General features: G+C 47.9%; 54 protein-coding genes (2 of these 54 cut by a window edge). 26 read left to right on the forward strand and 28 right to left on the reverse strand.

Going from position 1 to position 57671, the window contains the following annotated elements; genetic code table 11:
- Positions 1–722 carry the 3' portion of an adenine nucleotide alpha hydrolase family protein gene (locus D0S45_11535; protein ID TIH15293.1) on the forward strand. 217 nt of this gene lie to the left of the window's left edge, so 722 of the gene's 939 nt are visible here — the last part of the coding sequence; its start codon lies beyond the left edge, outside the window; the stop codon is at positions 720–722.
- On the forward strand, positions 719–1738 hold the full coding sequence (locus tag D0S45_11540) for a glycosyltransferase (protein TIH15294.1): 1020 nt from the start codon (positions 719–721) through the stop codon (positions 1736–1738). Before D0S45_11535 ends, D0S45_11540 begins: the two co-directional genes overlap by 4 nt.
- Positions 1739–1761: 23 nt before the next feature.
- Here D0S45_11540 and D0S45_11545 read toward each other — a convergent pair whose 3' ends face one another.
- The gene (locus D0S45_11545; protein TIH15295.1) at positions 1762–2451 is read right to left on the reverse strand and encodes a flagellar brake protein; all 690 of its coding nucleotides are present in this window, start codon (positions 2449–2451) and stop codon (positions 1762–1764) included.
- A 386-nt stretch (positions 2452–2837) separates the two neighbouring features.
- Here D0S45_11545 and D0S45_11550 point away from each other — a divergent pair, with 386 nt between their 5' ends.
- Positions 2838–4103, forward strand: coding sequence for a phosphatidylserine decarboxylase family protein (locus D0S45_11550; GenBank protein TIH15296.1), 1266 nt, complete (start codon positions 2838–2840; stop codon positions 4101–4103).
- Positions 4104–4184: 81 nt separating this feature from the next.
- Here D0S45_11550 and D0S45_11555 read toward each other — a convergent pair whose 3' ends face one another.
- From D0S45_11555 to D0S45_11565, 3 genes are read right to left on the reverse strand one after another with little or no spacing between them, the layout of a single operon-like run.
- Positions 4185–4946 (reverse strand): class IV aminotransferase, encoded by a 762-nt coding sequence (locus D0S45_11555; GenBank protein ID TIH15297.1) that lies wholly within the window; start codon positions 4944–4946, stop codon positions 4185–4187.
- On the reverse strand, positions 4943–6232 hold the full coding sequence (locus D0S45_11560) for an anthranilate synthase component I family protein (protein TIH15298.1): 1290 nt from the start codon (positions 6230–6232) through the stop codon (positions 4943–4945). The genes D0S45_11555 and D0S45_11560 overlap by 4 nt, the downstream gene beginning before the upstream one ends.
- Positions 6198–6749 carry an aminodeoxychorismate/anthranilate synthase component II gene (locus D0S45_11565; GenBank protein TIH15299.1) on the reverse strand — a complete coding sequence of 184 codons (552 nt, stop codon included), beginning with the start codon at positions 6747–6749 and terminating at the stop codon, positions 6198–6200. The genes D0S45_11560 and D0S45_11565 overlap by 35 nt, the downstream gene beginning before the upstream one ends.
- Positions 6750–7033: 284 nt before the next feature.
- Between D0S45_11565 and D0S45_11570 the strand changes: the two genes are divergently transcribed.
- Positions 7034–8194, forward strand: coding sequence for a pyridoxal phosphate-dependent aminotransferase (locus D0S45_11570; protein TIH15300.1), 1161 nt, complete (start codon positions 7034–7036; stop codon positions 8192–8194).
- A 101-nt stretch (positions 8195–8295) separates the two neighbouring features.
- The gene (locus D0S45_11575) at positions 8296–8829 is read left to right on the forward strand and encodes a hypothetical protein (GenBank protein TIH15301.1); all 534 of its coding nucleotides are present in this window, start codon (positions 8296–8298) and stop codon (positions 8827–8829) included.
- Positions 8830–9281: 452 nt separating this feature from the next.
- Here D0S45_11575 and D0S45_11580 read toward each other — a convergent pair whose 3' ends face one another.
- Positions 9282–12395 carry an efflux RND transporter permease subunit gene (locus tag D0S45_11580; GenBank protein ID TIH15302.1) on the reverse strand — a complete coding sequence of 1038 codons (3114 nt, stop codon included), beginning with the start codon at positions 12393–12395 and terminating at the stop codon, positions 9282–9284.
- Positions 12396–12416: 21 nt separating this feature from the next.
- Positions 12417–13472: an efflux RND transporter periplasmic adaptor subunit gene (locus D0S45_11585; protein ID TIH15303.1), complete on the reverse strand. Its 1056-nt coding sequence runs from the start codon at positions 13470–13472 to the stop codon at positions 12417–12419.
- A 225-nt stretch (positions 13473–13697) separates the two neighbouring features.
- Here D0S45_11585 and D0S45_11590 point away from each other — a divergent pair, with 225 nt between their 5' ends.
- On the forward strand, positions 13698–14030 hold the full coding sequence (locus tag D0S45_11590; GenBank protein ID TIH15304.1) for a hypothetical protein: 333 nt from the start codon (positions 13698–13700) through the stop codon (positions 14028–14030).
- A gap of 111 nt (positions 14031–14141) precedes the next feature.
- Here D0S45_11590 and D0S45_11595 read toward each other — a convergent pair whose 3' ends face one another.
- Both D0S45_11595 and D0S45_11600 read right to left on the reverse strand, forming a co-directional pair.
- On the reverse strand, positions 14142–15287 hold the full coding sequence (locus D0S45_11595; GenBank protein ID TIH15305.1) for an NADP-dependent isocitrate dehydrogenase: 1146 nt from the start codon (positions 15285–15287) through the stop codon (positions 14142–14144).
- A 388-nt stretch (positions 15288–15675) separates the two neighbouring features.
- Positions 15676–16551: a flagellin gene (locus tag D0S45_11600; GenBank protein ID TIH15306.1), complete on the reverse strand. Its 876-nt coding sequence runs from the start codon at positions 16549–16551 to the stop codon at positions 15676–15678.
- 753 nt (positions 16552–17304) lie between these two features.
- On the opposite strand from D0S45_11600, the gene D0S45_11605 reads away from it, so the two are divergent.
- The gene (locus tag D0S45_11605; GenBank protein TIH15307.1) at positions 17305–19848 is read left to right on the forward strand and encodes a PAS domain S-box protein; all 2544 of its coding nucleotides are present in this window, start codon (positions 17305–17307) and stop codon (positions 19846–19848) included.
- A 57-nt stretch (positions 19849–19905) separates the two neighbouring features.
- On the opposite strand, the gene D0S45_11610 is transcribed toward D0S45_11605, so the two are convergent.
- A complete protein-coding gene (locus D0S45_11610) occupies positions 19906–21024 on the reverse strand; it encodes a glycoside hydrolase family 3 (protein ID TIH15308.1) in 1119 nt (372 codons plus the stop codon).
- A 161-nt stretch (positions 21025–21185) separates the two neighbouring features.
- Between D0S45_11610 and D0S45_11615 the strand changes: the two genes are divergently transcribed.
- Genes D0S45_11615 through D0S45_11625 form a run of 3 tightly spaced genes read left to right on the forward strand, consistent with a single transcriptional unit; the run spans position 21186 to position 22879 of the window.
- Complete coding sequence (locus D0S45_11615; protein TIH15309.1) at positions 21186–21803, forward strand: SIS domain-containing protein; 618 nt, start codon at positions 21186–21188, stop codon at positions 21801–21803.
- 27 nt (positions 21804–21830) lie between these two features.
- The gene (locus D0S45_11620; GenBank protein TIH15310.1) at positions 21831–22244 is read left to right on the forward strand and encodes a response regulator; all 414 of its coding nucleotides are present in this window, start codon (positions 21831–21833) and stop codon (positions 22242–22244) included.
- 11 nt (positions 22245–22255) lie between these two features.
- The gene (locus D0S45_11625) at positions 22256–22879 is read left to right on the forward strand and encodes a LysE family translocator (protein ID TIH15311.1); all 624 of its coding nucleotides are present in this window, start codon (positions 22256–22258) and stop codon (positions 22877–22879) included.
- Positions 22880–22881: 2 nt separating this feature from the next.
- On the opposite strand, the gene D0S45_11630 is transcribed toward D0S45_11625, so the two are convergent.
- Positions 22882–23160 (reverse strand): hypothetical protein, encoded by a 279-nt coding sequence (locus D0S45_11630; protein TIH15312.1) that lies wholly within the window; start codon positions 23158–23160, stop codon positions 22882–22884.
- A gap of 73 nt (positions 23161–23233) precedes the next feature.
- Between D0S45_11630 and D0S45_11635 the strand changes: the two genes are divergently transcribed.
- The 3 genes from D0S45_11635 (at position 23234) to asnB (ending at position 28252) form a co-directional block, all read left to right on the forward strand.
- The gene (locus D0S45_11635; protein TIH15355.1) at positions 23234–23677 is read left to right on the forward strand and encodes a hypothetical protein; all 444 of its coding nucleotides are present in this window, start codon (positions 23234–23236) and stop codon (positions 23675–23677) included.
- 125 nt (positions 23678–23802) lie between these two features.
- Positions 23803–26211 carry a PAS domain-containing protein gene (locus D0S45_11640; GenBank protein TIH15313.1) on the forward strand — a complete coding sequence of 803 codons (2409 nt, stop codon included), beginning with the start codon at positions 23803–23805 and terminating at the stop codon, positions 26209–26211.
- Between the two features lie 169 nt (positions 26212–26380).
- A complete protein-coding gene (gene asnB / locus D0S45_11645) occupies positions 26381–28252 on the forward strand; it encodes an asparagine synthase (glutamine-hydrolyzing) (GenBank protein TIH15314.1) in 1872 nt (623 codons plus the stop codon).
- Between the two features lie 5 nt (positions 28253–28257).
- Here the strand turns inward: asnB and D0S45_11650 are convergent, their stop codons facing one another.
- Positions 28258–29064, reverse strand: coding sequence for a metal ABC transporter permease (locus tag D0S45_11650; protein ID TIH15315.1), 807 nt, complete (start codon positions 29062–29064; stop codon positions 28258–28260).
- Positions 29057–29878 carry an ATP-binding cassette domain-containing protein gene (locus tag D0S45_11655; protein TIH15316.1) on the reverse strand — a complete coding sequence of 274 codons (822 nt, stop codon included), beginning with the start codon at positions 29876–29878 and terminating at the stop codon, positions 29057–29059. The genes D0S45_11650 and D0S45_11655 overlap by 8 nt, the downstream gene beginning before the upstream one ends.
- A 205-nt stretch (positions 29879–30083) precedes the next feature.
- Between D0S45_11655 and D0S45_11660 the strand changes: the two genes are divergently transcribed.
- Both D0S45_11660 and D0S45_11665 read left to right on the forward strand, forming a co-directional pair.
- On the forward strand, positions 30084–30668 hold the full coding sequence (locus D0S45_11660; protein TIH15317.1) for a lipase: 585 nt from the start codon (positions 30084–30086) through the stop codon (positions 30666–30668).
- A gap of 95 nt (positions 30669–30763) precedes the next feature.
- On the forward strand, positions 30764–31780 hold the full coding sequence (locus D0S45_11665) for a low specificity L-threonine aldolase (GenBank protein TIH15318.1): 1017 nt from the start codon (positions 30764–30766) through the stop codon (positions 31778–31780).
- A gap of 141 nt (positions 31781–31921) precedes the next feature.
- Here the strand turns inward: D0S45_11665 and D0S45_11670 are convergent, their stop codons facing one another.
- Together D0S45_11670 and D0S45_11675 are read right to left on the reverse strand one after the other, a co-directional pair.
- Entirely contained in the window at positions 31922–33775 is a 1854-nt protein-coding gene (locus D0S45_11670; protein ID TIH15319.1) for a lysophospholipid acyltransferase family protein, read from the reverse strand.
- Between the two features lie 204 nt (positions 33776–33979).
- A complete protein-coding gene (locus D0S45_11675) occupies positions 33980–34333 on the reverse strand; it encodes a hypothetical protein (protein TIH15320.1) in 354 nt (117 codons plus the stop codon).
- A gap of 126 nt (positions 34334–34459) precedes the next feature.
- On the opposite strand from D0S45_11675, the gene D0S45_11680 reads away from it, so the two are divergent.
- The 6 genes from D0S45_11680 to D0S45_11705 all read left to right on the forward strand — a co-directional run bounded on the left by D0S45_11680 (position 34460) and on the right by D0S45_11705 (position 40574).
- Complete coding sequence (locus D0S45_11680) at positions 34460–36253, forward strand: DUF3459 domain-containing protein (GenBank protein ID TIH15321.1); 1794 nt, start codon at positions 34460–34462, stop codon at positions 36251–36253.
- 103 nt (positions 36254–36356) lie between these two features.
- Positions 36357–37868: a 4-alpha-glucanotransferase gene (malQ, locus tag D0S45_11685; GenBank protein TIH15322.1), complete on the forward strand. Its 1512-nt coding sequence runs from the start codon at positions 36357–36359 to the stop codon at positions 37866–37868.
- An 89-nt stretch (positions 37869–37957) separates the two neighbouring features.
- Positions 37958–38656 carry a class I SAM-dependent methyltransferase gene (locus D0S45_11690; protein TIH15323.1) on the forward strand — a complete coding sequence of 233 codons (699 nt, stop codon included), beginning with the start codon at positions 37958–37960 and terminating at the stop codon, positions 38654–38656.
- A 154-nt stretch (positions 38657–38810) separates the two neighbouring features.
- Positions 38811–39161 carry a TraR/DksA family transcriptional regulator gene (locus tag D0S45_11695; protein TIH15324.1) on the forward strand — a complete coding sequence of 117 codons (351 nt, stop codon included), beginning with the start codon at positions 38811–38813 and terminating at the stop codon, positions 39159–39161.
- 49 nt (positions 39162–39210) lie between these two features.
- Positions 39211–39918: a glycosyltransferase gene (locus tag D0S45_11700; GenBank protein ID TIH15325.1), complete on the forward strand. Its 708-nt coding sequence runs from the start codon at positions 39211–39213 to the stop codon at positions 39916–39918.
- Positions 39858–40574, forward strand: a complete 717-nt coding sequence (locus D0S45_11705) for a glycosyltransferase (protein ID TIH15326.1) — start codon at positions 39858–39860, stop codon at positions 40572–40574. The genes D0S45_11700 and D0S45_11705 overlap by 61 nt, the downstream gene beginning before the upstream one ends.
- 12 nt (positions 40575–40586) lie before the next feature.
- Here D0S45_11705 and D0S45_11710 read toward each other — a convergent pair whose 3' ends face one another.
- The 7 genes from D0S45_11710 to D0S45_11740 all read right to left on the reverse strand — a co-directional run bounded on the left by D0S45_11710 (position 40587) and on the right by D0S45_11740 (position 46385).
- A complete protein-coding gene (locus tag D0S45_11710) occupies positions 40587–40844 on the reverse strand; it encodes a hypothetical protein (protein ID TIH15327.1) in 258 nt (85 codons plus the stop codon).
- Between the two features lies 1 nt (position 40845).
- Positions 40846–42231, reverse strand: a complete 1386-nt coding sequence (gene mnmE, locus D0S45_11715) for a tRNA uridine-5-carboxymethylaminomethyl(34) synthesis GTPase MnmE (GenBank protein ID TIH15328.1) — start codon at positions 42229–42231, stop codon at positions 40846–40848.
- 90 nt (positions 42232–42321) lie between these two features.
- Entirely contained in the window at positions 42322–43929 is a 1608-nt protein-coding gene (locus D0S45_11720; protein ID TIH15329.1) for a KH domain-containing protein, read from the reverse strand.
- Between the two features lie 52 nt (positions 43930–43981).
- On the reverse strand, positions 43982–45595 hold the full coding sequence (locus tag D0S45_11725) for a membrane protein insertase YidC (protein TIH15330.1): 1614 nt from the start codon (positions 45593–45595) through the stop codon (positions 43982–43984).
- A gap of 30 nt (positions 45596–45625) precedes the next feature.
- Entirely contained in the window at positions 45626–45889 is a 264-nt protein-coding gene (gene yidD / locus D0S45_11730) for a membrane protein insertion efficiency factor YidD (GenBank protein ID TIH15331.1), read from the reverse strand.
- Positions 45889–46263 carry a ribonuclease P protein component gene (gene rnpA, locus D0S45_11735; protein ID TIH15332.1) on the reverse strand — a complete coding sequence of 125 codons (375 nt, stop codon included), beginning with the start codon at positions 46261–46263 and terminating at the stop codon, positions 45889–45891. The genes yidD and rnpA overlap by 1 nt, the downstream gene beginning before the upstream one ends.
- The gene (locus tag D0S45_11740; GenBank protein TIH15333.1) at positions 46251–46385 is read right to left on the reverse strand and encodes a 50S ribosomal protein L34; all 135 of its coding nucleotides are present in this window, start codon (positions 46383–46385) and stop codon (positions 46251–46253) included. The genes rnpA and D0S45_11740 overlap by 13 nt, the downstream gene beginning before the upstream one ends.
- A 372-nt stretch (positions 46386–46757) precedes the next feature.
- Between D0S45_11740 and D0S45_11745 the strand changes: the two genes are divergently transcribed.
- Together D0S45_11745 and D0S45_11750 are read left to right on the forward strand one after the other, a co-directional pair.
- Complete coding sequence (locus tag D0S45_11745) at positions 46758–47408, forward strand: lactate utilization protein (protein TIH15334.1); 651 nt, start codon at positions 46758–46760, stop codon at positions 47406–47408.
- Between the two features lie 140 nt (positions 47409–47548).
- Entirely contained in the window at positions 47549–48295 is a 747-nt protein-coding gene (locus D0S45_11750) for a UPF0280 family protein (protein ID TIH15335.1), read from the forward strand.
- Between the two features lies 1 nt (position 48296).
- On the opposite strand, the gene D0S45_11755 is transcribed toward D0S45_11750, so the two are convergent.
- Both D0S45_11755 and D0S45_11760 read right to left on the reverse strand, forming a co-directional pair.
- Positions 48297–48791: a hypothetical protein gene (locus tag D0S45_11755; protein TIH15336.1), complete on the reverse strand. Its 495-nt coding sequence runs from the start codon at positions 48789–48791 to the stop codon at positions 48297–48299.
- Between the two features lie 23 nt (positions 48792–48814).
- Complete coding sequence (locus D0S45_11760; protein ID TIH15337.1) at positions 48815–49108, reverse strand: MTH1187 family thiamine-binding protein; 294 nt, start codon at positions 49106–49108, stop codon at positions 48815–48817.
- Between the two features lie 111 nt (positions 49109–49219).
- On the opposite strand from D0S45_11760, the gene D0S45_11765 reads away from it, so the two are divergent.
- A complete protein-coding gene (locus D0S45_11765; GenBank protein TIH15338.1) occupies positions 49220–50143 on the forward strand; it encodes a radical SAM protein in 924 nt (307 codons plus the stop codon).
- A 211-nt stretch (positions 50144–50354) separates the two neighbouring features.
- Positions 50355–51119 (forward strand): class I SAM-dependent methyltransferase, encoded by a 765-nt coding sequence (locus D0S45_11770; protein ID TIH15339.1) that lies wholly within the window; start codon positions 50355–50357, stop codon positions 51117–51119.
- 41 nt (positions 51120–51160) lie between these two features.
- Here the strand turns inward: D0S45_11770 and D0S45_11775 are convergent, their stop codons facing one another.
- Entirely contained in the window at positions 51161–52213 is a 1053-nt protein-coding gene (locus D0S45_11775; GenBank protein TIH15340.1) for a chorismate synthase, read from the reverse strand.
- Position 52214: 1 nt separating this feature from the next.
- Complete coding sequence (aroL, locus tag D0S45_11780; GenBank protein TIH15341.1) at positions 52215–52745, reverse strand: shikimate kinase AroL; 531 nt, start codon at positions 52743–52745, stop codon at positions 52215–52217.
- 276 nt (positions 52746–53021) lie between these two features.
- Between aroL and D0S45_11785 the strand changes: the two genes are divergently transcribed.
- Positions 53022–55526: a mechanosensitive ion channel protein MscS gene (locus tag D0S45_11785; protein TIH15342.1), complete on the forward strand. Its 2505-nt coding sequence runs from the start codon at positions 53022–53024 to the stop codon at positions 55524–55526.
- Positions 55527–55691: 165 nt separating this feature from the next.
- Here the strand turns inward: D0S45_11785 and D0S45_11790 are convergent, their stop codons facing one another.
- The 3 genes from D0S45_11790 to D0S45_11800 form a co-directional block, all read right to left on the reverse strand.
- A complete protein-coding gene (locus tag D0S45_11790; protein TIH15343.1) occupies positions 55692–55982 on the reverse strand; it encodes a hypothetical protein in 291 nt (96 codons plus the stop codon).
- A 107-nt stretch (positions 55983–56089) separates the two neighbouring features.
- Complete coding sequence (locus D0S45_11795; GenBank protein ID TIH15344.1) at positions 56090–57427, reverse strand: APC family permease; 1338 nt, start codon at positions 57425–57427, stop codon at positions 56090–56092.
- 155 nt (positions 57428–57582) lie between these two features.
- A protein-coding gene (locus tag D0S45_11800; protein TIH15345.1) for an anti-sigma factor antagonist crosses the window boundary here: on the reverse strand, positions 57583–57671 show its 3' end. 250 nt of this gene lie beyond the right edge of the window; the window shows 89 of its 339 coding nt (coding positions 251–339); the start codon falls outside the window, past its right edge; the stop codon is at positions 57583–57585.

Genomic DNA, 57671 nt, shown 5'->3' on the forward strand with positions numbered 1-57671 from the left:
ATGTGACCGGGCTGCACATTGATCTGGGAATTTTCGAATCATCCATCAAAGCCCGCTCCGTGGTGGAAGATTTCTGTAAAGATAAGGGCTACCCGCTGCGTATTGTGGAACTTGAACAAGAAGGCGTACCCATCCCGCTGATCAAGAAGCACATCCGCCGCCCTATCTGCGCCATCTGCGGTAAATTTAAACGCCATTATTTCAACAAGGTTGCCATTGAAGAAGGCTACACCGCTCTTGCCACCGGACATAACCTTGATGACGAAGTTGCGCGCCTCTTCGCTAACACTCTGCGCTGGGATCAGGGATATCTTTCTGATCAGGGTCCGGTGCTGCCTGCGGAGAACGGCTTTGCCAAGAAGGTAAAACCTCTTTTCCGGGTCACTGAATATGAAAGTGCCATATTTTCATTTTTGGCAGACATTCCCTATCATCACCTGCCCTGCCCCTACAGCTCCGGAGCCAGTTTCACCGGACACAAGCTGCTCTGGCGGGATATGGAACTACGCAGTCCCGGCACCAAACGAGCTTTTTACAAAGGATTCCTTGATCGCGGTCGTCCCGCATTCTCCGCCTTGGAAAAAGAAGAAAAGGATTACGTGATCGCACCCTGCACCGAATGCGGTTACCCCACATCTGCCGGAAAATGCAGCATTTGCAGACTTAGACGCCAGTTGCAGGAATCCATTGAGCAAGAATCCATGGAAACAGAAAAGGCATGAGCAACCCCAAGGTTTCGGTAACCATGCCCTGCTACAATTGCGAGTCCACTGTGGGCGCGGCAATTGAAAGCATTCTCGGCCAGAGTTACGAGGATCTTGAACTTGTTGCCGTAGACGACGGTTCAGCAGACAACACCGCCGAAATACTTAAAAAGTACGCATCCCGTGATTCACGATTGAAACCGCTATTCCTTGAGCATCAAGGTGTGGTAGGCGCAGCCAATGCAGCCATAGAGGCTGCTTGCGGAAGCTATATAGCACGTATGGATGCTGATGACTTGGCCCTGCCGCAGCGCATTGGAAAGCAGGCCGGACTGCTGGACCGCGACCCTGAAACCGGACTGACTGCCTGTCGGGTAGGTTTCGGCGGGGACCGCGAAAAGAACGGCGGTTACGCCCATTACGTGGACTGGATTAACACCCTCGTCGGTGCAGATGAAATTTCCCTGAACCGCTTTGTGGAATTTCCTTTTGCCAATCCGTCCATCATGATGCGTAAAGAACTCATTCAGAAACACGGCCCTTTCAGGGATGGAGATTTTCCCGAAGATTACGAACTAGTCCTGCGCTGGCTGGAAGCCGGGGTAAAGATGCGTAAGGTGGATGAAGAGCTGCTCATCTGGAATGATCCGCCGGACCGGTTATCACGCAATCATCCTAAGTATACAATTGAAGCCTTCTATCGCATTAAAAGTAGTTATCTATTCAACTGGCTGCAAAACTATCTCGGGCCCAATCCCAAGGTTGGCATAATCGGCTCCGGACGCACCTCCCGCAAACGATATAAAATGCTTGAGAGCCTCGGCGTGGAAACGGCCTTCTACGTGGATGTGGACCCGCGCAAGGTAGGCATGCTCATCCACGGCAAAAAAGTCCTGCACCGTGATGAAGTCCCTCCGGCGAGAGATACTTTTTTGCTTTCCTACGTAGCCAGTTGGGGCGCACGAGATGAGGTTGCCCAATTTCTGGATACACGCGGTTATATGATGGGGCGGGATTACTTGCTGGTTTCGTAAGTATTTTTAAATTGAAAAATTATCTAAGCAGGTCCGGCATGCAAGCTGAATGATTTGATAACCTGCTCTAATAATGCATCTGCCTCACTCTTGAACTTACTGAACTTTAGGCCGATAGAGACATTGGTCGAGCCGCTGACCACATTACGAACAACCCCAACTCCACTAATCTCGGGTCCGTCACCATTCATCTTGAAAGCAAAATCAGCCGTTAAATCTTGTCCCATATTAAAGAAAATATTCCCATCAGGAAGGGTGAATGATATCCTCCCTCCACCTTTTGAAATATCTTTAAAGACTCCCTGCAACTCTGTGCCTCTAAAAAGAATGCGTACTGGTTGAAAGCATTCAACACGCTCATTCTTTCGTAAACTAACCTTCTCAAAGGACTCAGGATAGCTCAGATAAAGAATAGGGTAAGGATACTTCATAACTCTGGTCACCGTTGAACGGAACCCGCATATAAAGCAGCCCTTGCATTTTGCTCGAACAGTTACGTCTGGATCATCAGCCAAAATCCGCTGATATTCTCTTTCTCTTAACGCTGGAAGCCATACAGAAAGAAATACACCAGATTTAAAACCAACAACCTCCCCCCAAAGACGCTCCTGAGTCGTAAACAATTCAATGTTGACACTCTCGCCCTGCTGAAGCCCAAGATTGTCCAAAGAACCACACGAAAGAACTGAAAACTTAGTATTGCCTGCAACCATTAATTAAGCCCACCATAAATAAATCGATCAGCGATAATTCCCCTAAACTAAAAGCGGAATTAGTATACAACTTATAACGACCAAAAACAAGGCTCTACATAGCCACATACCGAATAATCTTTATATTATAATCTCAGCGCAAGTATTTTAGCACTCATTTTATTGTCAATCACAAAATCTTCTTCATAATCCCGCAACAACGCATCATCATATCAATCAAGCGCTAATCAGACTCTGACAACTCATGCCCTCCTGATATTTTAACCCTGTTTCAACAATACTATTTTTAATCATCACCTTGGCAATATTCCTTCCCGCAGGTTATAAGACTGATAAGAATCTAATCTGACTCCATCCATCAACAATTTAAATGGGAGGTCCGGGAAATGACTGGTAATCGATATTGGACAAAAAGAATTGCTATATTTTTAAGCGGTCTGCTCCTGTGCCTTGGACTTGCCGTATCAGCAAACAGTGCTTCACAACCGACGGTTTCAAACGATACAACGCAACTCCTGCCGGTCGTAGAGGAATTCAAGGAGCTGATTGAAAACGATCCGAAACTATTTATGCTTTTTACACAGATGTTCGAGATGGTGCCTGACACGCCGAAATTCAAGAAAGATCCGGCAGGTAATCCGCAAATCCGCAGCTACGTTCAAATGTTGCAAAAACTGAGTGACATTTCACAGCAAGCACCTGAATTCAACGAAACCCCTATGGTGGGTTTTCCCATCAATTCCATTTTGAACTGGCCCATGGGCACCTCAGCCGGAACAAGTGCTTTTCTCGATACACGGGTCAATGCCCAGCTAAAAAAGATACTCAACCAGTGGGCAGTATTCCTCGGATCTCCGGACTCCCGTTACGTACTCAGTGACAATCCCAAAAACGGATGGTTTGGGCGTGATGCTCAAAAGGCCATGCCGGGATTTGCAAAAGACTTCATCTGCGACCCGGACAAGCCATACCACGGGTTCGCCTCATGGGACGATTTTTTCACCCGCCAGTTCCGCAAAGGACGCCGCCCGGTTGCCGCCCCCAACGATAAATCCGTTATTGCGAACGCCTGCGAATCCGCCCCGTTCAATCTGGCTAGAAATGTTAAACTGCGGGATCAATTCTGGATAAAAGGTCAGCCGTATTCGCTCTACCACATGCTTGACGGCGACCCGCTGGCCGCCAGATTCGAAGGCGGAACCATCTATCAAGCTTTTCTGAGCGCACTCAGTTACCACCGCTGGCACAGTCCGGTCAGCGGCAGGATCGTAAAGACAAAAGTGATCGACGGGTCATATTACGCCCAGTCCCCCACGGTAGGATTTGATCCGGCCAGCCCCAACAGGTCTCAGGGCTACATCACCCAGGCGGCGGCCAGAGGGCTTATCTTTATTAAAGCGGATAACCCCGACATAGGTCTAATGGCAATCATGTTTGTCGGCATGGCGGAAGTCTCTTCTAACGAGATAACTGTTTACGAAGGCCAGCACGTAAAAAAAGGCGATCAACTAGGCATGTTCCACTTCGGCGGCTCAACACATGTGCTCATATTCCGCCCCGGTGTGAATCTCTATTTCGATCTGCGCGGTCAAATACCCGGTCTCGAAACGAAAAACATTCCGGTACGCTCCCGCATAGCCACTGTCCGTTAAATCTTGAAATCACGCCCAGAATTCCAACAAAAAAAGCCTCGGCGCAATTGTGCCGAGGCTTTTTTTGACCTTGCTGCAAAATTACCCCAGCACAGCTTCGCTCACCTGCTCAGAAATCGCAAAATCAGCATCAAATTCCAGATCACCAATGGCAGTAACCGGAATCATGCCGCCCAATGAATTGAGGGCATAGACGTGATCAAATTGATCGACCTCAACAAGCTTTATCTTTGCGCTTTGAATCTCGATATATTCAGAAGCAACAGTCTGGGCCGTGCCGGGAAGTTTATAATCAGTCTGGGACTCGAAGAAGGTCCCGCCTTTTCTAAAAAGCAAGGAAGCGAAGGAGGATTCAAGCACATTACCATCAAAATCCTGCAATAAAGCATCATCAAATCCATCAGCCAAAGCATCCTGCCATGCATTCAGATAATCCATGCGATTGGTGGATTTGTGAGCCATAAGCGGAGAGAGAAAAATATGTGGGCACGGCTTTAGAGTCCAAGTGCGATTCGTGATGTACTCAAAAGGGGCCGCGCAAACTATGGGCAAAGTACTGCCCTGTTCAACCGGAAAAAATATATTCACCCGTGCAAATTTATTATCCAGCCCATTTGCTGATAACACTTCACGGATGATGGGATTGTAATCCAAAGCCTTCTCAGTAATATTAAATTCAGCAAGGCTCTTGCGCGCCCGCTGAAGATGCAAATCCAAATGGCAAATTTTGCTGCCGTTCCAACAAATGGTCTCGAAAAAACCGTACCCGGTTCTGAAAGCGAGCTGGGCAAGATCAAGGCTGACCGTATCTTCGATGAATTCACCATTCCTGAAATAAATCATACTGACTCCGGATCAAGGATTTTGCCAGCTTTGGCAATTGTTTCCTTGTACTCCGCTTCGGGGTCGGAATCAATGACAATGCCGCTTCCGGCCCAGTAATCGAGTTTCGTGGTTTCCCGGTCATAGACAGCAGTTCTGATGGGGATCGATGAAACCATATCCTGTGGGCCATGAATAAGCACGATACTGCCGCAGTAAGGCCCACGCACGTGCGGTTCGAGCCTATCGATAAGCTCCATGGAACTTTTCTTAGGACATCCGGTAATGGACCCGCCGGGAAAAGCATTCAAGAGCAGGTCGATGCAATCCCGTCCTTCTGCCAGCTCCCCGCGTACCCGGCTGAACATCTGCAACAGATTATCCACCGCAAATACGGACTTGTGATCCTCAACAACCACCGATCCATAACTACAGTCAGCGGAGATATCATTGCGGATCAAATCCACAATCATGGAAAGTTCGGAGTCTTCTTTTATAGAATTTTGGAGCGAGTAAACCTGCTCTTCGGAATATTCATCAAAGCGCAGAGTTCCTTTGATGGGTTCCGAAAGCACCCGGCCCTGCTCCACCCGCAAAAAAAGTTCCGGAGAAGTAGAAACAATTACTTTTCCACCGCTGCTAAAGAGCGCGTAGTAAGGTGCGGGATAACGTTTATGCAGCCCGAAGAACCAAAGTACGGGATCAACTTTCCCACCATCCATGGTTAAACGAGTGGTCAGGTTCAGCTGATAGGTGAGGCCATCCCGGATATATTCAAGAGTGCGGGACACTCCATCTTCATACCCCTGTTTATCAAGGGACATACAAATATCGCCTTCAGCAAAAGACGGCAGTTTAACATCAGGAATTGCTTCAGCTTTCTGTATCGAACCCTCAATTACTAATCGATAAGCTTCGTTAGTACAGAGTGATTTCAGGGAAGATTTACCACCGTCATGAACCAGTACCGCGCGGTACTTTTTCAAATGCAATAGGGGAAACTCAGCATCCTTATTGCTTCCCACCCCGCGCAATTTATGTCCAAGCTCATAAGAAAGATAGCCAATAACGGGGCCGTCTCCGGCAAAACAGAATGCCTTCATTTTTGCAGAAACGTCTGCGCCGGAGATATCGGACTGGAGAACAAGTTCACCCTGCGGCTCAATGCCCAGATAGCTCATGCATGAATCAGGAAAATTCGGTGAACCTAGCAACACATCCGCTTCATGCTCACGCACGAAATGGAAAGCGATTTCCCGGAACCGCTCGAAGCTACAGGAGTCCGAAATGATGGAGGGCGAATTCAATGAAAACTCCGGGTTGCTCGGTTAGAAAAGATTCCGGGTGAAACTGGTAACCCAGCAGGGGCAAATTTTCGTGGGCCACTGCCATAGGAACCTGAGCACTGTTCTTGCTGAGTAATTTCAATCCCCGTCCCAACTCATCACAATAAAGAGAATGATAGCGGGCCACGGCCAAATTTTTACCGACAAAATCAATGCGCTCGGTGCGGCCGTGAAAGCAGCCGTCCAGCCTTGCGGTGCGACCGCCGAAGTATTCATTAAGAATCTGCATGCCGAGACATATCCCCAGCACAGGCAGACCGGATTCGATCACCAGCTCATAACCCGGATAATCAGCGGGGCATCCGGGACCGGGTGAAATTATGATCAGCTCGTATACGCTGAGATCAAACGCAGCCTCCCCACCCAATACTTGCGCATAAGAAAATACCGCAATCTCCGCCTCCGCAATTTCGCGGGCCAAAAGATGCTCAAGGTTATTGGTAAAGCTGTCGTTGTTATCTATGAGAAGTATATTCATGGTCTGTGGCGGGTATTTACTTCATCGCCTGATCGGGCACAAGCATGATATGAAGATTCAAACTGGCTATGTTGCGCTTACACGGCTCAAAATGTATATGTACGAATAACCATACAAAATCCCTCCCCCTAATAAGGATTCCAAAGGAGATTATCTGTTCCACTCTCAATATCCGTAAGACTCGAGCATAAAGCTCTCGCCTAACGGCTATAGGCCTTTGGCCGCCGGAGGCGAAATCTCATATCCAAAGCGCGTAGCGCATCATATCCCTTCTTGGAGCAAAAATGGACTGTATATCAAAAAGAGCCTGTGAGATCACCCCGTTCTTAGTCATGGACATTCTGGAAAAAGCGCAGGAACTGGAACGGCAGGGCCGCAGCATCATCCACATGGAAATCGGTGAACCGGATTTCGACACCCCGGAATGCGTCAAACAAGCCTCCATCAGAGCCATGGAATCCGGCGAAACCCACTACACCCACAGCCTCGGTATCCCGGAACTGCGCGAGGCCATCAGCAAATATTATCGAGAGACTTACGGGGTGGACGTTGATCCGGGCCGGGTTATCATCACCCAAGGCACCTCCCCGGCAATGCTGCTGCTCTTCACCTTTATTTTAGATCAGGGCGACAACATCATTGTTTCCGACCCATGCTACGCCTGCTACAGCAATTTTATTTCCTTTTCAGGAGCCGAAGCCAACTCCATCCGCACCTTTGAAGAAGATGGATTTCAGTACAGACCGGAAGCAATTGAAAAAGCAATCAATGAGCGCACCAAGGCCATCCTGATCAACTCGCCCTCCAATCCCACTGGAACTCTGCTTTCCCCCCAGCGGATGGAGAAAATAGCCAAGATGGGACCGTGGATTATCTCCGATGAAATTTACCACGGCCTTGTCTATGGTGAAAAAGAACACACCATCCTTGAATACACGGACCACGCATTCGTGCTCAACGGTTTTTCCAAACTTTTCGCCATGACCGGATGGCGGCTGGGCTACATCATCGCCCCGGAAAAATACGTGCGCCCCATGCAGAAGCTCTGCCAGAACTTCTTTATCTCGGCCAACTCCATGGCCCAGCATGCCGGGGTAGCCGCACTGACCGAATCATGGGACGAGGTTAACCGTATCAAGGGTATTTATGATGAACGGCGCAAGTTCCTGATCCAGCGGCTGCGCGAGATCGGCTTTGATCTCAAAGTGGAACCCACTGGAGCATTCTACGTGCTGGTCAACATGAAACACCTTGCGGCAAAATTCGAGGGAAGTTCCCTCAAGCTGGCTTTTGATATCCTCGAAAAGGCGGGAATCGGAGTCACTCCGGGCATTGATTTCGGTGAAGGAGCCGAAGGATTTATTCGTTTGTCTTACGCCAATTCAATGGAAAATCTAGCTGAAGGGATGGATCGGTTGGAGAGGTATGTAAAAGAAAACAGCTAATTCCCAGCTGCTATAGATTTAACCCAAAAAGCTCTACGAGTTTTCCGCTGGGCTTTTTAATTTGATGGAATATATTACACCTATGGGCTATATTCAGGCACATGAAAAAGTACCAAAAAAATAACGGCTTCACAATTCCAGCTTATATCCTCACTCTCTCCTTTCTCGCTGCCATGTGGCAACTATGGCACTACGCGCCGATGCTTCCCACTGAAATAGTGACCAAATTCGGTAATGGAGGTAGGCCGCAGGAATACGAGTCGTCGTCTACATTTATAAACCAAAACTTTCTTTTATACTGTTTTCTTACCGGATCAGCTCTGTTGTTCCGTTACTTCGGCATCAAGTTCCCGGACAAATTCGTAAACCTGCCTAACCGTGAATATTGGCTGGCCCCGAAAAGAAAAAACAAAACTTACAGGCGACTTACAAATTTCGTCTACCTATTTTTTGCCAGCACAATATTATGTAGCCTATCCATGACGCAGTTAATAATTGATGCCAACCTCTACCTAGGCACACCATTCAGCAACCTGACGGCCATGATGTTCATTCTGTCATATTGCGCTATTGTTTGCGGCTTGTTGATTTATATATTTCGTAAATTCAGAATTACAAATTCCCAAAAGAACTGATAAACGCTTCAATTCCAGCAGGTACATCAACCTTACACCTCTTACAATCTCTGACCACCCGCTTCAGGTATTCACGAATACTGCGCGCATCATCGTTTTTCCCCTGCGCCAGAAACAATCCGTGCAGAACAGGATAGGCTTCCAGCACAAAGCGGTACTCCTTGTCATCATACCATGCTTACATGGCCCGTTTGATGGGTACAATTGGGAACGTAAAAACTATCGTAGCTCATGGTCAGCCCTTTGGAGAGCAACTCCGGGAGATGAACATAACCCGTACCCACTCCCCAATAAATTCGGTCTCATCCTTAACCATGGAACAGATAGCGGCGTAGTTCATGATTGCTGCTTCCTTAATAAAAATTCCCACCGACGCATTCAACGCCGATGGGAATATAAGTAGCCTATGATCCTATGTTTCTCAACAATACGATCAGTTTTATTTCTGTAACCTATACTTCAACCTTCCCGCCGACCTTCTCCATCTTGATGAAGAACATGAGCAGGGCCGGGATCATGAACACGGTGAATACAGTGGACAAGGCCAGACCGCCGAGTACTACCGCTCCGAGTCCGCGATACAGTTCGGAACCGGGACCGGGTGCGATTGCCAGCGGGAGCATACCGAAGATGGATGTTGTGGCTGACATGTAGATTGGGCGTAGTCTTGAGCGGGTTGCTTCAAGCACGGCCTCGCGGTGCTCCATGCCCTCGTTACGAACGTTGTTCAGGGACTGGTGCACGATAAGAATCGCGTTGTTAACAACAACCCCGATCAAGATAACGAACCCGAGCATGGTCAACACATCCAGCGGCTGCGGAGCGATGAACAGGTTCTCCAGCTTCAGGCCGAGGAAACCGCCTGCGCCCGCAAGAGGCACGGTCAGCAAAATGATGACCGGGTAAATGAAGTTACCAAACAGGGCCGCCATGAGCAGGTAGGTAATGACCACCGCCAGCAGGAAGTTCCACTGCATGGCCTCACGAGTCTGAGTCAGCTTATCAGCCGCACCGGACATACGCACGTTTACGCCGTCCATGAGCCCCATTTCCTTAACCTTGGGAATAAGCTCGTTCTGGACAATATCCATAGCCTGCTCAAGAGGCATACTCTTGGGCGGAGTGATCTGCAAAGTCACGGTCCTCTGCCGCTCAAGATGGCGGATCTGGGTAATACCGTAGGTCCGCTCCAAATTGGAAAGGGAAGATACCGGGACCGCCCAGCCTTGCGGGGTTGCCACAAGGGATTCGTAGAGGTCTTCCGGGGTACCGACCCGATTTTCCGAGGCCATGAGCTTCAGGTCAATCTTCTTTTTACCTTCTTCTTTAAAATCACCGATCTTACGGCCATCCATAAGCACATCAAGTGCCTCACCTATTTCCTGACTGGTCATGCCTGCCGCGCGCAGACGGTCACGGTCCGGCACGATACGCACTTCAGGGTAAAGCATTTCAAGTGACGGGATGGGACGAACCTGCCCGCCGGGAATAGCCTGCCGCGCCATGCCGAACATGGTTCCGGCAGCAGCCATAAGTTTAGGTAGTTCCGGTCCGCTGAAATCAACAGCGACCATACGCCCTTTACCTAAACCTGTTTCAAAAATGGAAGCCTGAATACTAACCCCGAACATGCCCGGAATTGAGTTCATGATGCGGTTAAAAAGCGGAATCATAGCCGCTGGGCGATCCTCGTCCTTAGAAATGGCACCGAAGAGGTTAATATCCGGGGCAGAGACGTAGAACAAACTCTCAACCTGTGGGAATCCGTCCTTTTCCGCTTCCATATACGGCTTGGTCTGAGCAGCAATATATTCGCCGATTGAATCGCGTTCTTCAAATGAAAGCCCCGGCGGCGGGATGAGGATGGACAGGACCAGGTTCCTGTTACCCTGCGGCAGGTATTCCATTTTCGGAAAAAATGAAATTACCAGCAAAGCTGAGGCCGCTACGAGGATGGCGACGGTGGAGAGCCTTGTGGCCCAGTTACGGATAGCGAGGCTGAGCAGCCCCATAATTCCATCAGAAAATTTAGCCCCGATTCCGGTCAAAATGTTCTTTTTAACTTTCTTCGTGCGCTTGGAAAATGAGTAAAACTGCTTAGCCAGCATGGGAATAACTGAAATGGACACAAACAGGGAAAGCGAGATAGCGCAGGTAACCGCAATGGCGATATCCTTAAACAACTGACCTGCTTCCTCTTCGATAAATACAACCGGAAGGAAGACTGCAACTGTCGTCAGGGTCGAAGCCAGAACCGCGCCCCAGACCTCACTGGCCCCGTCATAAGCAGCCTTATATGGCGACTTGCCCATGCCACGGTGACGGTCAATATTTTCGAGAACAACAATAGCGTTGTCCACCAGCATACCGACCGCAAAAGAAATCCCCGACATACTGACGATGTTAAGCGTCCTGCCCAAGCCGCCGAAAACAATAAATGAACCGACCACGGAAATTGGAATAGCAATAGCGACGATGACAGTTGCGGAAAGGGACTGCAAAAAGATGAGCAGCACGATAACCGCCAGCACACCACCGATAATGATGTTCTGCTTTACGAGATCAATTGCACCGTTGATGTACGGGGCCTGATCGTAAACCCAGTCAAGAAAAACACCTTCCTTGGCAAGGACTCCGGCATTAAGTTCTTCCACAACCGTACGTACGTTCTTAGTCACTTCCAGAACATTGGAACCGGGCTCCGGCTTAACCCCGACTGCTATGCCGGGAATACCGTTGTGAAGCATCGCCACAGTACTCTTCTCAAACCCGGAGACAACCCTGCCGACATCAGCAATGGTTACCCTTTGCTGACCGGAGGAAGTAATTACAACACTCTCGATCTCTTCAGGACTTTTGAACTCCGAAGTGGTGCGGATACGGTAATCACGACGCCCCACGCCGAGGTTACCGGCGGAAACGTTGGCGTTCTCGCTTTTAAGAACCTGCGTGACCTTGTCGATGGTCAGGTTGTAGGCGGCCAGCTTTTCCGGCGCAATAATGATGTGCATTTCCTTTTCAGTACCGCCGCCGATGAACAGGTCCGCGACACCGTCCACGCGCTCAAGATACTGACGCACTTCATCTTCAAAGTAAGTAGCAAATTCATTAATATGATGCTTATTCTCAGGCAGGGTCCGCAGGATCATCCAGATTACCGGGGAAGCCGAAGCACCTGTGGCAGAAATAACCGGACGGTCTGAATCCGAGGGATATTTCTTAACCTCGTTTAACTTGTTGGAAACCCTGAGCAGTGCATCATCGATGTCGGTTCCGATCTTGAAACGCAGGGAAATCCGGCCAAAGCTGTCAAAGCATTCGGACTCCATTTCCAGCAGTCCAGTGACACCTTTGAGTACTTTTTCCTGCTCCTCAATGATGTCACGCTCAATTTCATAGGGGGTTGCCCCAGTCCACGAGGTTACAACTGTAATTTCCGGTTCGGTCACTGACGGTGAAAGCTGATACGGCAGACCGGAAAGGGCCAGACCGCCGAACAGAACCAACAGGATAACTCCCACCAGCACCGAAACAGGTTTTTCAATTGAAAATTTAACAAAATCCATGAATTACTCCGGCCCGCCGGGCTATTTATTATCGATGACCACGGACTGACCGGGCCTGAGTCTTTCGTTACCTTTGGTAACTATGTCCATTCCGGCCTTGAGACCCTTGCCACGCACTCCGGCATTCATTCCTTTAAAGCCGATAACCTGCACCGGGAAGGGCTGAGCCTTACCGTCGACAGCTGCAATGACCATGGTGGTTCCACGTAGGGTGATGACCGCATCACGGGGAACAACAACCGTCTCGCTTGCGATGCCGTTGGGCAGGGAAACACGCGCTTCCATACCTTGGGCAAAACGTTTTTTGCCGTTAATCCTGATTTTTACCGGAAAAGTTCGGCTGGCAACATCACCACTCTGAATAACCGCAAAGACTTCGCCCTTATACTCATTCCCACCGGCAGTAATACTGACGACAAGACCGGGCTTGACCACTTGGGCAACATCCTGCGGTACGTTGACCACAACATCGTAACTGGTGTTCATACCCAGCTTGACCACATCGGCACCCACTGAAAGCCATTCACCGAGGTAAACTGTGCGCTTAAGCACAATACCGTCAAAAGGGGCACGAATCGTTTTTTTAGAAAGCTGAATCTGCAAACGACGGAGCTTAGCCTGCGATGAGGCAAGTTCGCTTTCCATAGCAATAGCTTTGAACCGCTTGGAATCGTACTCCCCTTCGTGAACGGAGCCGCCTTTAAAAAGTTTGGTGATGCGCTGCGAATCGCGCTTGGCAAGATCATAATTAGCCTTGGACTCAGCATAGGCAGCTTTAGCAGCACGAATCTCAGTATTAAGCAGGTCGGAGCTGAGTCTGATCAACACCTCGCCCCTCCTGACAATGTCCCCTTCCTCCACATCTACCCTGACGATTTTGCCGCTTACTTCGGATGCAACATCGGATGTTTCGGAAAAGTACACAGTACCAATATAGGAAGACTCAGGTGCAACCTGTCCGGCAAAAGACTTGGAGGTAACCACATTTGCTGGCGGCATCTGAGGCGCCTTTTTCTCAGCAGCGAATGCTGGGCAGGCAGAAAGTACGAAAATCAAAAAAAATATTATCTGGTGCATAGATCGGCTCCGATATGAATTATAACTTTATTTCTGACGGCCACACATTACGTGAGATCACAATATAGTCAACTGAGATTTAATCTCATTAGCATATGCAACTGCTCACCCACTCAACCAAAAGTATGAATTATAAAAACTGCACTTGGACAAATTTATAATTTACTCTCCTGAAAACAAACTGGCATTTTTGATCAACATCAAAATTTATCCCCAAGCACAAAAATGAATAAACTATTCGCAATTATTATACTTTCAGCATTGTTATTAACAGCAGATCCATCGGCTGCCCTGACCATACAGAATAAATGTAAATATCCTGTTGCGGGATCAATCACTGTTGCGGAAAGCAATGTAAGTGTGGCTCAGTTCAGGCTTATTCCCGGTCAAAAGAAACACATGCTCAAAGGTTTTAACAAAATGCAGCTCATAGTGCGCACCATCCCGGATGTATACGACCTTGAAAAACTCAAAATAACCTCTACCGAAATCAACAACCCGGACAGCCACATAGAATTGAAACAATCACCCAAGGGCATTAAGTACAAAGTGGAATAAATTTCCCGGCCCACAACTTTCCAACAAAAAAGCCCTCCCCGCGCATGGCGTGGGGAGGGCTTAATACTTTCAGACTTCAATTATTACTGGGTAAGTCCTTTCAGCTACTTACTACAGATTGGCGAGAATAATCTCACCGAACTCTTTACAACCGACCTGTTCGGCTCCGCTGATCTGGCTTGCCAGATCCACAGTAACTCTTTTGGCCGCCAGAGATTTTTCAACCGCATTCTTAATCAGAACCGCGGCTTCGCCCATATCGTTATTTTCCAGCAGCATAGCACCGGAAAGCAGAATACTTCCGGGGTTTGCAAGGTCTTTACCGGCGATAGTCGGTGCTGTTCCATGGGTTGCTTCATAAATGGCAAGCTTGTCACCCATGTTTACGCCCGGGGCAAGTCCAAGTCCGCCAACCTGTGCGGCAAGCGCATCAGAGAGATAATCCCCGTTTAGGTTGGTGGTCGCTACCACGCTGTACTGCTGGGGACGCATGAGCAACTCCTGAAACATGGCGTCGGCAATGCGGTCATTGATGACAACCTTTCCAGCTGCATCTTCGCCCTCTTTGACAACCTGCCCGGCATAATCTTCCTCAGCGAGATCGTAGCCCCACTGACGGAAACCGCCCTCGGTAAATTTCATGATATTGCCTTTGTGTACCAGAGTCACGGATTCGCGATTCTGGTCAATAGCGTAATCAATGGCCCGGCGCACCAGACGTTTGGAACCTGCGGGAGTGATGGGCTTGATGCCGATCCCGGCAGTGGGATCAATTTTGGCACCCATTTCATCAACCAGAAAATCAATTACCCTTTTAGCTTCGGGAGAAGCAGAGCTCCACTCGATACCGGCATAAACGTCTTCGGTGTTTTCACGGAAAACCACTATGTCCACCAGATCGGGACGCTTGACCGGAGATTCTATCCCTTCAAAATAGCGAATGGGACGAATGCAGGCATAGAGATCAAAAACCTGTCTCAAGGTTACGTTGAGGGAACGGATTCCTTTGCCTACCGGAGTCTGCAAGGGACCTTTGATAGCCAGTTCCGCTTTGGCGAGAGTGTCGAGAGTTTCCTGCGGGAGATATTCTCCGGTGGCTTCATATGCTTTTTCACCGGCAAGGAGTTCAGCCCATTCAATTTTCTTTGCACCGGAGTAGGCTTTTTCAAGTGCGGCATCAATTACAGGACGGGCGGCACCCCAAACTTCCGGGCCGATACCGTCACCTTCAATGAAGTATACTTTTTTTGTAGACAAAATGATCTCCTTAAATCATGAGCACAGCTCCGGTTCCTTACGACTGTGCAATGGATAATACTAGGCAGGGCTGGACGGATTTTTTCGAGTTATTGCGTAAACTGAAAAGAGGAACCGGATGACGACCGTCCGCGGGCTGGACAAAAGGCAGGATTGTATCTGCATTTCTGGATTCAGGCAGCAGATATACGATGTTCTTGCAAAAAAGTAAAGATAGAGACTAAAACTACAGAGCAGCACAGCAGAGTTCGCAAAAAAAGCAAACAAAGAAATATTAATCAAAACGAAGCTGGTTCAACAGTACATAATTCACAATTCAGACAAAACGAAAAGGGAGGCCCGATGTTTCGGACCTCCCTTTCTGAGTGTATTGAACTCATCTGTGATACTAGCCACCGATGAGCTGCATTGCCATCCTGGGCATACCGTTTGCCTGGGAAAGCATGGCTACTGCGGCCTGAGTGAGGATCTGGTTCCTAGTGAACTCAGTCATTTCAGTCGCAACGTCTACGTCCGAGATGCGTGATTCCGCTGCTTGAACGTTTTCAGCCTGGATTGAGAGGTTGGTAATGGTGTTTTCCAGTCTGTTCTGGAGAGCACCGAGGTTTGCGCGAATCTTATCCTTGGATATAATCGCATTATTCAGCTTATCGAGAGACTCCTGAGCCATCTGCTGCGTGGAGATGGAGTTGCCTGCGGCAAGGCCAACACCAAGCGCGGAAGCTGTGGAGGTACCGATTGAGACGTAATAATAATCCTCAGCACTGTCGTTAGCGGTACCAAAGTGAACCTTGACCTTACCGGTTGACCTTGTGCCAGAACCATCATGAGCCCCTGAGATATTACCGTTCAACAGGTGGATTCCGTTGAAGTCAGTAGCATTCGCGATACGGGTAATTTCTGAAGCCATTGCCTGATATTCAGAGTCAATAATAAGACGCTGGTCAGAGTTATAAGTACCGGTTGAGGCCTGAGTTGCAAGTTCCTTCATACGGATGAGCTTTTCATCGATAACACCGAGAGCTCCATCAGCAGTCTGGATCATGGAGATGGCGTCGTTAGCATTACGGATACCCTGATTCAGGGACTTAACATCCGCACGCATGAGTTCGCGAATTGCCAGACCTGCGGCATCATCAGCTGCGGTTCCAACACGAAGACCTGAAGACAGGCGACGGGTTGAAACACCGAGGTTACCATATGATTCCTGCAAGTTACGGCTAGCATTCATGGCCATCAAGTTGTGATTAATTACGAGCGACATAATAATTCCTCCTTGAATTATTTAGAAAATTCGCCTGAGTGGGTCCTTCCACTCCGACCTTTTACTGGTTTGATTAGTCAGTACAAAATCCGCTTGAATTTCTACTGCATAAAATACCCTCCGGAACAGTTCGAGAAACGGCCTACAGCCTTTCAGCCCGGATAAACACCGACACATCACCTTGAGCATCTTCGGGCATTACCTGCATATGGACTCACGCAGGTGTCCGCTTAATCTTTGGTTAAGACTCGGGACTCCTTAACGAGTCCGCGACTCTGTACAGGCCCGGTCATACGGCGGCGATTCTCACATGTCCCGTTATGGGAAATATTCTCTACACGGGGTAACTCCGCACATTACCAACCTCCGAGAACCACACTCGACCAAATGCCTTTGTCTGCTCATGAAATCATCGGTATATTCTCCAGACACACCCCCTTATTGATTGGATAGAGATTTACTCTGCTGCTAGAAATGCAATGGGCGTGCCTGTCCTTCCTGAGGCGTTTATTTATTAACCAAAAGAATACACAAGACGCCGTTTAGACAGGTTTTTTAAAAACAAAGATTTCTTAATCTAAAAAAATAAATGAAAGGAAATTAAGGTCAGGAGGAAAGATCTGCCCTACATGAAGAGGAAATAATTTCCCAATCAAACGGGTCAGAAATAGTTTACAGGATAATCTTTCGAATATATGACCAAAAAAAGACCAGCAAAATAAAGACCTTTAGTGGAGCGAATAAATATTCCCCATGAAAATACGAAGTATTCACAGGCTTAATAGCCGGATAAGAAATTATCTCTGCCTTTTTCTAACCATATTCATTGCAAGTTCGCTCTGCTCAACAATCCTCTTCTTTTGGTCTGTTTCCAATGAAGTGGACAATAGAGCATCCACGTGGGCCAACTATCTGGTAGAAAGGGTTTCATTCTTGGAAAACGTAGTTACCTCCCGGGCAACTTTTGACCATGGGTTATCCATATTAAGAGTTACCCCGAAAGGAGAGGTCGTTAATACCCGGCCTTTTCCCATCGAAATAAAATCCATTGCAAAATCTCCTATTTTCAAAAGAGTAAAAGACTTCCAGCCGGGGCAATCACTGCTCATAAGACAGCCGGAACCGGGAGAGGAAGAATCGAGACATGATAATATCTATCTTATCCAGAGGCTGGACCACAGCTTTGCCATAGCAAAAGTTCCATCAGAGAGCCTGCTTCCTGTTTCCCCCAACAAAACGGAGTTGTACGTAAAGGATAGAAACGACAACTGCCTTTATCACACTGCAAACAGCCACTTTACCGACGCTTACCAGATGGGCAGTCTATTTTTTTCCCATTTCCACGTTTATTCATCCGCAAAGGCCGAAGTCTCCAATTTCGGGGGGGTATCAATAACTGTTGCCAAAGACATCTCCACTGAATTCTATGCTGGACTGCTCCTGATAACATTTACCGCGATATGCTTGGCCATATTAACCAAAAGGTCCGCCTTCCTGACCTGGGATCTCGAAAAGAATGAACAGGATTTTATCAGAATCAACAACTTGCTAAAAAGGGTAGCAGCCGAGCCGAATGAAAAACTGCCCCACCTATCGGCAATCGAGCATACCGCACAGCGCATTCGCGAAATAGATTGGGAAACCGAAGCCCGCAAGATGTCATTTCTGGAAAACAGAAACTATATTACTGCCACAGCCTTCTTTTCCGGCAAGATCCTCAAACTGCTTGATGAAATATCAGCCCACTCACAAATGCTTGCCCATTCAAGGCAGGAATATAAGGATCTGATTCATACCGCTCGCAGCATCATCATGAGAATAGACAGCGAAGGGAAATGCACTTTTTTTAATGAATATGCCCAACATTTCTTCGGATATTCAGACCAGGAAATGATCGGTAACAGCGTTATCGGAACTCTGATTCCCAAAACAGAACTAGGAGAATCCGAACTTGAAAAGCTGGTCCAATCTATAACCAATGCCCCGGAAGACTTCCCAGCCAACACCAACCAGAACATCCGCAAAGACGGAAGTATGACTTGGGTCCACTGGACCAACAGCCCTATATTTAATGAAGATGGTGAACTTACGGAAATACTCTGTGTCGGGACGGATATTACCAAACGTAAAAAAATAGAGACAGAGCTTCAGGATACGCGAAACTACATCCGAAATATTATAGATTCCATGCCCTCAGTAATTATCGGAGTGAACAGTCAATCCCAAATAACCCAATTCAATACTGCGGCCCAAAAAATGGCTGTTATTCCTGCTGATAAAATTGAAGGAACAGAAGTTGAAGAGGCTTTTCCGTCGCTGACTAAATATGCATACAGCATTGCACAGGCGATTGAGAACGGGACGCCTGAAACCGATATCCGAACTCAAGGATTGATCGGACCAAACAGCCATCAGGATATAATCATATACCCGCTGCATGACGGAATGAACGGTGCAGTAATCAGGATTGATGACGCCACCGAGCGGGTCCAGATTGATGAAATGATGATCCAGACCGAAAAGATGATGTCCATTGGTGGTCTTGCCGCTGGAATGGCCCATGAAATCAACAATCCTTTAGGCGGGATTTTGCAAGGTATCCAAAATATTATCCGTAGAATCTCCCCTGACCTCCCAGCCAACATCAAGGCGGCTGAAAATGCAGGATGTTCAATCGATTCTATCATCACCTATATGGAAGACCGCAAGATCGTAAAAACCTTAAACGGAATCACCGACTCAGGAGTCCGTGCCGCCTCCATTGTTTCCGGCATGTTAGAGTTCAGCCGCAAAAGCGATTCACGCAAAGCTCCGGGAGACCTGCGCCAGATAATGGATAAAGCATCTACTCTTGCCACGCAGGATTACAATCCGCAGAAAAAATATGATTTCAAAAAAATTACCATACATAAAGATTATGGTGAAAATCTTAAACAGACTCCCTGCACCGCCACTGAAATCGAGCAGGTATTTCTAAACCTGCTTCGAAACTCCGCCCAAGCCATGATCGACTGGCCGGAAATGGACGAGCAGCCTGTCATTTCAATTAAAATCCGTAATATGCGAGACATGGTCACATGTACGGTTTCAGATAATGGTCCCGGAATGGACGAAATCACCCGCAAAAGAGTATTTGAACCATTCTACACGACTAAGGCACCGGGAAGCGGTACAGGGCTAGGCCTTTCAGTATCATACTTCATCATTACCCAGAACCATCAAGGAACATTTCAAGTGGATTCCACCCCCGGCAAAGGGACCAAATTCACCATCCAGCTTCCAACCGTCCAGAGCTAACAACGGCCCTGAAAATCTGTATAAGATTTTCAGGGCCGTTTCATTTCCATTTCAACTTTAACTGGCCGCCAGCTTCTGCTTAAGACGCATAATCCGTTCATAAGATTGCTTGATCCGGCGCTCGGTAATCTTGCCTTCACGGACCAATTGCTTGATCGTCGATACTGCTTTGGTTCCCAGCCCCGGTTCATAAATGAGATTATTGCCGAAGAGCAAAACATCCGCCCCGGCCTTTACCGCCCTGTAAACACCCTCTTTAAAACCGTATTCGCCACTTATTGCCTGCATTTGCATGTCGTCAGTCACGATTATGCCGTCAAAGCCCAGCTTGCGACGCAGCAGGCCATGGATAACTTTACGGGATAGAGTTGCCGGATATTTGCGATCCCAGCGGGAATTGAAAATATGGGCAGTCATGACCATATCCGCCTTGCCGTCGGTAATTAATTTATGAAAGGGATAAAGCTCACTGGAATCCCATGAGCCGCTCACATCGGTGAATCCGAGATGGGAATCTCCACGGGAACTCCCATGTCCCGGAAAATGCTTCAGGCAGGAAACAATACCTTCAGAATGCAATCCATCAATATACGACTCGGCAAATCCAGCTACAATCCGGGGATCATCTGAAAAGCTGCGCTGTAAAGCCGCTATCACCGGGTTAGCGGGATTACGGTTCACGTCTACCACCGGAGCAAAATTCATGTTAATACCAGCCGACTTAAGCATCTGCCCGATGATATGCCCAGCCCTGTATGCAGCTTGCGTATCGCCACTGTTGCCTAATTCGGCTGCGGAAGGTGTTTCCGGGAAGCCCATCTCGCCAGTGAGCCTTTTTATTATCCCCCCTTCCTGATCAATAGCCACAAACAACGGTATCTCCGCATGGCTTTGCAGATCAGATGTGAGTTTCACAAGTTGATCGGGGCTGGCAATATTACGCACCGTGCTGTTCAGAGCGCAATCTTTGCTGAAAAGAATCACCCCGCCGATACGGGACTCATTAATATCTCTGACAACCGGATTCTCTGCATTCAGTTCCAGCCCTCTGAATCCGACCATGACCATCTGTCCGATCATCACATCCAGTTCCGAAGGAGCGGGAGAACTGCCCTTCAATGAACAACCGCTAAAAATCATGACAAAAAACATGAAGATAAATATTATTTTTCTCAATGGAGAGCTCCGTATTTTTCTGAATGCAGAATAAAAAAAACATGTTATAGTGAGCATTCTGCAATTTAGCAAGATGAGCAAGTATATTGCCACCAGTAATGATTTCCTATAAACGAATTTCTCAACTTGCTTATAATGAATTGCAAACAGAAGGAAAATGAATGTCCCAGACAGCACTGCAAAAAGTAGTTGACCATGCCCGTGCCGGACTCGAAGTCCGGGAATCTTTTTTTGAACAATATTCTCAGTTGGTGGTTGATGTTTCCAAAGCACTGGCTGTCCGCCTTGCTCTTGGTTCCAAGATCCTCTTCTGCGGAAACGGAGGAAGCGCGGCAGATTGTCAGCATCTGGCGGCTGAACTTGTAAACAGGTTCAAACTGGAACGCCCGCCCCTGCCCAGCATAGCCCTGACCACAGACACATCAATCATTACCGCCATCGGTAACGATTACTCATATGAAATGATTTTTGAAAAACAGGTTCAGGCTCTGGGTCAACCCGGTGATGTACTCGTTGGAATCAGTACTTCCGGCAGCAGCCCCAACGTGATCAGCGCCCTTAAGGAAGCCAAACGCAAAGGCATGGTTACCATTGGAATGACAGGCATCAGCGCAGGAGAAATGCTGCCCATCTGTGACCACATCATCAGCATCCCCAGCAAGGACACCGCAGTAATTCAAGAAGTCCACATCGCTGTGGGGCACATGTTTTGCCACCTTATCGACCATTTCCTTTTTGAAGCGGTGAACGAACTTGAACCCTACCTGAACGGGGAATAAGCTAAATCCCGGTAAGCGAGCTCCAGTATGCAAATTCTTATTGTTGAAGACAGTAACACCAGCAGAATGTACCTCAAGGAAATCCTGAAGGTGATAACCGAAAAGCTTGATAAAAAAAGCATAGATTGCGCAGTCTGCGGTGAAGAAGCACTGGAAAAATTCGAAAAAAAGTGGCTTGAAGGAACTCCTTACGATCTTATTTTCATGGACATCATCCTCCCCGGCATGGATGGACTACAAACCCTTGAAAAGATCAGAGCCATTGAACAGAACAAACAGATTCCGGAAGAAAAGAAAGTTAAAGCAATCATGACCACCGCACTGGATGACAGCACCAAGGCTTCACGCGCATTCTTCCAGTGTGAAGCCCTGTCTTACATCACCAAACCCATCACCGCTGAGAAGATTCAAGCGGAGCTTGGTAAATTCGGGATGGTTTAAGGATTCACATTATGGATGCACTGACTCTTGCCTTCATTCCTGTAGCGGCAATTCTGACCATTACCCCCGGTTCAGACACCATGCTTGTGGTCAACAACACCCTGACCCGCTCTACAACAGACGGGTTATGCACTGTGGCCGGGATTAATGCCGGACTGCTCATCCATGCCCTTGCTTCAGCACTGGGGCTGTCCATGATCCTCATGAATTCCGCCACTGCTTTTGAGATGGTCAAGCTTGCCGGGGCACTCTACATCATCTTTCTGGGCGTGCAGTCCCTGCGCAACAGCCGCAAACAGGAAGAAACAAAGTTCTCCGCAGAGCCGTGCAGCAAAGGAATTTCTGCATCCATCCGTGAAGGATTCCTGACCAACGTACTCAATCCCAAGGTTGCGGTCTTTTACCTTGCCCTGCTGCCCCAATTCATTTCTCCCGGCGAATCCATCTTGCGCCAATCCCTGCTGCTCATGACCATCCACTTCAGTATGGGCATTCTCTGGTTCAGCTTTATCACCCTCGCTTTGGGCAGAATGCGCCACCTCATTTCCGGCGGTAAATTCAAAAAAAGACTGGAAGCCCTTTCCGGAGTTGTTTTTATCGGCCTCGGATTGAAAATGGCTCTTGCTAAAAATTAATACTATTCGAATTCCTTTGCCACGCGCAGGCTCAGCCCGGTATCCTCTAGTTTCCGGGCTGCATCTTCTGCCGAGTCCCTGTCCCGACAAACCCTGACCACCAGTTGTGCGCACTTAGCCTCATCATAAACCCAGACATTTTCATCCAACCGTATTCCGACTTCTTTTACCTTGCGTAACAAATCCGTGCGGCAACGCTCTCTCTGCCCAAAAGCCCCCTCATCAAAATCATCCCCAACCGCAAGAACCCACCACTGTCCCGTTTTCTGAAGACTACTCATCCTTACCTCCTTTTGTCCCGCAAGCGGTCAGTACTCGGCTTGCCCCATGAGCCCGCAAGTGCTAGACAGAAGCATGTTATTTTCTAAATCTATACCTTTTTCCGGCATAAAAAACAAAATCGCATTCAGTGCAGCTCTGTTGGTTATCGCCGGATTATTCTTTATTCCCTATAGGGAGATCAGACTGGAAAGGATAAGGGCCTTTGGAGAAAACAAAGCTATAGGTATAGTTATTGAAAAAAACAGCCGAATAGGCGAACATAATTTCGAGAGCACAGAACAAAAACGTCAGACCGTCAGGTATCGCTTCATAGATCCTTCCGGTTTGCCAAGGGAAAGAACTGCTACTGTACAAGACACATACTGGAGGAATATCTCACAAGGGGACAGTGTTGTTGTGTACTATGCCAAAGCCGCACCCAGAGTATCACGCATTGAACATGAAAAAGAAACTGCGGTAGTCCGGCTTTTAGCAAAATTTTCACGGGAACAGTACACACAGATTTATGCCGAATAACTCAATGTCCTGAAGAACTGCTCACACAGTTCTCAATCATATTTCCAGAACCGGTTTCAGTGGGCGAAAGGGAAGAGCGCGTACTAAGGCCGTTAAAAGCATTTAACTTAGGATCAGGAGAGAGCATGTTAAAGAAGCTGGCATTTCAAACTAAACTTATGCTTGGGGCAATCTTAATCGTTCTGGCCACGATTATTTTCATGACAGGGATAAATCTGTATAAAGTACAGGACTCGCTTCATCAGCTGGGTCAAACTTCCATGAAATCAATTGCTGACAGTGTTCATTCACTCATGGAAATGCAAAATGATATCCTGATGGATAAGGTTAAAGCTGACATTGATATTCTGGATAAAAAAATATTTTCACTTGGTTTCCCAAAACTTAACAAACGCCATCCCGTAGAAACAACCATTACCAATCAGGTAACAAAGCAAAGTGAAAGCGTTTCTATCCCCAGCCTTGAATTCGGCGGCATCTCGATCAACGGCAAATTCGACATTGTTGATGATCTCAAAAAGGATATAGGCGGAACAGCTACCATCTTCGAAGTGTTGCCCGGCAAACTCTTGCGAGTATCAACCAACGTACTCAAGCTGGACGGTAACCGAGCAACAGGTACCTACATCCCCGATTCCAGCCCGGTATATAAAACGGTCATGTCCGGTAAAACATACTACGGCATGGCTTATGTGGTTAATGCCTGGTACATCACCGCCTACAAACCGCTGACCGACCTTCGTGGAAATATTGTCAGTGTTATCTACGTGGGCCGCAAAATAATCACAGAGGCTTTTAAGAAATCCGTGCTGGCATCAAATGTGGGCGGTAAAGGATATGCAACCATATTCAACCGTAATGGAGATGTTCTGCTCCACCCGACCCTGACTGGCAAGAGCTTAAAAGACACTCCCTTCTGGAATCTTTTTGCCAACACAGAAGAAGGGGAAGTTGAATATAACTTAGACGGAAAAGAAAAATCAGCATACATCATCCATTTTAAACCATGGAAATGGTCATTCGCCTTCATGATGAACACTTCTGACATGTCCCATGGCGTGGACAGAGAAATATTCATCACTAACGTCATCATTGCCGTGGTAGCTCTCTCCATCGCCGCCATTATCCTGCTGCTGATGATCCGGGTAACCACAAAACCTTTGCAGCAGCTCTCCGACTTTACTGCCAAGGTATCCGAAGGTGATTATGACTCCGAACTTGAATACGATGTTGACGACGTAGTTGGTAAAACTATCAGCTCGGTGAAACACATGGTCTTTGAGTTGAAGAACAAGCTGGGATTTTCCAGCGGCCTGCTCAGCGGCTTGACTCTGCCCTGCGTAGTTGTGGACCTCGACGAAAAGGTATCTTTCATCAATCAACACCTGATTGATCAGTTTGGACTATCTGGTCAGCCGGACAGTTACCTCGGCAAGCATGTCAGGGATTTGGTCAACATCCAGACCATCGAAGAAACCATTAACCGCTGTATCAAAGAAGAAAACAGTTTCTCTGAAATTGAAATAAACGGAACAGCGGCAAATGGTAAGGAATTCTACGCTATCATCGATGTGGCCCCGCTGCATGATCTTGATAAAAAGCTGATCGGTGCTTTCATGGTCATGAACGACATCACAGCCATCAAAGAAAACGAAAAGGCTATTACTGCCCAGCGTGACACCATTGCTGAAACGGCAAGAGATGCAGACGAAATATCTGATCAGCTTGCCTCTGCCGCAGATGAACTTTCCGCTCAGGTTGATGAATCCCGCCGCGGTGCCGAAGTCCAGCAGGAACGGGCCAGTGAGACAGCCACAGCCATGGATCAGATGAATGCCACGGTAATGGAAGTAGCCCGCAGTGCCGGGGAAGCTTCTGAAAATGCCCGGACCACCAAAGGCAAAGCTGTGGAAGGACAGGAGCTTGTCGGACAGGTTGTTACCGCTATTCAGGCCCTTGAACAAAACTCAGAAGAGCTCAAATCCAGCATGGAAGAACTCGGCGTGCGTACCGACTCAATCGGCAAGGTTATGAACGTAATCACCGACATTGCGGACCAGACCAACCTGCTGGCCCTTAACGCAGCAATCGAAGCAGCCCGCGCAGGTGAAGCCGGACGCGGGTTTGCTGTAGTTGCGGATGAAGTCCGTAAACTGGCAGAAAAAACCATGGACGCAACCAAGGAAGTCGGCGAGGCCATCACTTCCATTCAGGAAAGTACCAGAACCAACATCAGAGTTTCTGAAAATGCGGTTGAATCCATTGTACAATCAACCGATCTTGCCTCAAAATCAGGTGACGCCCTCGATGAAATCGTACGCATGGTCGAAGCTTCCGCAGATCAGATTGAAGGAATTGCAGCAGCGGCGGAAGAACAGTCCGCATCAAGTGAACAGATCAGCCGTGCTACCGAAGAAATCAATGTAATATCTGCTGAATCCGCTGAGACCACAGTCCAGTCGGCCATGGCAATCTCGGAAGTGGCAAAACTTGCAGCCAACATTAAGGAACTTATCAGAAACATGCAGTCATAGCCGCATCCTGAAATAAAACAATACCGGCGGTCTCCAACAGGAGGCCGCCTTTTTTATGATTCCCTGTACTCCTGCTGAGCAGAGGTCTCTTTCTTGACCCCAAAAAAAACAGCGTGTACCCAGCTTTCAGACTACAAAAGAAAACCTTCGACCCGGCGGTAAAACAACCATGTGCGGCATTGCAGGATATTTCCAGTCCGGAAAACAGCCCGGAAGCATAAAACCAATTCTCGATCTCCTGTCCCATCGCGGGCCTGACTTTCAGCATATCCATACTGAAAATAGTATTGAGTTGGGCCATACCAGGCTGTCCATCCTCGACCTTTCCGACCTCGGTAACCAGCCCATGAAAGATCCGCTCACCGGGAACATCATTGTTTTCAACGGGGAAATATACAATTTCAAATCTCTGCGGGAAGAGTTGCTCAGCAAAGGGCACACATTCAATTCCTCCGGGGATACGGAAGTCCTGCTCAAACTTTACGGAGAGTACGGGGAAAAATGCATCACCCTGTTGCGCGGCATGTTCGCCTTTGCTATTTGGGACAAGGCTAAGCAACATCTTTTCATCGCCCGCGACAGGCTGGGTAAAAAACCTTTTTTTTACTCCCAATCCGGCAACGGTTTCATCTTCGGTTCTGAAATCCGCGCCCTTGCAGCCCACCCCGAGATTTCAAAAGATATCGATGTACAGGCCATTGACCTGTTCATGAGCACCGGATGCGTTCCGGCTCCCTATTCCATCTACTCAGCCATCAGGAAACTTCCGGCAGCCCATTACGGGATTGTTAATGCCGACGGACTGGCCCTGCATCGCTATTGGTCCCTTGATTTCACCCAAAAAATTGAGTGTTCTGAAAAAGAGGTGCTGGATTCCCTGCACACCCGGCTTATGGAAGCCACCCGCATTAGACTGGAAAGTGATGTACCCTTGGGAGCACTGCTTTCGGGCGGGGTTGATTCCAGCCTCATCGTGGCCCTGATGGCCGAGGCCGGAAGTAAATCCATCGATACCTTCACCATCGGGTTTCATGAAAAGAAGTACGATGAATCCGGACATGCTGCAAAAGTTGCCAAGCACCTCGGTGTAAACCATCATGTAGAATATCTGGACCCGACCCAATTTGAGAACATGCTGCCCGCAGTGGTCAGACAATACGGGGAACCTTTTTCCGATGATGCCTCACTGGCGACCATGCTGCTCAGCGAAGCCACCCGCAAGCATGTGACTGTGGCCCTCAGCGGTGACGGTGGAGACGAACTGGCCTGCGGCTATTCGGCCTATACCCACGTAAAACTGGCCTCAGCCCTCGCTCCTTTGATCGGCAAAGAACCGCTACCTGAAAAAAATATTGCCAGTGCATTTAACAGCAGCTCCGCACTTGGAGCTTTACGCCGCAAAATGATCTGCAAGTTGCACCCGGAATTCAAACGCATCCTGCGCAATGAATACAAAACCGCCCGCTATAAAAACGATTTTTACCGCGCAGAGGTACGTGAGCAGCTGGCCCAATCGACTCTAAGCTGGATGTACGAACTTTCCCGGCAGGCCTGCGCACATGCGCACAATCCGGCAGAACGGCTGCTCTGGATGGATACGGTCCACTTCCTTGCCGATGCCCTGCTGGTCAAAGTGGATATCGCCTCCATGGCCCACAGCCTTGAGGTTCGCTCTCCGCTGCTTGACCATGAGCTATTCGAATACATGGCCAGCCTGCCCCCGAGACTAAAGCTCAAGGGCGGCGAGTCCAAATACCTGCTCAAAAAACTTGCAGAACGCTACCTGCCCAAGGATATCCTCTACCGCCGCAAGCAGGGTTTCTCAATGCCCGTGGCAAAATGGACCAGCGGAGACTCCGCCGGGTTCACCCTCGAAGCTATCAGTCAGGCCACCCCGTTTCTAAAGCAATTCTTTGATATGGACGCGCTGAATCGCCGCATTGACGAGCATGTTTCAGGCCGCAAAAAGCACAAGAATTTTGTATGGAACATACTTAATCTTTCGCTCTGGGCTATTGAGCATGAGAGTGGGAGGGTTTAGGGAAACTAACTTCTCCTTACCCGCCCCAAAACAGCCGAAAGCATAAATCCCGCAACACTCACGGCGATGATGGTGGCCCCGGAAGAAAGGTTCAGCTGATAGGAAAGCAGCAATCCGCTCACGCAGAAAATCATACTCAAAATTGATGACATAATCATCATGGTAAACAGTGAGGAGGTCCTGCTTTCGGCAATCTGAGGCGGAATGGTCAATAACGCGATGACCAGAATCAGACCTACCACGCGGATAACCATGACCACGCTGAGCGCGATGAGAGCCAGCATTATGAAATAAAGCAGGGTCACCGGAACGCCGCGTGAACGGGCAAATTCCTCATCAAAGGACATGGCCCAGAATCCCTTATAGCAAGTAAAAACCACCAGCAGCACAACGACCGCCAGACCGCCCATGAGCATGAGGTCGGACTTGGGCGTGGCAAGAATGCCGCCGAAAAGATAACTCATCAAATCCACGTTGTAGCCGGGGGTAATGTCCAGCAGGATAATCCCCAAAGCCATGCCCGCAGCCCACATAACCCCGATAAATGTATCCGCCCGCTCCTTAACCTTCATAGTCACCATTGCCATGAGCAAAGCCGCGCAGACGGCAAATCCGGCTGTCACCGGAAGCATGGGCAGACCAAGAAAAAAGGCCAGCCCTACTCCGCCGTATGAAGCGTGAGCAACACCGCCTGCCAGCAGCACTACCCTGTTAACCACAACCAACGCACCGATAATCCCGCAGATAATGGAAGCAAGCAACCCGGCAATGAGCGCATTCTGCATAAATTCAAAACTCAGGGCCTCAAGCATCCCAGTCTCCTTCGTTGTCATCGGATTCAGGATGGAATTCCAGCACACGGTGCGGCAATTCCCCGTGGGTGATCAGTTCAATGGGACAAGTTCCCTTGATGGTTTCACCATAGGCTTCACTGAGCAGCTCACGGGTGATCTTAGGCTGATCGTGCAAATGAACCTTACGGTTGACGCAGGCCACGGATTTCACACCCTGTCCAAGCACGGAAATATCATGGCTGACCATAACGATGGTCATTTCCTCATTAAGTTCCTTAAGCAAACAATAAAGCCCGCTTTTACCGGCCTGATCCACACTGGCTGCAGGTTCATCCAAAAGAAGCATTTTCGGTTCATCCACAATTGCACGGGCAATAAATACTCTCTGTTTCTGCCCGCCTGAAAGATCGGATACCCGGCGATTGATCTGCTCAAGCATGCCGACCCGCTCAAGAGCCTTTTCCACCTCTCCCCCGGAGCCATTACCGAAACTCAGGCCAAACACTCCCTTCAGGCCTGGGGAGACCTTCCCCATGAGCACGGCATCACGCACGGTTATGGGAAAACTGGCGGAAACATTGGTGTATTGCGGCATATAACCGATCTGCCCGCCATTTTTACCCGGCGGCAGACCCAGAATTTCAATACTGCCCTGCTGCGGCTCAATCAAACCCAGCAAAAGTTTGAGCAGGGTAGTTTTGCCGCCCCCATTAGGACCGATAACGGCAAGATAATCCCCGGACACTATTTCAAAGCTGGCTTCGTCCAGCACCTTATGCTGCCCGTAGCCGAAACTTACGTTTTTAAAAGTAATCGCACTTTCATGATTCATATGATTTCACCTTTCGCCAAATTGATCATAATTGAAGCGACTCAGTTGATAGCTCAATTGAGAATGATTTGCACTATCTTTATTCAGCAGTATCTCATATAATCGGCAGTATAAAATTTACATCAATTTCACTGTATGTTTATTTAATTTTTTAAGTCTCCCTGCTATAAAAGCAGGTAAGCGACGATAACACTTTAAAAGGAATATGAAAATGCAACTCTTATTCATCGGGGATTCACTTACTTCAGGAGTCAGCGACTCGGAAAGGCTGGGCTGGGCCGGAAGAATATGCAAACAGCTCGATCCCCAAGGAGCCAAACTTACCGGGTACAATCTCGGAGTACGGGCATCCACCACCGCACACATTGAATCCCGCTGGGAAAAAGAAGCTGCTGACCGGATCAATGCGGACACACCTTCCCTGCTTATTTTCTGCTTTGGCGCACCCGACGCCGTAAAAAATATTTCTCCCGTGCAAAGCAAGGTTTGTGCTGAAAATATTCTCGGCAGTGCAAAAGAAAAATATGCGACTTTATTCATCACCCCGCCGCCCATGATCGACAGCGAAAAAGACAGCCGCACAATAAACCTTTCCGCAGAGTTCAGCAAAATATGCACAACCCTTGACATTCCCTGTCTGGACATTAATTCCCCACTGCGGGAAAACCCCGCCTACATTAAGGCCCTCAAGGAAAGCGACGGAGTCCATCCGAACGCAGAAGGTTATGGCATCATGGCCGGGATGATTAAAAAATTCATTTCACCCTACATCCTGCCCCACCTCAGATAAGCATACGTCTTTCCACCAAATCCAGTTACGAACCTGGCAGCATTTCCCGGTCTTATTCAGACGGGAATGCTGCCTCATTTGATAAGGATATTCCCATGCGCTCATTTGCCAGTGATAACTACTCAGGTGTCCATCCCGAAATCATGAAAGCCATCATGGAAGCCAACGCAGACCACATGCCTTCCTACGGCGCAGACCCGGTTTCTGCGGAAGCAAAAAAACTTTTCAAAAACATTTTCGGAGAACAGGCCAAAATTTTCTTCCTGACCACCGGGACAGCCACCAACACCCTGATCCTGCGCCACCTTTGCAAAAGCTGGAACAGCGTAATCTGTTCCGAAGACGCACATATCAACGTGGATGAGTGCGGTTCACCGGAAAGTATGGGCATAAAGCTGATGCTGGCAGAAACAGTAAACGGAAAGATCAGCGTAGAAACCATCAAGCCGCTGGTACCTTCAGAGCCGGACGTGCACCGTGCTCAGCCCGCAGTTATTTCCATCACTCAGAACACTGAACTGGGTACGCTCTACACTGTGGACGAAGTCAAGACCATCTGCGACTTTGCGCACAGCAAAGGCCTTCACATACACATGGACGGGTCCAGAATTGCCAATGCTGCGGCTGCCCTTGGGGTTACCTTCAAAGAAATGACTGTTGATTGCGGAGTGGACGTGCTCTCTTTCGGCGGCACCAAGAACGGCTGCATGTGCGCTGAGGCTGCGGTTTTCATTAACCCGGAACTGGGCAAAGACTTTGAATACATCCGCAAGCAGAACATGCAGCTTATTTCCAAAATGCGTTATGTTGGAGCGCAGTTTAAAGCCTTGCTCACTGACGAACTCTGGAAAAGGAATGCCGAACATTCAAACACACTGGCCCGCACCCTCGCGGAAAAGGCCGGAGCAATTGACGGTGTAGAAATCACCCGCCCGGTGGAAGCCAACGGAGTTTTCGCCATCATTCCAGAACACGCAGTAGAAAAGTTGCAGGAAAAGTTTCCCTTCTACGTCTGGGATGACCAGACCGGAGAAGTGCGCTGGATGACCTCTTGGTCTACCACTGAAGAAGATATTGATAATTTTTGCGCAGCGTTGAAAGAATTAATCTAAAAGAATGCCTCCGGCGACCAGAGCCCCCTTTGAAAAGGGTTCTCTGGACTCTCCTAAACTTTTTAGTAGGGCTTCGCCGTTTCTACCGCTAAATTTTACGTACTTGAACTAATCAAAAACAACTAAAAGTTTTTGGGATTCTCAAACCCTTTTGCAAAAGGGTTTGAGGCCCCCGGCAGGGCCGCCGGAGGCATGATGAAAATCTAAATATTTCCTGCCTTGTTCCTTTCCCATAAACTTGAACAGACTACGCTCGGATGTATCCAGCAGATCCACTACGATAAGCCCGTCAAGTGAGTTGCCAAAATCAGGGTCTATATTAAATCCGGCCAGCTTGCCGCCGATCTTCAGATAATGGCGCAGCAGAACCGGGATTCCCATACCGCCTTCAATATCCTGAACTACTTTATCAAGATCGGACTGATCAATAAAAGACGTACCGGGTAATGCCTTCTGCCATGACTTTAGGTTTTTGAATTTCAAAGGACGGGCCGGAGAAATTAATTCTGCAAGATCCTCACGGCCGTTATATTTCATGAGTGAATTAGCTATCAGCTCTCGAGATATTTTCCTATAATCATTGGAAATGCTCACGCAGCCGAACAGGAACCTGTACTGAGGATTGCGTGCGAGATAGGCAGCAATACCTTTCCAGAGCATCATCAGGGAGTAAAAATTTCTCTGAAATCTTGGACGAATAAAAGATCGGCCCAGTTCAAGGGCCGGATTCACTTTATCAAAAAACTTAGAGTCAAATTTAAAAAATGAATGGCTATAGATCCCATTCAGGCCAAAACGTTCAATCTGCTCATCTGCGCGGGCAATACGGTAAGCCCCGGCAATTTCTTTACTTTCCTTATGCCAAAGTACCAAGTGAATGAAGGTATCATCAAAACGGTCCACATCCACAGCCTGCCCGGTCCCTTCGCCCACCTGACGGAATGTTTTTTCACGAAGCCTTCCGATTTCATGCAAAACAAAGGGACAATTGGCAGCATGAACCTCATGCACCACAAACTCGTTATTCTCCACAAGAATGGATTCCGACCCTATCATGGTCAGCTCGGTAATGATTCTACGCTGAGCAGTCTGATTACAAATAGGCTTTTCCTTCCTCTTGAACGCAGGAAGAGCTACCTTTTTCTTTTTAAATCGTGACCGCAGGCTATAAGTGCGAAAACGCAAGTATTCCATAAGTTTCTGTTTACTATCAAAAGAAGCCAATCGTTCGCTACTGACCGTACTACCCACAGCAAATTCCACCGGGCCTGATTTCTTTTTTAAATTCTCGCGGGGCAGCAGAACAGTGCGCAGCCGGGGATGGACCATACCAGCAGCCTGAAAAAGAAAACTGTTGCGACCATTAAAAAATACAGGCGTGGCACTGGCCCCGGTATGTTTGATGATCCCGCCCACAGTAGGACTCCAGACCGGGTCTTCAACCCTAGCACCCCTAAGATTCAGGCTTGCGACTTCTCCGGCAGGGAAAACGGCCAACATGCCACCCCCCTTGACCCATTTCACAGCCTCTTTAAGACCGGAAATATTTCCAAGAGGGGAATCCTTACGCCCGAATGGGTCCACACTGATCAGGTGCTCTTTCATTTCAGGAATTAAGCCGAGCATGAAGTTCGCCATGATTTTGACATCTGGACGCACTGCTTTCAGCAACTGCATCAGGATCAAACCTTCCACAACACCGAAAGGATGGTTAGCAACCACTACAGAAGGTCCGCTTTTCGGTATACGGTTCAATTCCTTATTATCAAACCCGACATCAAATCCTAATAGGCTTAAGGATTTACTGATAAAATCCACATCATCTTTCTCAGCCCAACAATCATCTTCATGCACCCGTCTGTATAATCGACTCAGCCGGGGTAGACATAAAAGATGAGCCAAAGGTTTCTCAACCAGAGAAAATAACGCATCTCTGAAAGGATCATCAAACGGTGATTTTAGACTGAACAGCTCAGAACATGTTTCACGAACCATCGGCAGCTCCTGCTATTGTTTTTTAATTACTCACAATAACCGGAACAGATGATCGGCATGTTACCCATTAGTGACATCTGCCTTACATTTATTACCCATCTCTATTTTTCAAAAAATAGATAAATCTATACTCAAACAAAAATAAAAAGCAGACTAAAAACTGTCTGCTTTTTATTTTTTACTTGTCAAACGTTCAAAAAATAACTATTGAATAGTTCCAAGATCGGCTTTCATATGCCAATGATCCCTTGGGATTGGGATGCAGAAACTGCGTTTTGCCACATCGGCGCACAGTATCAACCCCTTTGTATCCTGATCCCAAAACACACGATCTATGAAAAAAGCTATCGCTTGTGCATTGGTCAGTGTTTCGGGGCGACTGCCGGGCATGAATCTCTGCATCACTGCAACAGCAGCCTTTCTCAGGGTCTGCACGGCGCTTGTGGATATCGCTACATCCTGAAAGTCCAGTTCATGAAGAATTGCGTTTTCTCCGGCCATGACTTCAGCAATCTTGACCCGCTCCTCAGACGCTTCACGGTGTTGACGATTATACATGGTCTGCCTCCTGATGCTGTTACGAGATGCAAGTACTCAATCACATGCAAAAGACGAGCCGACTGTTTATATCAGTATATATTATTATTTGGGTAAAATAAAATCTTTTTTATCATGGGCGTATTTATGAATGAAAAATATTTCGGAGCACGGCTTCAAGAAGATGGAAAATGTTCATTTCGCTTTTTTGCCCCGCAAGCCCAAGAGGTTAAAATCAAGGTACAATCCCAACAGGAAATTGTAGAAACACTGAGCCCGGTCCAATACGGATTTCATGAAACAACCATTGAAAAAATTCGTCCGGGAGACCTCTATTCTTTTGCAATTGATGGCGGCCCAGCGATTCCTGACCCGGCTTCGCTGTGGCAACCTTCAGAACTTAATAACGCTTCCACAATAGTCGGCCATCATTTTTTTGACTGGGAAAGAGACAAATTTTCCGGCCTTCCCATGAGCGAAATGCTCATTTACGAAGCTCATGTAGGTACGTTCAGCCCGGAAAAGAACTTCAAAGGTATCACTTCCCGTCTGGCTCACCTCAAGGAACTGGGCATAAACACCCTGCAACTCATGCCTGTAGCCAGCTTTGAGGGTAAGCAGGGATGGGGATATGATACTACATATCCGTACGCGGTACACCCTCCTTACGGCAGCCCAGACGATCTAAAGGAACTGGTCAAGGAATGCCATCAAAATGGGATAGCGGTAATCCTTGACGTATCCTTTGGCAGTCTGATTCCGGTTGAGAGCCTCGAACCAGCCTACTCTCCATTTTTCAGTGAAAAATACAATGTCCCCAGCGGTCGGGCTTTAAACTACGATGAAAAATTCAGTTACGGGGTACGGAATTTTTATGTCCAATGCGCCCTCTCATGGCTGCGAGATTATCGTGTAGACGGATTGCGCATCAAGGATGCCGATCATATTTTCGATCAGACACCCATCCATTTTCTAGAGGAGCTTTCTACCCGGATCAAACGGTTTGCCAAAGAAAACAACAGAACTTGTGTCTTGATCAATGGTGATAAACGTAACTCCCTGCGGCCGGTATTGCCTCCTGAAGAGGGTGGATACGGTCTGGATGCCCTCTACAATGACGATTTTTACTGCGCATTGCAGAATCGTGTTACTGGAAATAACGAAGGTCACTTCAAAGACTACTCCAACCCTGACCGTATGGTTTTGGCAATGCAATACGGCTTTGCATACCGGGGTGAGGTATCAGACCACTATCTCAGGCTTCAAGGACGCAGTAAATCCGAACTACGCGGCTGCAAATTCGTAGTCTACTCCCAAGGTCATGAGATAAATGACGGTCAAGATTCCAAGTGCCGAATCATTGAAAAAGCGGGGTTCGAGGCCGCCAAACTTAGCGCCGGCGCAACCCTGCTCTCCCCCTACGTACCCATGATTTTCATGGGTGAGGAGTACGGTGAAACCGCTCCCTTTAATTATTTTTCTGACGATGACTGCGAAAAATCCGTCAGTCAGTGCCACCTGAACTGGCATAATATTGAAAGCGATCAGGGCCGGGCTATGCTTCGCCTGTACCACAAGCTGCTCAAAGTAAGAAAGGAACACCCCACCATCCACGAACCATGCCGCAGCAGATGTCAGGTGCAGGAAATAACACCGGGCGTAATTCTCATATTCCGAAACCCCACATCTGGAGATAAGAAATACGCAGCTTCGATCTTCAATTTCAGCAAAGATGAAGCTGAATGCAGCGTTGCCGGGTATCTCCCTGAAGGAGTATGGACCACTGAAATCTATAGTGCCTCAAACTCCTTTGCCGGAAACAGCACCCCCCTGCCGGGAATCCTGCCCCCGAATGGCAGAGTAAAAATAGCAGGACAATCTTTCGCTCTTTTCCTCTACTCTGAACTCATGGTCCGAGCCGAGGAGATTTCAATCAGATAAGAATGATCTCGGCTGGACATCTCCCCTCTTGCCCTGCAATATGATAATGTAAAAGGCAGCATGACTTTATCTTATTTTGCTGAGCAAGAAGGAGACTTTTACAATGAAACGTTCCAGCGGTATTCTTTTACACTTCACCTCCCTGCCTTCCCGGTTCGGTGTAGGCGATCTGGGTCCTGCGGCATACGCTTTCGCAGACTTTCTGGCTGAAGCCGGACAAAGGTTCTGGCAGGTACTGCCAATTACTCCCACCGCTCCTGATCTCTGCAACTCCCCCTATTCCGGTTTTTCTGCATTTGCGGCCAATCCACTGCTGATCAGCCCGGAACTTATGGTTAATGACGGTCTGCTGGAATACGAAGAAATTCTTAAACATACGGTCTCTGATTCCGGCCACGCTGATTTTGACACGGCCGGACAGGTCAAAGAACATCTCCTGCGCGAGGCTTTTTCACATGTCGCCAACACCCTGCTCGAAGACCCTATCTTCAACCAGTTTATCTGGGATAACATGCACTGGGTTAACGATTTTGCTCTGTTCACCGCCTTGAAAAAGCATTTCAAGGGTGAAAACTGGACCACATGGCCGGAGGATATTCGCAACCGCACAGAAGACGGATTGCGTCACTGGGGCGAAAAGCTTTACCGCGAAATTCTCTACGTAAAATTCTGCCAATGGGTATTCTTTCGTCAATGGGGACAGCTCAAGGATCATCTTGATGAGATCGGGGTGGAACTCATTGGGGATGTACCCATTTATGTCACCCACGACAGTTCTGATGTCTGGGCTAATCGGGACATCTTCAAACTGAATGATCTTGGTGAAGCATATTGTGTGGCCGGGGTTCCGCCGGATTACTTCAGTGAAAAAGGGCAGCTATGGGGCAACCCGGTCTACAATTGGGAAGTTCTTGAGAATGACGGATTCGGCTGGTGGATCAGCCGCATGAGACACAATCTAGGCTTGTACCACTGGGTGCGCCTTGACCATTTCCGAGGCTTTTCCGCATACTGGGAAGTGCCTGCCGAGGCCGAAACAGCTATGGAAGGGTACTGGGTTCCAGCCCCCGGGCACCTGCTTTTTGAAAAGCTCACCGACGAAATGGGCTGCCTGAGAATTATTGCCGAAGACCTTGGGCACATCACCCCTGATGTTATCTGGCTCAAAGACCGCTTCCAATTGCCGGGAATGAACATTCTGCAGTTCTCTTTCGGGGAAGACATTGGCTATTGCGGGGATGCACTGCACAACCACAAACGTAATTCCGTGGTCTACACTGGCACCCACGACAACAATACCAACCGAGGCTGGTTCCTTGATGATGCTGATGAAATGAGCCGCAAACACCTGCTTTCCTATCTCGGTCACGACTGGATAGATGATGCTAAAATTTCATGGGAACTGATCCGGTTGCTCATGTCCAGCGTCGGCTGTCTATGTGTCATTCAAGCGCAGGATCTGCTCAGCCTTGACGGACAGGCACGCATGAATGTTCCCGGCGAGGCTGACGGCAACTGGGGCTGGAAACTCACCCCCGGACAACTCACACCTCTCATCCGTGAACGACTTGGTGAAATGACCGAGCTTTTCGGGAGAACCAGTAAAATTGACTAATTTTTATATCATCTGGAAAACAGCGACGACACTATAAATAGAGCGTGAGAAAAGTCCCCCCATAAACCAGATAACCACTGAAATAACAAATGAAAAACAGTCTTTATACGGAACATGCCCACCAATACAGTGAGGCCATCAAAAAAAACATTTATAATGCTAGGTTTGAACGTCCCACGCTGCAATCCATGATGCCTGATCTCAAAGGCAAGTCTGTACTGGATTTAGGCTGTGCTTCAGGGGAGCATTCACGGCACTTGCTGGAAAATGGTGCAAATGTCACTGCAATCGATATTTCACAGAAAATGATTGACCTGATACAGAGACGATTCACCGACAGCCTTAGATGCTACGCGCACGACATCTCCAGCGGCCTGCCAGACGAACTTGATGCATCTTTCGATCTAGTAATCAGTGCATTGACAATTCATTATATTAATGACCTGAATCCTCTTTTTTCCGACATCGGACGTGTTTTAAAGAAGGATGGACGCTTTCTTTTTTCAACCCATCATCCTGTGCTCGATTTTCAGGCGTCTGTTTCCGGCAATTACTTTGAAAAAGAATTGATAACAGAGAAGTGGGATGTCATCGGTGATCCCGTCGAAGTTTCCTTCTACCGCAGACCACTTACCGAGTTGCTCGCCGCCATCACTCAAGCTGGACTTTGTGTTACCGGCCTTAATGAAGGGAAACCGCAACACGAAATACAAGATGTTAATCCCGCAACATACAAAAGGCTCTCCACCAAACCAAGTTTTCTGTTTATTGAATGCAGAAAGATTTAGACCCGGCACCGATTAAAAATCATAGCTAACTTTAGCCATAATAAAGTTTCACTTCCGTAACCGGAATGCGATTTATATCCAGACTGACAGGCGTATAAGCCCCCTAGTCAGAGGATTTAATAATCAATTCCACAACTGAAGTCGGAGGTTTATTATGAATTCTGCCCAGAGAGCAAATATCAGGAAGCATCTTGAAGAAAAACTTGCTGAACTTGTTGAGCGTGTCCGGTCCCGTAACACTGCAGTTGAAAGCTGCGCTGACGATAATGAATATGCTTCACGCATCAGCGAGCAAAAAATCAACCTTGCCCTGCATGTGCGCGAAAGCGAACTGATCACTGCGCTTGAAGAGACTATAGCTCGCGTCGAACATTGGGATTTTGGTATCTGCGAAGATTGCGGTGAAGAAATAGCCATTGCCCGCATCAAAGCCAACCCGACTACCCGCTTCTGCGTGTCCTGCCAGTCCCGCATGGAAGAAGACCAACTCGGCCGCGTAGGATAGTAAAAATATCCCCTTTATCAGGCTTGAGAAAGAGGATAGTTATCTATCCATGACATCAAACTTGAAAATATCAGTCATCATTCCGGTTTATGATGAAGCCTTGACGATCAGCTCCTGCATCGCGAATGTGAAGAAATGTTGCGGGAAAAATTCTGAAATCATAATCGTTGACGGTTCAGCTGACGGGTCAACCCTGTCAGCCGTTAACGATGATGAGGTGATACTTATTTCGTCACCTCCCGGACGAGCAGTCCAGATGAATTACGGTGCGCAAAGGGCCGAAGGTAACATCCTGCTCTTTTTGCATGCCGACACCACCCTGCCGCCTGATGCTGGCGGTCTAATTCGCAAAGCCCTTGCTGCGCCCTGCGTTTCTGCCGGTGCCTTTAAGCTCGGCTTTGACACTTCCGCACGCTCCATGAAACTTATCGCTTTCCTCGCTGATCTGCGTTGCCGAATCGAGCGCGTCCCTTACGGGGATCAGGCTATTTTCATCCCTAAAACAACCTTCGATGAACTAGGATGCTTCCCGGAAATTCCACTCATGGAAGATGTTGAATTTTTCCAGTCAATCAAAAAACAACGCAAAGAAATTGTCATCCTTAAAGAGGCTGTTACAACTTCCGCCCGCCGCTATCTAGCCACTGGACCGCTACGCTGTGCGCTGCGCAATACTTTCCTGCGCTTCCTGCATCTATGCGGGGTAACCCCCGGCACACTGAAAAATATGTACCGCAGACGGGAACAAGAATCATGAAATGTGCTGTTATCGTCTTTGTAAAATATCCCGAACCCGGCAAGGTAAAAACCAGACTTGGTAAAGAAATAGGCTACGAAACAGCTGCTAAATTATACACTGCTTTTGTGGAAGATATGCTTCGCAATATGGATTGTGCCGATCTTAATCCAATCATTACATATGATCCCTTTCAGGCAGAGGAACATTACAGAAAGTGGCTTGGGGAACACACCTATATTCCACAACACGGAACCGATCTCGGAGAACGCATGCTGAATGCCCTACGTTCTGCATTCGAGCTGAAATTCGATTCCAGCATCCTGACCGGAAGCGACCTGCCGGACCTTGATCCAGAATTTATTCTTCAAGCTATGCAAGCCCTAAAAAAAGCCCCCGCCTGCATCGGACCTGCAAGTGACGGGGGCTATTACCTGATAGGTTTTCAAAAAGAATATTTAACAGATTCCATATTCAGAAACATGGAATGGAGTACGGAAAGGGTATTTCCCGAAACAATTTCACGCTTGGAAAAACGAGAAATTACCCCGGAAATTATTCCAGAGCATCAGGACATGGATACTGTGGAAGATTTGAAAAGACTCCTCAGTAATCCAGCAGCACAAGCCCTTTGCCCCAAAAGCTTAAAAATATTAAAAACGGTCTTTCCGCTCTAAGTTAAATCAAAGCTAATACTCAACGATATTAAGCTTGGCTTCGTTACTGTCTTTACGGCGGGTGAAGCGCAGACGATCACAGCCGAGATCGTCGATTACTTCGATATCCCAGTTGCCGCCAGTCCCGAATCCGCTCATAAGCTCTTCACGGATACCAAGCCGAACCTGAAACTCAACTACCGGATTGGAAGTGGTATCAAGATGATTAACTATGATGGGTACAAGTCCGCAAGTCACGCCTTTTAGATCAACAAATTTACTGTCTTCCATTTTATTTTCCAACGCAAAAATTTTCGAAAATTGAATTCAACACTTCCTGCGGCGTAATCTCCCCGGTTATCTCGGAAAGGGCACTGCAAGCAGACTCAAGACGAACACCGAGCAGATCGTAAGGCACCTGCATTGCTATATCACCAAGAAGCTCGTCCAGCTCAAGATGAGCCTTTTTCAAGGTAGCAGCCTGACGGGAGTTTGGAACCAGCTCATCGGGATCAGGCTCACCTGCTCCTTTGAGAATATGCTCACGAATCAGGACTGCCAGCCGCTCAATACCCTGACCCTTTTTGGCAGAAATTTCAACAACCTCATATCCAGCATCACGCATAATAGCAGCAGGCGAAGGATCGGACTGATCAAGATCGGATTTATTGATTACCGCAAGGCAATCCCCGGTCTTATCTGCAAACTGCGGATCTAAATCAGCAAGAGCAAACGGCTTGGAACCATCGATAATCAGTAGAACCAGATCAGCCTGAGAAGCCAGATCGCGCCCCATGTCCACCCCGGCCATTTCAACAGCGTCACTGGTTTCACGCAGCCCTGCGGTATCGACTACGCGGACCTGCAAACCTTCGAGATTCAGGGTTTCCTCGATAAAATCACGGGTAGTTCCGGGAATATCGGTAACAATTGCCCGGTTACGTCCCAATAGCGCGTTAAGCAGGCTGGACTTACCAGCATTAACTTTACCGGAAAGAACCGCAAGACCGCCTTCACGCCAAGCCTTGGTCCGTTCTACGCCGGAAAGAATTTCAGAAATATTCTTTGCTGCATCTCCCACCTCGGACTGCATCTGTTCAAGAGGCAGACACTCTAATTCATCTTCGGGGAAATCCACAGCCACACAAAGCTGCGCGCGAAGCTCTTCCAGCCGCGCGCGTAATCCGCTGATACGTTCACCGAGCACACCGGACAATTTCACCTTGGCAAGCTGGGCAGCTCCACGCGAGGGAGCATGAATCATCTCCGCTACAGCCTCGGCCTGAGTAAGGTCCATACGCCCATTCAGGAAAGCACGTAGGGTAAATTCACCGGCGTTAGCCAGTCGAGCCCCTTTAGAGAGCACTTCACCGAGTACAGCACTGAGAATAGCCCTACCGCCATGGCAGTTAAGCTCAATAGTATCTTCCCCGGTGTAGGAATTGGGACCGGGCATGAAAACAGCCAAGACATCATCTATCTCGACGGATTCAGCATCTATGACGGTTCCGTAATGCATGGTGTAGGGTTTGAAACCAGAAAAGGAATGCTTTGCCGGACGAAAAATATCCTTGGCAATTAATTGGGCCTTTTCTCCACTGATCCTGATGATTCCGACCCCGCCGTCCCCCGGAGGGGTCGCTATAGCGGCAATGGTACCGGTGGAAGTTATGGACATATCAATATCTCCCTAAAAGAAAGGATAAACCCCGCAGACCAGAGTCCACGGGGTTTTCAAAATCGTTATTCAGCGATCGTGAACTGACAACTAGTAACGGTTGTAGCGATCACTGTTGTAATTAGCGCTGTTACCGTCTTTATTGCCGTCTTTGTTACGATCAGCATTGCGATCATTAGTGCGGTCGTTACGGCGAGTATTATTGTAACGGGACTGACGGTTCCCGTAGTTATCGTCTTTGTTGTAACGATTGCCGTAATTATCATCAAAAGGTGCCGGACGGTTAAATTCTTCGCGATTACCGAAGTTTTCGTCACGGTTCCTGTTGTTGTAATTGTCATTACGGGGATTGCGACCACGATAATTATCGTTGCGTCCGCGTCCTCCGTAATTATCATTACGCTCTCTACGTTCGGGACGCTCGGTACGATCCCTGCGGTCACTACGTTCAGGACGCTCGGTACGAGATCTGTGATCACTACGTTCGGGACGCTCAGTACGATCCCTGCGGTCACTACGTTCAGGACGCTCGGTACGATCACTGCGCCCACCACTACGATCGTTGCGATCATTGCGAGAATTATAGCGATTACTTCCGCGTGAATTGTAACGATCATTGCCGCGAGAATTATAACCGTCGTTACTTCTTCCGCCACCTCCAGTGCTACGACTGCGACGAGGCAGAATCAGAACCCGTTTCATGGGGCCTTCACCTTTGCTGCGGGTATTGACGTGCTTATCTTCCTGCAAAGCCATGTGCACGACCCTGCGATGGTAAGAACTGAGCGGCTTAGTGGACTGAACACGTCCGGTGTGCATGGCTTTATCGGCAAGATGCCAAGCCAGCTGACGGAGTTTCTCATCCTGACGCTCACGGTAGTCGCCAGTGTCAATCTGAACACGCACCGAAGTCTGCAATTTCTTGGAGACCATACGGTTACAGAGGTATTGGAGGGAAGACAAAGTCTGTCCCTCACGGCCGATAATCAGGCCGGAATTTTCTTCATCATCCACCAGAACATTAACGCGATCTTCGCCCACTTCGATTTCAAGTTTGGGCTTACCCTGAATGATGGGTTCAATCATCGTTTCAAGAGCTTCACGGACAGCGGCAGCGATATCTTCAGGATCACCTTCCATGATGCTGCGCGGCTCGCGACGTTCTTCACGACGCTCACGCTGTTCTTCACGCTGTACGTCGCCAGATTCAGCCTGCTGTTCTTCAGAACTTTCAACAACTGCCGGAGCGGGAGCTTCATCCCTGACAGCAACTTCGCTCTCAGGTTTAACAGCAACTTCACCTTCTTCTTTCACAGCCACATCAGCCTCGGGCTTAATGGCAGGAACTTCAGGCTCGGTGCGCGGAGCTGGAATATTTTCTTCTTTAGCAACCGGAGCCTGTTCTTCCCGGCGACGGTCAGCCTGTCTAGGCTCGGACTGTCTTCTTTCGGGCTGCTCCCTTCTTGGCTGACGACCTCTTCCTCTTCTGGAATCATCGTTCAGCGTATTACGGTTATCCCCGCCTCTGGGGCGAGCTTTAACCTTTGCATTTTTCTTTCCTACCAGACCAAAAACGCCGGTAGAACCTCCACTAAGGATCTCTATCTCAAGTTTGTCGCGATTCAGACTAAAATGATCACAGGCAGTATTAATCGCCTCGTCTAAATTCTTCCCCTGGAATTCCATGAATTCGCTCATTCTATCTCCTGATTGTTCTTCACTCCATTAAATCCGATCAGCTTGTTACGCTCTAATTCTTAACGTTGCGCATCATCATCCACTGCTGTGCAATTGAAAGTACGTTGTTCACCATCCAGTATACAACCAGCCCGGAGGGGAAGTTGAGGAACATAAAAGTGAACACGAGGGGCAGAAACATCATGATTTTCTGCTGGGTCGGGTCGCCCGCTGAAGGCGTCATCTTCTGCTGCAGGAACATGGTAGCACCCATCACGATAGGAGTGATGTAAAGCGGGTCTTTTGCCGAAAGGTCGGCCAGCCAGACAATATCAGTAAAAGGCAGGAAATGGACGAAATCAGCATGCCTGAGTGCAACTGTTCCCATCAACGCCTTGTACAGTCCAAAGAAAACCGGAATTTGCAGCAGCATGGGCAGACAACCGCCTGCGGGGTTGACATTATATGTCTTGTAAAGCTGCATCATCTCTTTGTTCAGAGCTTCCCTGTCATCGCCATGCTTCTCACGAAGTTTAGCCATCATGGGCTGCAGACGCTTCATCTGCTCCATGGATTTGTAACTCTTGTGGGACAGTGGCCAGAAAAGAATCTTGATGACAATAGTCAGCAGAATAATTGAAATACCGTAGTTGTGAACATACTGGTTGAACCATTCAAGAGCCACAACCAGAGGCTTGGCGATGATGTCGAACCAACCGAAGTCAATAGCTTTATCGAGATTACCGGGCACCTTCGCCATCAACGGTGCATCCATAGGCCCGAAGTAGTAGGAACAGGCCAGTTTACGCTCAATATCTTTGTCAAAAGAAACATTCTGTTCGGCGGCAATACGGAAAATATCATCCTGCAACTTACCCTTCATGGTAACGGAATCGGCACCCGGAACAAGAGCGAGAATGAAATAGTTTGAATTAATCGCAGCCCAGCTGAGATTGCCGGTTTCACTGACACCTGTTTCGCTGAGTTCATCACGATCATTTTCCTCAACCAGACCTTCAGCATTGTACCATGCAATTCTGGTCGGATTGTAATTGTCATCAGCAGCGGTAAGGCTCTTAGTGGCAGTGGTGAAAGCGATACGTCCCATGCCGCTGGGATTGGATTTATTAATAATCCTTACGTCTTCATCAATGAGGTAGTTATCTGCGTGAAAAGTGAGTCTGCGCTCAATTCTGAATCCTTCCACATCGCCGCGAAAAATAATTGTACCGAGTTTGTCACCATCAAGATGGATATTTCCGCCCTCGTAACCCCAGACTCCATTGGCCCAGGTGGCAATGCCGTTGAGAATAAGGCCCATGGGGGCTTTATTCAGGGCATTCATGCCGACCATATCCACATCAGGGGAGTTGGCATCAATGGTTTCCTTGAATTTTTTAAGCTTAAAACTTTCAAGAAGACCGCCCTGTGAATTGATCACTGCAGAATAAAGGGGAGTTTCAACGGTAAGTTTTGTTCCCTTGGCGGAAACAATGGCGCTTGTGGAAGCGGGATCAGGCAATTGATTTGATACAGGACCGGCGACATTGGAATCAACGGCCTGATTTGGTTGAGCGGTTTGCTCCTGCTGGGCAGGCGCGGGCTGCTGCGGCGGAAAAATAAATTGCCAACCGAGAAGAACTGCAAACGAAAGGGCTACAGCCAAAATAACGCGTTTATTATCCATGTCTTTTTTTTCTCACTAAAATTTGTCCCTTTAAATCAAACCGGGACTGCGCGGTGGTATTTTTTCTTGGGCGGGAACGGGATCGAATCCGCCCTTGCATAGCGGATTACAACGCATCAGACGCCACAAAACGTACATCCCCCCTTTCAGCACTCCATGAAGGGATATAGCCTCTATGGCGTATTGCGAGCAGGTTGGATGGAAGCGGCAACACCCCGGAAATAACGGGGATATAAACTTCTGATAAAAGCGTATCGGGTAAAGAAACAGAGTCCGCATTCCCTGATTTCTCATTACTCTCCACCAGTGGAAAAATTATTTATCTTTCCGATCATAGGGAGAAGTTCTTTTTCGACAAGAGCATAATTTATAGCCCTGCCGTTCAGTGCACGTTTGGGCACAATAATGATATCCGCACGCACCTGAAAATTTTCCTGATTCAGCCTGAAGAAACTTCGCAAAACCCTTTTAATCCGGTTCCTGACTACAGCAGGTCCCTTCTTTCTGCTCACGGTAAGGCCCAAACGGACCCCGCTGGGGCCGCTACCATGACACAGCACAAAGAGTATAAAACTCCTTGTGAAGAGCTTCTTTCCCTGCTCATAGCAGAGTTCAAATTCAGGCTTACTAAGGAGCTTGTGCTCCTTTTTCCAACTTAAACGGCTAATCTTTTACGACCCTTTGCACGACGTCTTGCAATAACTGCACGACCGTTTTTGCTGCGGGAGCGAACGAGAAAACCGTGGGTTCTTTTTCTTCTGCATTTACTAGGCTGGTAAGTTCTTTTCATTGTCCTATTTCTCCAAAAATTAATAACGTTATAAAGCCGGATACCAAATTCCGGCTACGAGGAACGGGAACATATATCCCCTACTTCAGATATCGTCAAGAAATGTTTTCAATGTGACCGTGCAGCTAAGTGCTTTTAATCTCACTCTGAATAATCTATGCTGCTTCAAAACGAAAACAAGTCCGCATACCCCGATGCGGGCGTACTGTCAAAGTGAATTCATACATAATGATGACGTGGATTTCTTTCAACGTGTTTAAAAAGAGTTATCACGTGCGTATTTTTTTTTCACCGCTTTTTTCATATATTTTCAAGCGGCAACTTTTTTAACGGCCCAAACCTACAGGCTAGAACAATTTCAAGGAGAGACCAATGAAACCCGTGCAGACATTCTGGGACATTAAACTTGGTGAAATAAAAGAAGTTTTTGAAGATAACGGTTATGAAACCTACGTAGTTAAAAGCCAGAAGGCAGCGTCCTCTCTGGTTCTGGATAAGATCATCCCCAAACTCAAACCCAAATCCATCAGCTTCGGCGGTTCCATGACCGTGGTTGATTCCGGTCTTCATGACAAAATTATAAAACTTCAAAAAGTTAAAGTTATTGACACCTACGACGTCAATCCACCCATGGCTGAAAAAATTGAACGCCGCAGACAGGCTCTTTTGACTGATCTGTTCATCACCAGCGCAAACGCCTTCACTGAAGAAGGTGAACTTGTCAATCTGGACGGCACAGGCAACCGCGTTGCTGCCATGGCTTTCGGACCCCGCAACGTAGTTGTTCTCGTTGGTCGTAACAAGCTCTGTCCTGATCTCGACGCCGCTATCAGCCGCGTTAAAGAATACGCCGCCCCGGTTAATGCCATGCGTCTTAAACGCAAGACTCCCTGCGCAGTTACCGGCAAATGTCAGGACTGTAATTCCAAGGATCGTATCTGTAATGTGTGGGGAATTACCGAAAAATCCTCACCCGCAGGACGTATTCACATAGTCTTTATCAATGAAGATTTAGGCTTCTAAATTTTGATGCCTTCGGCGACCAGAGGGGGAAACCCTTTTTGTAAAAAGGGTTTCCCCCTCTGGACTCCCCCTTCCCCAAAACTTTTAATAGGCTTCGCCGCTAGCGCGTAGAATTATCCTGCCGATATTGGATTCATACCTTGAGTAAAAAAATTCACACAGATCATACCCGTGGCTATCGTGAGAGCATTGCCCTATCTGGAAACGAGATTTCATTTCAAGTCGTTGTTGAGCAGACGGATTTATTTATTGTCGCTGAAAAGGATTTGAGTGAGCAGGCACTTAATGCCGTTCATGAAATTCGTGGCATATTGAATGCCCATTTCGTTCTCAATCCCGATTTCGCCACAAGCCTTATTCCTGTTGCAGTGCCCGAGGATGTGCATCCAGTGATCAAGGCCATGGCGGATAGCGCACGAGCCTGCGGAGTAGGCCCCATGGCGGCGGTAGCCGGAGCGGTTGCCCAATTTGTAGCCGATCAATTACTGCCTTTTTCCCCCAATGTAATAGCTGAAAACGGCGGGGATATTTACATGCATTCGACCAATCCAAGAAAAATAGGACTGCTATCCGAACCTGATTCGGGAGCAAAGATCGGACTAACAGTAGAAGCCGATGATTTCCCCCTTTCCATCTGCTCATCTTCCGGCACTATTGGGCATTCACTCAGCCTTGGAAACGGTGATCTGGTCACCGTACGCGCTAAAGACGCCCGCCTTGCCGATACAGCAGCCACATCCCTCGCCAACCTACTTAAATCACCTGCCGATGTGCCACTGGTTATAGAAAAAGCCCGCGCTCTGGCAGAACACGGGCTTGATGGTGTTTTCGTACAATATGATTCAAAAATAGGAGCATGGGGCGATCTGGAATTGATAGCGCTGTAGACTACTGCGAGACAGCTCGTTCAATAGCCATGAACGGAGGGCCATTGTTGTCCTCGCGGCTTTTGTAGAGAGACATGCGATAACCGAATGAGATATAAAGCGGCCCGGAATCAAGATGATCGGGCTTTAGTTCAAAATCAAAAGGAATGCCCTTTCCTTCCTCCAGCTTCTCCGGGGAAAAGACTTGTAACCCCTGCGCCAAGACCTCGCCATCCATATCACTCAGGTACCCCTGAATCCAAAGTTCACCAATCCACCCAGCCCACATGGGCACGCTGTTCTTCTTAACGTAAGCTGTTCCGCGCAAACCGAAACTATCCTTACGCGGCACGATTTCGTAGTCGAATTTCATGAACTCCATTTGCATGGTGCGCAGGGTTTCCAGCTTCCACGACTGCCGCTGAAGATGCGAAACACCCAGATGAGCACAACCGGATACTGCAAATATCAACAAGAGCAATAAACATGCGCCATTAGCGGGCTTTAAAATTTTCATCAAATTCTCCAAACCAACCCCGTTTAAAGTTTCGATTCTACGGACTTCACCTTACCGTGCAGCCTGTCCACCGCGCCTTTGCGGCAGTCGGCTTTCATCAACATATATATGCGCTCGCAATCAGTTTCAAGAGCTTGATAACATTTTGTAACTACGGACATTACTTCATCCCATTCCCCTTCAATACAGGTTCCCATAGGGCCTAACTGACAGGGCAATCCGCACTCACGGATAATTTTAACAACTCTCGCCACGTAAGGACTGACGCTTTCGCCTTTGTCAGTAGGGAATATAGTCAATTCAACAAGAACACTCATTATCTGATTCTCCATACACGTTGACACTGCTTGTCAACTCATTATAAGTTCGGCCTCCCGAATACCGACACTTAAATTACCCCACATAAGTTTTACAAGGAGTAAACTCACATGGGTGAATATTATATGCCTGCGGAAAACGAAGGCAAATTTCAACAGCTGATTACTTGGATGAAGGACAAAAAACGTCCCCGTCCCTCTTTTCCGCGCGCCATCCAGATTCAAACCACAAGCTATTGCAATGCCATGTGTTTGTTCTGCGGCTGGAAACACACTCATAGTACACAGCCTCAAGGCCATATGGAAGATGATCTTTTCAAAAAAATCATCGATGAAACCAGCAAACATTTTATTGGCCGGATTAGCCCTTATTTAATGAATGAACCGCTCATGGACAAGAAAATGCCGGAGCGTATCGCCTACATTGAAAAAAACAAACGCCCTTTCACCCGCACCAAGATCAACACCAACGGTGCCCTGCTCACTGAAGAGATGAGTGAAAGGCTCATTGAATCCGGTTTGCGCCACCTCTGGGTTTCCGTGCAGGGATATTCTGCTGAGACTTACACCGAATCCATGGGCATCAAAAAATTCAACATCCTTGATAATATCGACAAATTTCTCGACATCAAAGAAAAGAAAGGTGCCAAGCGCCCCAAGGTTTCCATCACAACCCTTGATACCACCATTGTTCACGATGAGTTGGAATACGCCAAAAAACACTGGGCCAAACGTGATGTAACCTTTAAGATCCATCAGCTTGATAACCGTGCCGGAGACGACATCAGCGGATTGAGCACCACCAAGCCTAAGCTCAAACGCGACTGTGATCTCTTCCTCAAACAGGCCTACGTGCTTTACAACGGGGATGTAATTATATGTTGTCACGACTGGCGCAGGACCGTGGTTCTCGGCAACCTCTACAAGAATACCCTTGAGGAAATCTGGAACTCGGATCATTTCATTTCCCTGATCCGCCAATATCAGGCCGGGGATTTCAGTAACCTTAAAATCTGTAAGACCTGTACTGGCTAGATTTGAAAATATTTTGTAAATAAGATCAGGCCGAATCACTTATTCAGCCTGAACCAGTAAACATTTAACGGGGATTTTATGAAAAATAGAATAGTAATGTAATCCGTCTGCTGACGGGTTGTTTCCGCGGCAGGCGGAGGACTCCGGGGTTTATTGCGGTCCGGGCATGCACATGCCCTTTCCATATATTTAAAACAAAAGGAGTCATCCAATGACGCATATTAATTACTCAAAATCATCAAAGTATACCGACCTGGACACCATCTACGCCCAATGCAGCGGTCCCGGAGGATTGAAACTCAGTGACTTCATGGCCCAGAAGATGGACATCTGGAACGGCGCACGGCTACTGGATGTAGGGTGCAACCGAGGAATTCAGGCCTGTTTTCTTGCCAAGGAATACGGAGTCTCCGTGTTCGGCATTGATCCTTGGGACGACCGTATGGACGGGCGGCCCATGGTGGAACATGCCCGATCCAATGCTCATGAATGGGGTGTGGAAAATCTGGTTTTAACCCAAAAAATCGGGGTACCGGATACTCATCTCGCTTCTGAATCATTCGACTTTGCCAGCTCAACGACAGCGTTGGAGATGGTACGGGGAATCAGCGGCGAAGAAGGCTATATTGAGTGCCTTCAGGAAATTCACCGAATACTCAGGCCGGACGGCATTTTCGCACTGGGAGAACCAATGCACCTTGATGTGCCGTTACCCGAAGACTTGGAACCTTATGTTTCACAACCGGAATTCCCATGGAAGGAATGCTTCAGGACTGTCGACAGTACTGTTGCTGACGTTAAACAGGCCGGATTTGAAATCATCGAGTACGGCTATGCACCTGATGCATGGGACTGGTGGATGGAATTCGCCAAGCATGATCCATTCTGTAAAAAGGACCCGGACGATGATCCGAAAACCCTTGCTGTAGACAATGGACGCTGGACCAGCTTCGGCTATATAATCGCCAAGAAATAAAAAGAAAGGGGTGGATGCTTAAGCGTCCACCCCATTTGCTTTTAGGCCATTCTTCGTTGCAATAAAATAAAATCTGCCACTGTAAGCATAGCCATGGACTTGAGCACCGGCACAATGCGCGGGATGGCGCAGATATCGTGCCTGCCGCCGATTATGATCTCTTCCGGCTTACCGTCACGGTTAACCGTCTGCTGCGGCTTGCTGATGGACGGAATAGGCTTCACATATACGCGGACCACAATATCCTGCCCGCTGGAAATTCCGCCTAGAATACCGCCAGCATTATTGCTGCAAAAGCCGTCTGCATCCATGAAATCATTATTCTCACTGCCAAGAGCATCGGCAGCTTTGCATCCGGAACCGATTTCAACGCCCTTTACCGCGCCTACAGACATGAGCGCGTAAGCAAGGCGGGCATCGATCTTATCAAAAACAGGTTCACCAAGTCCGGCAGGCACGCCCTTGAGACGCACCTCAACAACTCCGCCAAGAGTATCGCCCTCTGAACGAACTTCCTTGATCCGCTCTTCCCAGCTGGAAACAATATCAGTGTCGGCAGCGAAAAAAGGCATTTCGTAAGCTTTTTCCGGGTTTTTAACTTTCCCATCAATTCCACCGATACGCACGGTGTAAGCCTGACAGGTTATGCCCTGCTGACGCAAAAGCTCCTGTGCTACAGCACCACCGGCAACGCGGGAAACTGTCTCGCGACCGGAGGAACGCCCGCCTCCGCGATAATCGCGAAAGCCGTACTTGGCATCAAAGGTCCGGTCGGCATGTCCGGGCCGATACACATTCATTATTTTAGAATAATCATGGGAACGCTGGTCAGTGTTCTCAATGTGAAAGCCAATGGAAGTTCCAGTGGTACGCCCTTCAAAGACCCCGGAAAGAATCTTGACCTGGTCAGCCTCTTTACGGGCAGTGGAGGCAATGCCTTGACCGGGTTTGCGGCGGTCCAGTTCCAGTTGGATAATTTCTTCACTGAGTTCAATCCCCGCCGGACAACCGTCAATAACCCCACCCAGTCCGGGACCGTGAGATTCACCGTAGGTGGTAACCTTAAAAATCTGACCGAATGTATTGCCGCTCATATTATTTCTCCTCTTCGCTGATGGAATTGTAGCTTTCTAAAATCTGATAGTTGACGTCATTGATGGTTCCCGCACCGTCCGCAACAAGGCTGGCGCAACCGGAATACAATTCTTCCCGTGCTTCAAGCACTTCCCGGATTTCATCAACAATGGACTTTCCGGTAAGCGACGGACGCTGATCGTGTTTTGGATCAGCCTGCAAACGGTTGGCGAGAGTCTGCACGTCCGTCTTAATATATACTGTAAAATTCCTACTGAGCACGGCCCTGTTCTCCTCACGGACCACGATTCCGCCTCCACATGAGATAACCGCACCATTCTTTTGCGCCAGTCCGCGTAGAACTTCTGCTTCCAGATCACGGAAGCCTTCCCAACCATTTTTCTCCACATATTCAGCTACTTCACAGCCCGCTTTTCGCACGAGGACTTCGTCACTGTCGTAAAATTCAAGATGCAGCTTATCGGCAAGTTGTTTTCCAACAGTGGTTTTACCACAGGCTCTAGGACCGATCAGATAAATATTGGATACCATAGTTCTCCCGGTTGATAATCAGCTGTAAAATATGTTTTAATTGTCAGGTACATTTAGTACAAACAGCAATGTACATTGAATAATAAAAATTACCGACTGCAAAGTATGCGTTTGCGAATAGAATTTTCTACCGGACACGATCCGGCCAATACCGGAAAATTTTCATGAATAGTAAGGTCACAGGCAGGACTGTGAGGAAGCGAACTGAAAAAGCAGTCAGCGGATGCAGATAATTAACCGGAAAAATAGCGGGCTTGTCAAGCCTTGGAGATAATGATGCCCAGAAGTGCACCCAAAAGGCTGATTTTAATTCTGTCAATTCTACTACTCACCTTTTCGGCAGTCTCCGACGCTCAGGCGGAAACCGCAACTGAAACACTGATCAATATGGTCGGAACCCTTGATGCCGATATTGAACGACAGGATCTGGCAGTAAAAGACCTAAACAAACATATTCCTAGCATGATCGAGAAGTATGACGCCCGACTGCATAAAGCACAGGTACGACTTGATCAATTGAAAATGCTCCGCGGAATGGCGAAACAGACTCCATGGTCCTACCGCACGGTCATCATGCAGCTGGATGATGTAAGGTCTTATGTCCAACTGGCAAAATCCGACCTGCTAATTGAAAAAAACAGGCTAAAAAAAATCAAGCAGGGCTTCGATGTCATAAATGAAATTCATTTCAAGACTAAAATTACCGATCAGCAACTTAAGCATAAATTAATAGAAACCAAAGGCAAGTATTTACGTGTCCGCAAAGAAGCAGCAACTCTGAAGCGAACCATTGATGCGGCACTCCTAAAATCAGATAAACTTGTGGAATCTCTGGCTGAAGACCATAAGGTCACCCACAAATTTTATGCCCAGACCCTGAAAAGTTTTTATTTTGAGCCCAATCTGATCTTGTTTTTTCCGCAGGCTTGGAAAGATATCAGCTACTCCTTTGAAGAATGGCGGGAAAGCTACACTAAATTTTACCATCCCCTTATTGTCTGGGTTGAATGGAATGATTTCCTGCTGATCATGAGTGCCGTAACTATCCTTTTGTGGCTGATCCTGCGCGCGTTAGTCAAAAAGATGCTGCGCAGGCCCATGTTCAGTAACCATCAGCTTTCATTTTATAATAGAGGATTATTCCTAATTTCTCTGGGGACGGCAATTCTGTTCGCCCGTGTTTTCACCCTATTCACCGCCAATCAGATTACCGGGCTGCTCTGGACCGAGGCTATTACCCTTGGTGCAATCATCTGCACCCGAAATTTCCTCTGGGTGCGGGAAAAAGTTCAGCCTGCTCCGCTTATCTATACTCCCATGTTCATTCTCTGGAGCCTGATGACTGCCGGAGATATCATGCACATGCTGACCCTGCCAGCGGAGTGTCTGTCAATTGTCTGGTTCGCACTCAGCATCGCGGGTCTGGCGGCCCTGCACTTCAACCGCAACAGATACACCCTGCAAATAACCCGCTCCACATCCAAAGCGAACAAAGTAATCCTTGCCAGTTCAGCATTTTTCACCCTGCTGGGCTTTGGCACACAGGCCATGATGCTGACCCAGATATGGTTCCTATTTCTGGTAACCATGAAAATCTGCGCGGCCCTGAAAACAATTATGATCACCGACCTGCCCCAACCGGAATACCAACTGCCCGATGATCAAGATCTTGATGAGGACGAGCAGAAGAAATTTGAACAGGGACTGCGCGAAGCACAGCACCATAACCAGATGGTCCAACTTTTTTATCCGCTTTCAGTGTCGGTCATAATCTTCATGTTTATCGGCTGGGCAACGGCATATATGGGCGGTATTCCCTTTGCCCGCTTTGTGTTCCGGCACATGGACATGAATATTGCCGGGGCGGATATCTCGGTAAAGAATCTTTTTTACATCCTGATTCTTTTCTTTGCCGCACGACTGGCCCTTTTCTGGCTGAAATCCTTTGTCAGCAATACTTCAATTAACGGGCAACGCATTGAATCAGCATTAGCCCATACCCTTTCCACCATCGGGTCGTACATTGTCTGGGTGGTTTTCCTGCTTGCTTCATTCTTCCTGCTGGGCATACCCATGTCCGCACTGACTTGGATTGCCAGCGGCCTTTCCATCGGTATCGGTTTCGGTATGAAAGATATTGTCAGCAATTTTGTCAGCGGACTTATCATCCTTTTCGGCGGATCAATTAAAAAAGGGGACACCCTGCAACATAAAAAGATAATCGGCACAGTGGCCGATGTTTCCATCCGAAACACGACCATTAAGGCCCTAGACAACAGCATGGTCATCATCCCCAACTCCAGTTTCCTGAAAGGGGAAATCATCAATCTCAACTATCAGGATACCCGCATCAGGGTGACCATCCCCATCACCCTTGTTCCCGGTTCAAAGGTCAAAAAGGCCAAAAAAATAATGCTGAAAGTAATCAAAAAACATCCCAATGTGCTCAAAGAGCCTGCCCCTAATCTTTTATTCAAACGTTTTGGATTATTAGGATTGGATTTTGAAATGAACTTCTGGGTCAGCCACTTTGAGAATAAATTCCCCACGGAATCGGATATCATGGATGAGCTGGACCAAAAATTCCAAGGTAAGAAAATCAAGGTCGCCTTCCGCGGAGTCAAGACCAAGTACAAACCCAAAGGTGATGAAGCCGCCCAGATTGCGGCTCAGCGAGAAAACCTCAAAGAAAAACGTAAGCTTGTCAGCAAGACCTTCAGATCAGCGGCCCTGCGCAAGCATCGCTTTTTGAATAAGATTGAAATGGATAGACCGGAATAGAAAAAGGGGGATTGCCTAGGCAATCCCCCTTTTATCATTTTACTTTGGTTCAACCGGATAACCGAACCTGTACCACTGATGCCAGCCGCCCAGAAGCGCGCTCACATTCGTAAAACCCATCTTCTTTAACTTCCGCCCCACACGGGAGCTTGTATATTCGCTGGGTCACGCACAGTAGACGATAATCTCAGCATCCTTGGGCAGACCTGCGGCCCATTCCTTTTCCTTACCGGCCTTACCACGGATTGCGCCCTTGATCTTGGACTCACTGCCGCGCCAGTCTGAACCGCTGCGGGAGTCGATGATTACCAGCCCTTCCGAGCCAAGCTTGCGCTCCAGATATTCCCCGGAAACACGGGTGACATCTTCAGCTTCAGCCGAATGTGGAAAGACTATAAAACTTACCAATACGGCAAGTACCGAAGCAAGTAGAAGCAATATTAAACGGTTACCCATTGTTACCTCCAATGATTTGTATGTTTTTACATAAAGTGAACTTTGGAGTTCACTTTTATAATATCAAATCATAATCCTAGGACAAGTAAAAACGGGTAAAAGCCAGCCTATTTATAACTGACAATATTCAGTTCTTCGTCTTCTGAATCATCCTGAACCGGATTGCTCTGAACTTCTTCACTTTCTTCAGATTCGGGATCTATTTCATCCTCGGACTCAACTTCTTCCAACGGGGGATAATCGCAGTATTCCTTCATGGTAAAACCAAGAACTATCCCGGCCACAGCAAGACAGCCGACGGCATAAAGAAAATAGTTGAGAAATTCGATATCCAGGCAACATACGGCAGCAGCGACAAGGTGCAGTCCCAGTGTTAGAAATCTGGGTAGATAAAAACGCCCGGCGCGACGCATGGCAATGATACCCAGCAAATCGATCAGCGCGTAAGAACCGAACCAAAAACAAAGACCTGCGGCAATAAGGGATTCCAGCTCATCCTTTCCAGCCCAGCCGTTGACCAACATGATAGCGATGATCGCACCAATAAAAACAGCCGCGCCCCCGGTTGCATAGCGGGAGTAATCTTCAGCAAGAACTCCACGCACCTTATGCCCGAACAGACGAAACAAGGCACATATAGCTGCGAAGGTAGCGAAAACAATTGTTCCGCCCATGAGCAGACGTCCGTTACCTTCAAGAATCTGTCCTGCTACCGCAAGATGAGGGACTGTGGAATTTAGCAATTCCTCGGGAGTCTTAACCAGCAATGCGGCCCAAACGAAAAGCCCGAATGCAACAAAGATCATAAAAACAGCAGGAACAGCTCTTGACCATTTGTTTTCAAACACCAGCGGCAGATCAAAGCCCACAAAAGCGAATACGCCCAAAAAGATCAAATGCAGCCAGCCCACAGGCCCGACTTCGGTAATTACAGCGGGCAGCAACGGAGAAAATAATTCCGGCAGTTCGGTGGGATACCCCATCCCCCCGGACACGGGCTGGTTAACCATCACCGCCACATAAATGAAGAAAACAAAAGCCAGAGTTAATGTTCCTCCGAAAAGGTCCCCCGCATATTTCTTTGATAGAAAGCAGGACCAAACAGCAAGACCGAGAATAATAAATGAGGCTGCAAGATTAGGAAATGAGGAGATAAAAATTTCATTAACGGCATATCCGGCAATACCCAGCCACGAAACAGCCAGTACGGTTAGGGTAAAAAAACGGGCCGCATCTAAAAATCCAAATGCAACACGATCAACAGGGGTGGCCCGCAATTCTCCGGACGAGAGTTTATCCATACTGCGCGCAGTACAGATAGATGAAAGTGCAGCCAGAACCAGAATCCCCAGAAAAACAGCCCCACCCAGCCCGGCACCGTGTCCGGCGGCCTCCAGTCCTCTTGGAGACATCATTACGGCAAGAGATGTGAATATACCGCTCATTTTATACCCTCCGGTGTATGTAGAAAAGCAAGTTGTCTATTATAGCAATAAATGACCGTTGTTTCAAAAAACAAACTTCCTGTCCGCATAATAGCAGACAGGAAGCAGTAAAAACATAGAACAAGACCTAATATGGCCCGATTGATTCAAAATGTCTAGAAAGCGCCCAGACATTCATCCATGGAATCGTAGATGGGCAGAAAGGAAACAAAACCGGAAAGATCAAAAACTTCCCTGATATAAT

This window comes from Marinifilum sp. JC120 (assembly GCA_004923195.1).
In the GTDB taxonomy this organism is placed as follows: domain Bacteria; phylum Desulfobacterota; class Desulfovibrionia; order Desulfovibrionales; family Desulfovibrionaceae; genus Maridesulfovibrio.

Excerpts from the sequence above, each read along its gene's own strand:
- D0S45_11540 (TIH15294.1), top strand. The coding sequence starts at position 719 with ATGAGCAACCCCAAGGTTTCGGTAACCATGCCCTGCTACAATTGCGAG.
- D0S45_11545 (TIH15295.1), bottom strand. The coding sequence starts at position 2,451 with ATGGTTGCAGGCAATACTAAGTTTTCAGTTCTTTCGTGTGGTTCTTTG.
- D0S45_11550 (TIH15296.1), top strand. The coding sequence starts at position 2,838 with ATGACTGGTAATCGATATTGGACAAAAAGAATTGCTATATTTTTAAGC.
- D0S45_11555 (TIH15297.1), bottom strand. The coding sequence starts at position 4,946 with ATGATTTATTTCAGGAATGGTGAATTCATCGAAGATACGGTCAGCCTT.
- D0S45_11565 (TIH15299.1), bottom strand. The coding sequence starts at position 6,749 with ATGAATATACTTCTCATAGATAACAACGACAGCTTTACCAATAACCTT.
- D0S45_11570 (TIH15300.1), top strand. The coding sequence starts at position 7,034 with ATGGACTGTATATCAAAAAGAGCCTGTGAGATCACCCCGTTCTTAGTC.
- D0S45_11575 (TIH15301.1), top strand. The coding sequence starts at position 8,296 with ATGAAAAAGTACCAAAAAAATAACGGCTTCACAATTCCAGCTTATATC.
- D0S45_11580 (TIH15302.1), bottom strand. The coding sequence starts at position 12,395 with ATGGATTTTGTTAAATTTTCAATTGAAAAACCTGTTTCGGTGCTGGTG.
- D0S45_11585 (TIH15303.1), bottom strand. The coding sequence starts at position 13,472 with ATGCACCAGATAATATTTTTTTTGATTTTCGTACTTTCTGCCTGCCCA.
- D0S45_11590 (TIH15304.1), top strand. The coding sequence starts at position 13,698 with ATGAATAAACTATTCGCAATTATTATACTTTCAGCATTGTTATTAACA.
- D0S45_11600 (TIH15306.1), bottom strand. The coding sequence starts at position 16,551 with ATGTCGCTCGTAATTAATCACAACTTGATGGCCATGAATGCTAGCCGT.
- D0S45_11605 (TIH15307.1), top strand. The coding sequence starts at position 17,305 with ATGAAAATACGAAGTATTCACAGGCTTAATAGCCGGATAAGAAATTAT.
- D0S45_11615 (TIH15309.1), top strand. The coding sequence starts at position 21,186 with ATGTCCCAGACAGCACTGCAAAAAGTAGTTGACCATGCCCGTGCCGGA.
- D0S45_11620 (TIH15310.1), top strand. The coding sequence starts at position 21,831 with ATGCAAATTCTTATTGTTGAAGACAGTAACACCAGCAGAATGTACCTC.
- D0S45_11625 (TIH15311.1), top strand. The coding sequence starts at position 22,256 with ATGGATGCACTGACTCTTGCCTTCATTCCTGTAGCGGCAATTCTGACC.
- D0S45_11630 (TIH15312.1), bottom strand. The coding sequence starts at position 23,160 with ATGAGTAGTCTTCAGAAAACGGGACAGTGGTGGGTTCTTGCGGTTGGG.
- D0S45_11635 (TIH15355.1), top strand. The coding sequence starts at position 23,234 with ATGTTATTTTCTAAATCTATACCTTTTTCCGGCATAAAAAACAAAATC.
- D0S45_11640 (TIH15313.1), top strand. The coding sequence starts at position 23,803 with ATGTTAAAGAAGCTGGCATTTCAAACTAAACTTATGCTTGGGGCAATC.
- asnB (TIH15314.1), top strand. The coding sequence starts at position 26,381 with ATGTGCGGCATTGCAGGATATTTCCAGTCCGGAAAACAGCCCGGAAGC.
- D0S45_11650 (TIH15315.1), bottom strand. The coding sequence starts at position 29,064 with ATGCTTGAGGCCCTGAGTTTTGAATTTATGCAGAATGCGCTCATTGCC.
- D0S45_11655 (TIH15316.1), bottom strand. The coding sequence starts at position 29,878 with ATGAATCATGAAAGTGCGATTACTTTTAAAAACGTAAGTTTCGGCTAC.
- D0S45_11660 (TIH15317.1), top strand. The coding sequence starts at position 30,084 with ATGAAAATGCAACTCTTATTCATCGGGGATTCACTTACTTCAGGAGTC.
- D0S45_11665 (TIH15318.1), top strand. The coding sequence starts at position 30,764 with ATGCGCTCATTTGCCAGTGATAACTACTCAGGTGTCCATCCCGAAATC.
- D0S45_11670 (TIH15319.1), bottom strand. The coding sequence starts at position 33,775 with ATGGTTCGTGAAACATGTTCTGAGCTGTTCAGTCTAAAATCACCGTTT.
- D0S45_11675 (TIH15320.1), bottom strand. The coding sequence starts at position 34,333 with ATGTATAATCGTCAACACCGTGAAGCGTCTGAGGAGCGGGTCAAGATT.
- D0S45_11680 (TIH15321.1), top strand. The coding sequence starts at position 34,460 with ATGAATGAAAAATATTTCGGAGCACGGCTTCAAGAAGATGGAAAATGT.
- malQ (TIH15322.1), top strand. The coding sequence starts at position 36,357 with ATGAAACGTTCCAGCGGTATTCTTTTACACTTCACCTCCCTGCCTTCC.
- D0S45_11690 (TIH15323.1), top strand. The coding sequence starts at position 37,958 with ATGAAAAACAGTCTTTATACGGAACATGCCCACCAATACAGTGAGGCC.
- D0S45_11695 (TIH15324.1), top strand. The coding sequence starts at position 38,811 with ATGAATTCTGCCCAGAGAGCAAATATCAGGAAGCATCTTGAAGAAAAA.
- D0S45_11700 (TIH15325.1), top strand. The coding sequence starts at position 39,211 with ATGACATCAAACTTGAAAATATCAGTCATCATTCCGGTTTATGATGAA.
- D0S45_11705 (TIH15326.1), top strand. The coding sequence starts at position 39,858 with ATGCGGGGTAACCCCCGGCACACTGAAAAATATGTACCGCAGACGGGA.
- D0S45_11710 (TIH15327.1), bottom strand. The coding sequence starts at position 40,844 with ATGGAAGACAGTAAATTTGTTGATCTAAAAGGCGTGACTTGCGGACTT.
- mnmE (TIH15328.1), bottom strand. The coding sequence starts at position 42,231 with ATGTCCATAACTTCCACCGGTACCATTGCCGCTATAGCGACCCCTCCG.
- D0S45_11720 (TIH15329.1), bottom strand. The coding sequence starts at position 43,929 with ATGAGCGAATTCATGGAATTCCAGGGGAAGAATTTAGACGAGGCGATT.
- D0S45_11725 (TIH15330.1), bottom strand. The coding sequence starts at position 45,595 with ATGGATAATAAACGCGTTATTTTGGCTGTAGCCCTTTCGTTTGCAGTT.
- yidD (TIH15331.1), bottom strand. The coding sequence starts at position 45,889 with ATGAGAAATCAGGGAATGCGGACTCTGTTTCTTTACCCGATACGCTTT.
- D0S45_11740 (TIH15333.1), bottom strand. The coding sequence starts at position 46,385 with ATGAAAAGAACTTACCAGCCTAGTAAATGCAGAAGAAAAAGAACCCAC.
- D0S45_11745 (TIH15334.1), top strand. The coding sequence starts at position 46,758 with ATGAAACCCGTGCAGACATTCTGGGACATTAAACTTGGTGAAATAAAA.
- D0S45_11755 (TIH15336.1), bottom strand. The coding sequence starts at position 48,791 with ATGAAAATTTTAAAGCCCGCTAATGGCGCATGTTTATTGCTCTTGTTG.
- D0S45_11760 (TIH15337.1), bottom strand. The coding sequence starts at position 49,108 with ATGAGTGTTCTTGTTGAATTGACTATATTCCCTACTGACAAAGGCGAA.
- D0S45_11765 (TIH15338.1), top strand. The coding sequence starts at position 49,220 with ATGGGTGAATATTATATGCCTGCGGAAAACGAAGGCAAATTTCAACAG.
- D0S45_11770 (TIH15339.1), top strand. The coding sequence starts at position 50,355 with ATGACGCATATTAATTACTCAAAATCATCAAAGTATACCGACCTGGAC.
- D0S45_11775 (TIH15340.1), bottom strand. The coding sequence starts at position 52,213 with ATGAGCGGCAATACATTCGGTCAGATTTTTAAGGTTACCACCTACGGT.
- aroL (TIH15341.1), bottom strand. The coding sequence starts at position 52,745 with ATGGTATCCAATATTTATCTGATCGGTCCTAGAGCCTGTGGTAAAACC.
- D0S45_11785 (TIH15342.1), top strand. The coding sequence starts at position 53,022 with ATGCCCAGAAGTGCACCCAAAAGGCTGATTTTAATTCTGTCAATTCTA.
- D0S45_11790 (TIH15343.1), bottom strand. The coding sequence starts at position 55,982 with ATGGGTAACCGTTTAATATTGCTTCTACTTGCTTCGGTACTTGCCGTA.
- D0S45_11795 (TIH15344.1), bottom strand. The coding sequence starts at position 57,427 with ATGAGCGGTATATTCACATCTCTTGCCGTAATGATGTCTCCAAGAGGA.